The sequence below is a fragment of the Streptomyces sp. NBC_00669 genome (assembly GCF_036226785.1).
In the GTDB taxonomy this organism is placed as follows: Bacteria; Actinomycetota; Actinomycetes; order Streptomycetales; family Streptomycetaceae; genus Actinacidiphila.
The window spans coordinates 6,037,672-6,093,148 of the sequence record NZ_CP109018.1 but is presented as its reverse complement, the minus strand read 5'-3'; the positions used below and the strand labels follow the sequence as shown (position 1 = coordinate 6,093,148).

Here is a 55,477-nt window from a genome sequence, read left to right as displayed (position 1 = left end):
CCGCCGCCCATCAGCGCCATCGGCGACAGCAGCGCCTGCCCCAGCCACACGTACGTCAGCGCCTGGCCCTCGCTGTAGCCGCCCAGATGCGGGCGCTGGTCCCACAGGGCCAGGTAGCTGTAGCTGATGATCAGCCCGAAGACGCAGTTGGTGAAGACACCGGCGACGGTGGCGACGCGGTACGTGGAGTAGCGGCGGAAGCCCCGCGTGACCACCGCCACGTAGAAACCGCCCATCGACTGTGAACCCCCTCACGTGGCCTGGCACACAAACCGCCGACCCTAGCGTTCGGCCGGCCAGCGCTGCCAACGGTTTTCCTGGGCCGAACGGGTGGGCGAGCTGCGCCGGACGGCCCGTCACAGCCCTGTCACGGATACCCGATGCCGGTCGGCACCGGGCGGATGATGCGACAGTGTGGGAGTCGGAGGACTACGTGGGTGTACGGGCGCGTACGTAACGGTTGGTCCATGATGTACCGCCGCAGGCCAACCCTGACGGCGGCCGAGGAGTCCTTACAGACATGAGTGACGATCCGAACCCGAGTACGGACCGGAGCAGCGACGGCCACGGAAACGGTTCGCCGTCGGGACCGCAGGGACTGCGGCAGGAAGGGTGGGCACCCCGCCAGTCCTCGTCCGGCCGCCCGCGCCGCACCGGCCTGCGCCGGCTGCTGCCGACCTGGCGGATGGTCCTGGGCGGGTCCTTCGCCCTGCTGCTGCTCCTGGTCGGCGCTTTCTTCGTCGGCTACGCCCTGGTGTCCATCCCCGACGCGAACGCCGCCGCCATAGCGCAGAACAACGTCTACCTCTACTCCGACGGCAAGACCGAGATCTCCCGCGACGGCGCCGTCAACCGGCAGAGCATCCCGCTCGACCAGGTCGCCACGACCGCCCGCTACGCCACCCTCGCCGCGGAGGACCGCAACTTCTACCACGAGTCCGCGGTCAGCCCGAAGTCCATGGTGCGCGCCGCCTGGAACACCGCCACCGGCAAGGGCAAGCAGTCCGGCTCCACCATCACCCAGCAGTACGTCAAGAACTACTACCTCACCCAGAGCCAGACCGCCTCCCGCAAGGTGAAGGAGTTCTTCATCTCGATCAAGCTCGACCGCAACGAGACGAAGGACCAGATCCTCGAGGGCTACCTCAACACCAGCTACTACGGCCGCAACGCGTACGGCATCGAGGCCGCCTCCCAGGCGTACTTCAGCGAGAACGCCGCCGACCTCACCACCGGCCAGGCCGCCTACCTCGCCACACTGCTCAACGCACCCAGCGAGTACGACCTGTCCGCGCACCCCGAGAACGCCCCCGCCGCCAAGGCCCGCTGGAACTACGTCCTGGACGGCATGGTCAAGGAGCACTGGCTCACCCCGACCCAGCGCGCCGCCGTCACCTTCCCGACGATCGGCAAACCCAAGCCCATCGCGAGCAAGGCCGGACAGCGCGGCTACATCATCGAGGCCGTCAACCAGTACCTCACCGACCACCACATCGTGGACGCCGACGCGCTCAGCCACGGCGGCTACCGCATCGTCACCACCATCCAGAAACCCAAGGAGGACGCCTTCGTCAAGGCGGCCCAGGACGACGTCTACGACAAGCTCGGCCACACCAAGCAGGACAAGTACGTCCGAGCCGGCGGCGTCTCCATCGACCCCTCCACCGGGAACGTCGTCGCGCTCTACGGCGGCATCGACTACACCAAGCAGTACGTCAGCAGCGCCACCAACCGGACCTACCAGCCCGGCTCCACCTTCAAACCGGTGATCTTCACCGCCGCGCTGCAGAACCAGTCCACCACCCAGGACGGCCGGACGATCACCCCCACCACCGTCTACAACGGCGACAGCGGCCGCCAGGTGCAGGGCCCGAACGGCCCGGTCGGCTACCACCCGAACAACGAGGACGGCGTCGACTACGGCAACATCACCGTCACCCGCGCGATGGACCAGTCGGTCAACGCCGTCTTCGCGCAGATGGCACAGGACGTCGGCACCAAGAAGGTCATCGACACCGCACACGACCTCGGCATCCCTGACGCCGTCGACATCCCGCAGACCCCGGCCATGGCACTGGGCGCCTTCGGCAGCAGCCAGGCCAACCCCAACAGCGCCAGCCCGCTGGACATGGCGCAGGCGTACGCGACCCTCGCCAACCACGGCGTGGAGATCCCGTACTCGATCGTGGCGAAGGTCACCAAGGACGGCAACGCCCTGAACCTGCCCGACCGCAAGCCGGTGCAGTCCGTGCCGCGCAGCGCCGCCGACACCACCACCGCGATGCTCAAGAGCGTGGTCGACAGCCCCACCGGCACCGCCTCGGCCGCCCGGAACTCCGGATGGCCGTCAGCCGCGAAGACCGGCACCGCCGAGAACGACAAGGCCGCCTGGTTCGCCGGATACACGCCCAAACTCGCCACCGTCGTCGCCCTGTTCGGGATGAACCCGACCAACGGCGCCCAGGAGGAGCTGACCGGCTCCATGAACACCGGCCGGATCAACGGCGGCGGCCCGCCCGGCGCCGTCTGGGCCGACTACACCGCCGCCGCCCTGAAGAACCAGCCGGTCACCGGCTTCCACCTCGACCTCCAGAAGGGCAGCGAGACGGTCGCGCCGCAGAACGACCAGCCCACCACGCCGGACAGCGGCTCCACCACACCGCCCGCCACCGACACCCCGCCGCCGACCACCGGAACGACCCCGCCCGGCACACCGAGCACCCCGCCGACCACCGGAACCACGCCGCCCGGCACACCGAGCACCCCGCCGACCAGTTCCGTGCCCACCGGCCCGGTGCAGCCGCCCGGCGGCGGCCCCACCGACACGCTCGCCCCGCAGGACGGGGACGGCTCCCAGGACGGCTCGAACAGCCAGACCAGCCTGACCAGCCAGACCGGCAGACCCGCCTGACCGGCAGACCTGCCTGACCAGCAGACCGGCCTGACCGCACGCAAGGCAACGCCCCCGGCCGGCAGCGGCCGGGGGCGGACAGGGCGGGGGGGGTCCTACAGATACAGGCCGGTCGAGTCGTCGCCCTGGAGGCGTTCGGCGGCCACGGCGTGCAGGTCGCGCTCGCGCATCAGGACGTACGCCACGCCCTGCACCTCCACCTCCGCCCGGTCCTCCGGGTCGAACAGCACCCGGTCGCCGACCTCGACGCTCCGCACGTGCTGGCCGACCGCGACCACCTCGGCCCAGGCCAGCCGCTTCCCGACGGCCGCGGTCGCCGGGATCAGGATGCCGCCGCCACTGCGGCGCTCGCCCTCACCGCTGTCCTGCCGCACCAGAACGCGGTCGTGCAGCATGCGGATGGGCAGCTTGTCGTGTGCACTCTTCGAACTCACGCCGACGAACCTACCGGCGACGGCGCCACACGGTGAGACCGACCACCGCGGCCGCGACCGCCGCCCCGGCCACCGCGACCGGCACGATCCGCTCCATCCGCGGCGCGCCGTCCTCGTCGACGAACTGCGCCCGCGCCCGGCTGACCGCGCGGTTGGCCGCGACATAGGCCTGCCCGACCGTGTTGTCCAGCGCGGACACCGCCTTCGCCTTGGTGTCCCGCATGATCGTGACCGGGTGGACCCGGACCGCGATCTCGTCAAGCGTCACCGCGAGGTCCTGCCGCCTGCGGGCGATATCCGCCTCGATCTCAGCGGCCGTCCTGGCACCTTCCGACACCGCACTGCCTCCATCGCCTGATTAGGTAGCGTTCGGACAGTCTGTCAGTACGACGCGGCCCGCGCCTCGTCGGCACCCCCGTTTGCCCCAGGAGCCTTCATGTCCGACCGTCTCTCCCCCGGCGACACCGCCCCCGCGTTCACCCTGCCGGACGCCGACGGCAACCCGGTCTCGCTCGCCGACCACCTCGGCCGCAACGTGATCGTCTACTTCTACCCCGCCGCCCTCACCCCCGGCTGCACCAAGCAGGCGTGCGACTTCACCGACAACCTCGCGGTGTTCGCCGACGCCGGCTACGACGTCCTCGGCATCTCCCCCGACAAGCCGGAGAAGCTCGCGAAGTTCCGCGACAAGGAGTCCCTCAAGGTCACCCTGCTCGCCGACCCCGACCGCAGCGTCCTCACCGCGTACGGTGCCTTCGGCGAGAAGACCATGTACGGCAAGACCGTCACCGGCGTCATCCGCTCCACCCTCGTGGTCGACCCGGAGGGCAAGGTCGCGCACGCCTTCTACAACGTGAAGGCCACCGGCCACGTCGCCAAACTCCTCCGCGACCTGAAGATCTGACCCCCACCCACCCCCGCCACGTAACCCCCACCCACCGCCTTCGTTGACCCGTACGAGAGTACGAACACGCGCACGGTTGCGGAGGCGGCCATGGCAGTCAGGTACACCCGCGAGCTCTTGGAGGAGGCGGCTCGCGAAGCGCACATCGACGACGCGGTCCGCCACTGCGGAGGCCGTCCGACGCCGGGCAGCCGGCGCTATCTACGGCTGAAGATGGCGGAGGCGGGTATCGACATCACCCACTTCGCCACCCAGCGGACCAGACATACCGAGGACAGGCTGCGCGCCGCGGTGGCAGCGTCGACAAGCGTCAAGGGCGTGGTGCGCCACCTCGGTATCAGCCAGGTCGGCGGCAACCAGACGCACATCAGCCGCCGGATCACCGCGCTCGGCATCGACACCTCGCACTTCGCGCCGCCGCCCCAACGCGCCCCGGGTGCCCGGCGGGAGGGCCCGCTGCGGCTGGGCGACCCGGCCCGGGGCAGGGTTCCCGGCCGCCGGCTGCGCGGCGCGCTGGTGCGGTCGGGCGTGCCGCAGACCTGCGCGATGTGCGGCATCGGCACGGAGTGGAACGGGAAGCCGCTCACCCTCGAAGTCGACCACCTCAGCGGAGAGTGGTGGGACAACCGCCGGGAGAACCTGCGCTTCCTGTGCCCGAACTGCCATGCGGTCACCGACACGTACCGCGGCCGCAGCCGCGCAATCCGATGAGCGCGCCACGGTTCGACCGCGAGCTACTGGCGCGGGAAGCAGTGGACTGCACCAGCCTCGCGCAACTCCAGGACCGTCTCGGCCTGCCCTCCGATCCCGTCTCGCGCAGCGGCCTGCGCCGGAGACTGACGCGCTGCGGCGTCGACACCACCCACTTCACCGACCTACGCGGCTACGGCCAGGAGCTGATCGGGCGGGAGGTGCTCACGGCTGCCGTCACGGCGTCCAGCAGCGTCAGCGGCGTGCTCAGAGCACTGGGCCTACGGTGCGACACCACGGGACGCAGGCGGGTAAGGAGAAGTCTGGACGCGCTCGGTATCGACACCGCCCACTTCACCGGGCAGCAGCACTTCCTGGGCAGCGTGTCACCGAACCGGAAGCCCGCCGAGCAGATACTCGTCCGACGCCGTGCAGGCGCGAGCCGTACCGGGACGAGGATGCTCAGGCGCGCGTTGGACGACATCGGGGTGCCGCGGGTCTGCGCCGAGTGCCGCACCGGTGAGCTGTGGCAGGGCCGACGCCTGGTCCTGGAGATCGATCACATCAGCGGCGACCCGCTGGACGACCGCCGCGAGAACCTGCGGTACCTGTGCCCGTCGTGCCACAGCCAGACCGCTACGTTCGGGCGCCGGTCCGGCCGTGCGGGGGACGCCCGCGACGAAGTAAAGTAACGCGGCGGGCCCGTACCCCAGCAGGCTAGAGGGCACCGGTTTAGGTCCGGCGTGTCGTGGGTTCGAGTCCCACCGGGCCCACCGCTCGGGCGCGGCATCCCATCCGTGGATGCCGCGCTCTCGGCAGGCTCAGCCGAGGAGTTCGGTGAGCATCGGGACCAGCGCCCGGAACGCCTTGCCGCGATGGCTGATCGCGTTCTTCTCCGCCGCACTCAGCTCCGCACAGGTCCGCTCCTCGCCGTCGGGCTGGAGGATCGGGTCGTAGCCGAAGCCGCCGGCGCCCGCCGGGGCGTGCCGGAGGGTGCCGCGCAGCCGGCCCTCGGCGACGCGGGTGGTGCCGTCGGGCAGCGCGAGGGCGGCGGCGCAGGCGAAGTGGGCGGCGCGGTGCGGGTGTTCGATGTCGCCGAGCTGGGCGAGCAGCAGGTCGAGGTTGGCGAGGTCGTCGCCGTGCTTGCCGGCCCAGCGGGCGGAGAAGATGCCGGGCGAGCCGCCGAGCACGTCCACGCACAGCCCCGAGTCGTCGGCGACCGCGGGCAGCCCGGTGGCCTCGGCGAGGGCGCGTGCCTTGAGCAGCGCGTTCTCGGCGAAGGTGACCCCGGTCTCCTTGACGTCGGGGATCTCCGGGTAGGCGTCGGCGCCGACGAGGTCGTTGTCGAGGCCGGCCTCGGTGAGGATGGCCCGGAGTTCGGTGACCTTGTGGGCGTTGCGGGTGGCGAGCACGAGACGGGTGGTCATGGACCGATTATCCCTGGGCGCAGACCGCGGTGAGGTGGCCGGCGGCGCTGCCGACGGGGCGCAGGTCGGGGTTGTGGCCGTCGGCGGCGCTGGTGCGGGCGCGGCGGACCGAGGCGGACAGGTCGGAGACGGCGTGGCTGACGTCGGGGTCGTGGCGGCGGTCGCCGATCCGGTCGAGGTCGGTCTGCACCTTGTCGAGGGCCTTGACGGTGGCCTTGCGGCGGCTGGGGTCGGAGACCTGGCCGATGTTGGTGGCGTTGCTCTGCAGGTCCTGGACGTCGCCGGCGACGGTGGCGGCGGTCTTGGCGCAGTCCAGTGCGCGGGTGACGCCGTGGCAGGCGGTGAGGGTCACGGCGAAGAGCAGGGCGGCGAGCGGCAGGACGGCGGCGCGGGTGCGTAAGAAGCGGCCGGTTCGCCTGCCGTGGGCGGGTGCGGCGCCTGTACGGCGTTCGGCGCGGGTGGCGCGTAGGACCCGTATGGCGCGGGCGCGGGCGTGGGCGCGTACGGGGGCGGTGGCCCGTATGACGTGCGCGGGTACGAAGCGGGCGGTGCGAACGGCGGTGCGGCGGCGGTTCATTGCGGTGATCCCTCCCCGGCTCCGCGCGCGGCGGCGTACCACGCGCATCTGTAGACACGCGGCGTGCGCGGGGAGGGTTGCCCCCGAACTGGGGTGCGGGCGCAGATAGGGGTGGGTGTGGGTAGGGGTGCGGGGCGCGGAGAGGGGTGCTCTCCGCGCCCGGTGCGGGGCCGCCGGCCGGAGCCGTCAGTCGGCCACGGTGGCCAGGGCCGCCTGCTGGAGCTTGCTGAGGTCGGCGCAGCCGCCGGTGGCGAGTGCGAGCAGCGCGTCGAGTTCGGCCCGGTCGAAGGGCGCGCCCTCCGCGGTGCCCTGGACCTCCACGAAGCGGCCGTCCCCGGTGCAGACGACGTTCATGTCGGTCTCCGCCTTGACGTCTTCCTCGTAGGCGAGGTCGAGGACGGGGGCGCCGTCGACGATGCCGACGCTGACGGCGGCGACGGTGCCGGTGATCGGCTTGGCCTTGAGCCGTACCAGGTGGTTGGCCTGCATCCAGGCGACCGCGTCGACGAGCGCGACGTAGGCGCCGGTGATCGCGGCGGTGCGGGTGCCGCCGTCGGCCTGGAGGACGTCGCAGTCGAGGACGATGGTGTTCTCGCCGAGCGCCTTGTAGTCGATGACGGCGCGCAGTGAGCGGCCGATCAGCCGGGAGATCTCGTGGGTGCGGCCGCCGATCTTGCCGCGGACGGACTCGCGGTCGCCGCGGGTGTTGGTGGCGCGCGGCAGCATGCTGTACTCGGCGGTGACCCAGCCCTCGCCGCTGCCCTTGCGCCAGCGCGGTACGCCTTGGGTGGCGCTGGCGGTGCAGAGCACTCGGGTGTCGCCGAAGGCGACCAGGACGGACCCTTCGGCGTGTTTGCTCCAGCCCCGCTCGATGGTGACGGGGCGGAGCTGGTCGGGGGTGCGGCCGTCGAATCGTGACATGCGGTTGAGCCTATCCGGGTGAGCGGCCGCCCCTGTCCCCCGCACTTACATCATGTCGTCGATCTCCCCGGCGATCGGGTCCGCGTCGGTGCCGATGACGACCTGGATCGCGTTGCCCATCTTGACCACGCCGTGTGCGCCGGCGGCCTTCAGCGCGGCTTCGTCGACGCGGGTGGGGTCGACCACTTCGGTGCGCAGGCGGGTGATGCAGCCCTCGACCTCTTCGATGTTGTCGATTCCGCCGAGCCCGGCGACGATCTTCTCTGCCTTGGTGGCCATCTGCTTCTCCTGTTGTCCTGGCCCGCCGGGCGCTTCCCGTGCCCACCGGGACCCGCCGGCGGGTCGGTATGTTTCCGTTATGTCACGTTAACCCACGGTTGGCCCTGTTTCACGGGTGGTGAAGGCTCGCCCGGGGCGTCCCTTCCGGCCTCCGACGACCCCGTCCGCGGGGTGCCCTCCGCGGCGACGGAACGCGCCGGAGCGCAACCAGTGGTTTAGACCACTGTACGCGACCGACCCGATCGGGCCGCCGCAAGGGAGCCGCGGGAGCGATCGCTCACGCCGCCGACTACGACCCGGCCGCGTCCGTCGCCGATCGTCGGCGCCCGCTTCGCGCTGGTCTACTATGTTCTCGTCCGCTTTGCCGCCCTCCCTTTCGACCCGGAAACGCCCGGTCGTGAGCCCGAGGAGCCGGGCGGGCGGAGAGCGCGCCGACGGCGACGGATGGACGACGTCGGGCAGCGCCGGGCGGCGGCGGGCCGGCCGGCCGATGTGGCGCAGCACATACGGAATCAAGGATTCCGCTCCCTCCGCCTCACGTGTTACAAAGGTCTACACCACTTAGTGGTATAGACCTGTCCCCACGGAGGATTTTCGATGAGTACGGCCACCGCTCCGGCCCCCGCGGCTCCCGCGGCCCCCGCGAAGAAGCGGGGTTCCGGCCTTTTCCAGGGCCTGCAGAAGGTCGGCCGCAGCCTCCAGCTCCCGATCGCGGTGCTGCCCGCCGCGGGCATCATGGTCCGGCTCGGCGCCGACGACGTCTTCGGCAAGGACGGCCTGGGCTGGGGCAAGGTCGCCACCGTCTTCAGCAACGCCGGCGGCGCGCTGACCGGGGCGCTGCCGCTGCTGTTCTGCATAGGCGTGGCGATCGGTTTCGCCAAGAAGTCGGACGGCTCCACGGCGCTCGCCGCGGTCGTCGGCTTCCTCGTCTACAGCAAGGTGCTCCAGGCGTTCCCGGTGCACGACGCGGTGATCAACACCACCGCCAACAAGGGCGTGGACGTGGCCGCGGTCTACAACGACCCCGGCGTGCTCGGCGGCATCATCATGGGGCTGCTCTCCGCGGTGATCTGGCAGCGGTACCACCGCACCAAGCTGGTGGACTGGCTCGGCTTCTTCAACGGCCGCCGGCTGGTGCCGATCCTGATGGCCTTCGTCGGCCTGCTCGTCGGCGTCTTCTTCGGCCTGGTCTGGGAGCCGATCGGCAACGGCATCACGCACTTCGGCGACTGGATGACCGGTCTCGGCGCGGGCGGCGCGGCGCTCTTCGGCGGCGTCAACCGCGCGTTGATCCCGGTCGGCATGCACCAGTTCGTGAACACCGTCGCCTGGTTCCAGCTCGGTGACTTCACCAAGCCCGACGGCACCGTCGTGCACGGCGACATCACCCGGTTCCTGGCCGGCGACCACACCGCGGGCATGTTCCAGTCCGGCTTCTTCCCGATCATGATGTTCGGCCTGCCCGCCGCCGCGCTGGCCATGGCGCACACCGCGCGGCCCGAGCGCCGCAAGGCCGTGCTCGGCATGATGGTCTCGCTCGCCCTGACCTCGTTCGTCACCGGCGTCACCGAGCCGATCGAGTTCTCCTTCATGTTCATCGCGCCGATCCTGTACGCGGTGCACGTCGTGCTGACCGCCGCGTCGATGGCCGTCACCTGGGGCCTGGGCGTGCACGCCGGCTTCAACTTCTCGGCCGGCTTCATCGACTACGTGCTCAACTGGAACCACGCCACCCGGCCATGGCTCATCATCCCGATCGGCCTGGTCTTCGCCGCGGTCTACTACACCGTCTTCCGGTTCGCGATCGTGAAGTTCGACCTCAAGACACCGGGGCGTGAACCCGTGGAGGAAGTCGAGGATCTGACGAAGTAGTCGCTCCGTCAGATCTCGTAGACCGCGCCCGCCTTCGCCAGTTCCACCGGACCGGCGAAGGCGGCCTGCGCGTCCCGGAGGTTCACCGACGGGTTGGTCCACGGCGGGATGTGGGTGAGCACCAGCCGGTCCACGCCCGCGCCCTCGGCGATCTGCCCCGCCTCGCGCCCGTTGAGGTGCAGGTCGGGGATGTCCTCCTTGCCGTGGGTGAAGGACGCCTCGCACAGGAACAGGTCCGCGCCCTCGGCCAGGCCGCGCAGCGCCTCGCACGGTCCGGTGTCACCGGAGTACGCCAGCGTCCGGCCGTCGGCCTCGATCCGGAAGCCGTACGCCTCCACCGGGTGGCTGACCGCGGCCGTGGTGACCTCGAACGGGCCGAGCCGGAACGCGCCGGGCCGCAGCGTGCGGAAGTCGAAGACCTCGCTCATGCACTTCTCGTCCGGCACGTCGCCGTAGGCGATGCTCAGCCGGCGCTCGGTGCCCGCCGGGCCGTAGACCGGGATCGCCGAGACCGGGCCGCCCTCGTGGCGGTAGTAACGGGCCACGAAGTAGCCGCACATGTCGATGCAGTGGTCCGCGTGCAGATGGCTCAGCAGCACCGCGTCCAGGTCGTACAGGCCGCAGTGGCGCTGGAGTTCGCCCAGCGCGCCGTTGCCCATGTCGATCAGCAGCCGGAAGCCGTCGGCTTCGAGCAGATAGCTCGAGCAGGCCGAGTCCGCGGACGGGAACGAGCCCGAGCAGCCGACGACGGTGAGGTTCATCGCGGGGTACACCTCCGAGGGCGCGGCGCATCGCCCCGATCCGGCTCCTAGGTGGCGGACTCCCGCCACGTTCTAGGAAGGGTAAAGCGGGCGGCTGCGCAGCGCGCTCTTACGGGCACCGGTTGTGGGCGGAATCACCAGTCCGGGTCACCCCGAACCCGGCTGCGAACGCGACCCGCCCCCGCGTACCCCGCGGGGAGCGGGTCACCGTGCTAGGGCCCGGGCGGCCGGGGGCCCGCTCACCTGTGGGCCTACGCCCAGAGCTGGCCGTGCAGCGCGGCGACGGCCTCTTCCGTGGAGGCGGCGGTGTAGATGCCGGTGGACAGGTACTTCCAGCCGCCGTCGGCGACCACGAAGACGATGTCCGCCCGCTCGCCGGCCTGCTCGGCCTTGCGTGCCACGCCGAGTGCCGCGTGCAGCGCCGCGCCGGTGGAGACCCCGGCGAAGATGCCCTCCTCGGACAGGAGTTCACGGGTGCGGCGGACCGCGTCCTGCGAGCCGACCGAGAAGCGGGTGGTCAGCACCGACTCGTCGTACAGCTCGGGTACGAAGCCCTCGTCGAGGTTGCGCAGGCCGTAGACGACGTCGTCGTAGCGCGGCTCGGCGGCCACGATGGCGACGCCGGGCACCTTCTCCCGCAGGTAGCGGCCGACGCCCATCAGGGTGCCGGTGGTGCCCAGGCCCGCCACGAAGTGGGTGATGGTGGGCAGGTCGGCGAGGATCTCCGGGCCGGTGGTGGCGTAGTGCGCGCCGGGGTTCGCCGCGTTTCCGTACTGGTAGAGCATCACCCAGTCGGGGTGCTCGGCGGCCAGCTCCTTCGCGACCCGCACCGCGGTGTTGGAGCCGCCGGCCGCGGGCGAGGAGATGATCTCCGCGCCCCACATGGCCAGCAGTTCGCGCCGCTCGGAGGAGGTGTTCTCGGGCATCACGCAGACGATCCGGTAGCCCTTGAGGCGGGCCGCCATCGCCAGCGAGATGCCGGTGTTGCCGGAGGTCGGCTCCAGGATGGTGCAGCCGGGGGTGAGCACGCCCTCCGCCTCGGCCCGCTCGATCATGTGCAGCGCCGGGCGGTCCTTGACCGAGCCGGTGGGGTTGCGGTCCTCCAGCTTCGCCCAGACGCTCACCTGCTCCGACGGCGACAGCCGGGGCAGGCGCACCAGCGGAGTGTTGCCGACCGCGGCCAGCGGGCTGTCGTACCGCATCAGCGTCGGCCGGCCGGCGCGGCCGCGGTGCGCGCGGCCGGGTCGGGGGCGCCCGAGCCGCCGGCCACGGCGGGCAGGATCGTCACGCTGTCGCCGTCGGCGACCTTGGTGGCGATGCCGTCGAGGAAGCGGACGTCCTCGTCGTTGAGGTACACGTTCACGAAGCGGCGCAGCTCGCCGCCGTCCACGACGCGGTCGCGCAGACCCGCGTGGCGGGAGTCGAGGTCGGTGAACAGCTCGTCGAGCGTGGTCCCGGCACCCGGCACGGCCTTCTGGCCGTCGGTGTACGTGCGGAGGATGGTCGGGATGCGGACCTCGATGGCCATGACTGCGCTCCTGTGAGTACGGACGAAGCTGGGTGGGTGGCGCCGGTCTGGAGCCGGGGTGGTTCCGTGCGGGCCGTGCGGGTGCGGTGCCGGACGGCGACGAGCGGTGTGCCGCCCGGGCGGCGGGCGCGCTCAGGCGCGCGGACACGCCGCGCTGGTACGGCGGCACAGGTCGACGTGCAGCCGCGCCACGAGCAGCGCGCCGGGCGCCGTGTCGCTCATGAGTCGCTCACACCGAGGAGAACCATGGGGTCATCGTATCGATTCCCTTGCCCCGTCCGGCTGGTCCGTCCCAGTATCCGGAAGCTCACGACGTGGAAGGCACTACTTCGACCGGTTCTTCGGTGACCTGGCCGTCCACGATGCGGAACGAGCGGAACTGGAACTCCTCCGCGGTGGAGACCAGCACGTAGTGCGCGCCGGGCTCGTTGGCGTAGGAGATGTCGGTACGGGAGGGGTACGCCTCGGTGGCGGTGTGCGAGTGGTAGACGATCACCGGCTCCTCGTCGCGGTCGTCCATGTCGCGGTAGAGCCTGAGCAGGTCGGTGGAGTCGAACTCGTAGAACGTCGGCGAGCGGGCCGCGTTCAGCATCGGCACGAACCGCTCGGGGCGGCCGCTGCCCTCCGGCCCCGCCACGATCCCGCACGCCTCGTCGGGGTGGTCGGCGCGGGCGTGGGCCACGATCGCGTCGTACAGGTCCTGGGTGATGGTGAGCATGCGGGAAAAGTAACAGGGGCCGGCCCGGCCGCTACACCGCCGGGGTGCCCGGAAGTCCGCCGGACTCCCCCGCCGCCGGGTCCTCCGCCGGGTCCTCCGCGCTGCCCGCTCCCGGGTTCACCGCCGGGCCGCCGCCGGGCGCGGGGGCCGCGGCCGGCGGCGGCAGGTGCGGGCGGCGGGCGAACGCCGCCGGGTCGCGCCGCTTGAGCACCCGGTAGCCGGCGCCGAGCAGCGCCGCCCACAGCGGCACCCCGTACAGCGACACCCGGGCGTCGGAGTCGAGGCCGATCAGCACCACGACCAGGGCGAGGAAGGCCAGCGCGCACCAGCTGGCGGCCGCTCCCCCGGGGGCGGTGAACCACGCGGGCGCGGCCTGCCCGGCGCGTACGGCGGCGCGGTAGCGGATGTGCGCGGCCAGGATCACCGCCCAGGTCCACACCGCGGCCACCGTGGCGAACGCGGTGATGTAGGTGAACGCCCCTTCGGGGTCCACGTAGTTGATCCACACCCCGATGCCCATCACGGCCACCGAGGCGAACGTGCCGAGCGCCGGGGTGCGGCGGGCGGTGAGCCGGTCGAAGGCGCGCGGGCCCTGCCCGTTGGCGGCCAGGTCGCGCAGCATGCGGCCGGTGGAGTACATGCCGGAGTTGCAGGACGACAGCGCGGCGGTGAGCACCACGAAGTTGACCACGCCGGCGCCGAACGGGATGCCGATCTTCGCGAAGGCGGCCACGAACGGGCTGACCCCCGGCTGGAACTCCGTCCACGGCACCACGCACAGGATCACCGTGAGCGCGCCGACGTAGAACAGCACGATCCGCCACGGCAGCGTGTTGATCGCCTTGGGCAGGGTCCTGCGCGGGTCGCGGGCCTCGCCCGCGGTGACCCCGACGAGCTCGACCGCGAGGTAGGCGAACATCACCATCTGCAAGGTCAGCAGCGAGTGGCCGACCCCGTTGGGGAAGAAGCCGCCGTCCCGCCACAGGTGGCCGACCGACGCGGTGTGCCCGGCGGCGGAGACCCCGAGGGTGAGCACGCCGACGCCGATCAGGATCATCCCGAGGATCGCGGTGACCTTGACCGTCGACAGCCAGAACTCGATCTCGCCGAAGAGCCGCACCGACACCAGGTTGGCGGTGGCCAGCAGCAGCAGGAACACCAGCGCGGCGGTCCACTGCGGCACCCCCGGCCACCAGTAGTTGACGTAGGTGGCGGCGGCGGTGACCTCGGCCATGCCGGTGACCACCCACATCAGCCAGTACGTCCAGCCGGTGACGTAGCCGGTGAACGGGCCGAGGAACTCCCGGGCGTAGTCGGCGAAGGAGCCGGAGACCGGGCGGTAGGTGAGCAGTTCGCCGAGCGCGCGCATGATGCAGAAGATGACCGCGCCGGCGACGGCGTACATCAGCAGCAGGCTGGGGCCGGCCCGGTGGATCGCGCTGCCGGCGCCCAGGAACAGGCCGGTGCCGATGGCGCCGCCGATCGCGATCATCTGGATCTGCCGGCTGCCCAGCCCGCGGGTGTAGCCCTCCTCGCCGGTCGCCGGGCCGCCGCCCGGCCCGCCCTCCGGGCCGTCCGACACGGGCCGCACGCGCGTTTCGTCCACCATGGGCGGATACGTACCCCGCGGCGGCGTCCGCGCGGCGGGTGGGACCGCCGCCGGTCCGCACGTCACCGGAAAGGGCGAAGGGTCAGCGCAGCAGCGTCTCGACCAGGCTCTCCTGCAGGCCGCCGAGCCACAGGTACGCCATGACCAGCGGCTTGCGGGGGTCGCCCTCCGGCAGGTGGTACAGCTCGTCGGCCTCGTCCTCGGTGACGCCGAGCCGGGTCCCTATGGTCAGCCGCAGGTCGTTGAGGGCGCCGAGCCACTGCCGGGCCTGGTCCTCGGTGAGCTTGAGCACCGGGCCGCCGGCGTCGAGCACGCGGATCATCGCCAGCGCGTCCTCGCGCTTGCGGGCCCGCAGGTCGTTCTCGGTGAAGCGGCGGAACTCCGAGGCGTCCTCGGTCTCCTCGTAGGCGTCGGGGAAGAGCCGGGCCAGCGCCGGGTCGTCCGGCGGCTTGGTGGGGCCCTCGGCGAAGAGCTGCGCGAGCGGGTCGTCGTCGGCGTCGGCCGGCTGGTCGCCCGGCCCGACCAGTTCCAGCAGCTGGACGGCGAGGCTGCGCAGGATCGAGATCTCCACCTCGTCCAGCGTGATGGTGGCGCCGCCGCCGCGGACCGGCTCGAAGGAGCCGGCACGGCCCCGTCGGCGCGCCATCAGCGGTCCTGCGACAGCGTCGCCCACAGGCCGTAGCCGTGCATCGCCTGCACGTCCCGCTCCATCTCCTCGCGCGTGCCGCTGGAGACCACGGCCCGGCCCTTGTAGTGGACGTCCTTCATCAGCTTGGTGGCCTTGCCCTTCGAGTACCCGAAGTACGTCTGGAAGACATACGTCACGTAGCTCATGAGGTTGACGGGGTCGTTGTGCACGAGGGTCACCCAGGGCACGTCCGGCTCGGGGACCACCGAAGGGGCCTCGCTGGACTCGGTGCGCTCGATCTCGGCAGGTGCGACGCTGCACATCGGGGTCCCCCCGGCCGGAGGCTGGGGGAGCGTCCTCGCAGGGACGGTCAGAGACGGGTGGGCACTCACAGGTTCCATGCTGCCGCTCCGTGGGGCCGTCGCACAAATGGGCGTGTGAGGGGGCACACACCCCGCGACATCTCGTCAGTTTGACGAAATGCGGGGTAGCATCGTCGCCATGAGCACAGCAGACCTGGCACTGCCGGTGGACGTGCCGTCCACCGCGCTGTTCACCGACCGGTACGAGTTCACCATGCTCCAGGCGGCCCTCAGCAGCGGCGCCGCGCACCGCCGGTCGGTCTTCGAGGCGTTCACCCGGCGACTGCCGGAAGGGCGGCGGTACGGCGTCGTGGCCGGCACCGGCCGGGTGCTGGACGCGGTGGAGAACTTCCGCTTCGACGCACCCGTGCTGGAGTTCCTCGAACGGGAGAAGGTGGTGGACGCGGCGACCCTGAAGTGGCTGGCCGACTACCGCTTCACCGGCGACATCTGGGGCTACCCCGAGGGCGAGGTGTACTTCCCCGGCTCGCCGATCCTGCGGGTGGAGGGCAGCTTCGCCGAGGCGGTGCTGCTGGAGACGGTGATCCTGTCGATCCTCAACCACGACTCGGCGATCGCCGCGGCCGCCTCCCGGATGGCGGTGGCGGCCGGCGGGCGGCCGCTGATGGAGATGGGCGCCCGGCGCACCCACGAGCTGGCCGCGGTGGCCGCGTCGCGGGCCGCCTACGTCGGCGGTTTCCGCTCCTCCTCCAACCTCGCCGCGGGCTTCCGCTACGGCCTGCCCACCATCGGCACCAGCGCGCACGCCTTCACGCTGCTGCACGACACCGAGCGGGACGCCTTCACCGCCCAGGTCGAATCCCTCGGCCGCTCCACCACGCTGCTGGTCGACACCTACGACCTGACCGAGGCGGTGCGCACCGCCGTGGAGGTGGCCGGGCCCGAGCTGGGCGCGGTGCGGATCGACTCCGGGGACCTGCTGCTGCTCGCCCACCGGGTGCGGCAGCAACTGGACGACCTCGGCGCGAAGGACACCCGGATCGTGGTCACCTCCGACCTCGACGAGTACGCCATCGCGTCGCTGGCCGCGGCCCCCGTGGACGCGTACGGGGTCGGCACGTCGCTGGTGACCGGCAGCGGGCAGCCCACCTGCGCCATGGTCTACAAGCTGGTCGCCCGCGCGTCGGTGCCGGACCGGGCCGACGCGCCGCTCACGCCGGTCGCCAAGAAGGCGCTCGGCGGGAAGACCAGCGTCGGCGGCCGGAAGTGGGCCGCCCGGCGGCTGGACGCCGACGGGGTCGCCGAGGCCGAGGTGATCGGCAGCGGGCCGGTCCCCGCGGAGCTGGCGGACCGGCAGTTGCTGGTCCCGCTGGTGCGCAACGGCAAGGTGGTGGGGCGCGAGCCGCTCGACGCGGCCCGCACCCGGCACATCGCCGCCCGCGCGGGGCTTCCGCTGTCGGCGACGCAGTTGTCGCGGGGCGAGCCGGTGCTCCCCACGGAGACCCTGTAGGCCCCCCGCTCGGCAGGGGTGAACGACTCCCGGACAGGCGCCCCGGGCCTGGTTGGCGCGGGGCTTCCGCAATACGCTCGGTAGTCCGGAACGGTGAACCCTCGGAGAGACCATGCACCGCGCACTGATCGTCGTCGACGTGCAGAACGACTTCTGCGAGGGCGGCAGCCTCGCGGTGGAGGGAGGCGCGGACGTGGCCGCGGCGGTCACGGACCTGATCGGCCAGTCCGCCGGGACGTACCGGCACGTCGTGGCGACCAGGGACCACCATGTGGACCCGGGCGGCCACTTCTCGGACCACCCGGACTTCGTGACGTCGTGGCCCCCGCACTGCGTCGCGGGCACCGAGGGTGTCGGGTTCCACCCGAACTTCGCGCCGGCGGTGGCGTCGGGCGCGGTGGACGCCGTGTTCGACAAGGGCTCCTACGCGGCGGCGTACAGCGGCTTCGAGGGCGAGAACGAGAACGGCGCCGCCCTGGCCGAGTGGCTGCGCGAGCGGGACGTCACCGAGGTGGACGTGGTGGGGATCGCCACCGACCACTGCGTACGGGCCACCGCGCTGGACTCGGCCCGCGAGGGCTTCAGGACGCGGGTGCTGCTGGACCTGACCGCGGGGGTGGCCGCGGACACCACCCGGCAGGCGCTCGTCCGGCTGCGGGAGGCCGGCGTGGAGCTGCGCGGCGAGCCGGCGGCTACGGGCGGGGAGTGACCCGGTTCAGCGCGGAGATGGGGTGCCAGGGGTCGCCGCCCCGGGCCCGGTACTCGCGCCACACCAGGCCGTCCGGGTGGTGGAGCACCGCGGAGACCTCGTCGGGGGTGGGCGGCTCGGCGTTGCCGGACAGCCGCGCACCGCGAAAGCCCAGGTTGCTGAGGCGGGTCAGGGCGCGCTGGCGGTTCAGGGCGTGCACGACCACCCGCACGGTCAGCTCGGGACACGCCGGGTGCGGCAGGCCGAGCGCCACCACGACCGTGCCGCCCGGGAGCTTGATGAAACCTCCGACCGCCATGTGCACATCTTGTGCGCATCGGCCGCCGCCCACCAGGGGACGGCGGCCGAACGTCGCATCAGTGCAGGTCAGACCGGCGAATGTGACGCATGTTACCGGTGTGACGGGCTGACCTGGACCGTCATGGTGCTCCCGTCGAGCGCCTGGCTGAGGATGGTCAGCCGGGTGTTGGTGTCGGGGACCTTGACGCTGCCGTACGGGTTGTTCGCGTACCAGTACGTTCCGTAGTGGTCGTCGAAGGCCGGGCTGCCGAGCTTCGCCGGGATGCGCTTGGCGACGCCGTCGTTGTGCAGGGTGAACCCGGCGGACGGGTACCAGCTGAACGCCGAGTCGTACGCCTGGACCCGGTTGCGGATGACCGTGCCGTCGGTGAACGTCTCCGGCTTGGCGTGCGCGTCGACCGGCAGGATCTCACCGCTGCCGGGGTGCGCGCCGACGTTGTTGTCGGGCTGCGAGGTGTCCCACAGCCACACCAGCAGGCCGGTCTGGTACGGGTAGTGCTCGACCCAGTCGGGCCGGGTGCTGGTCCAGCCGAAGTTGTACGGGCCGGTCTTCAGCGTGGTGTCGTACGAGGTGTACTGCCGGTTCTCGGCGACGTAGTACTCCGGGTAGTCCTTGCTGAAGGACGCGCCGATCCGGGAGAACCCGTCGGCGCTCCAGCCGTTGTCGTCGGTCTCGGCGCCGTCGGTGAGCAGCGTCTTGCCGTCGGCGGTGACGGTGATCGCGTCGGCCGCGAAGCCCTGCTGGGCGACGCCGCCGTCGGTGGCGTAGCGGAACCGGAGCTGGATCTGCTTGCCCGCGTAGGCGTCGAGCGGGAAGGACAGGTCCTCGTACGCGCCGGAGGTGCCGGTCAGGGCCGGCCGGTCGCTGCCGTCGCGCGGGACGGCCTTGCCGTTCGCGGTGCCGTCGAGCGCGGTCCAGTTCGCGCCGCCGTCGGTGGAGACCTCGGTGTAGAGGAAGTCGTAGTTCTGCTCGATGTCCCACCAGCCCTTGAGGCCGAGCGAGGCGCTGGACGCGCCGGTGAGGTCGACGGTGCGGGTCAGGGTGTTGGACAGGTCGTCGCCCATGCCGCTCCACCACTGCTTGTCGCCCTCCGCGGGCGTGGTGATGGTGGTGGTGACGGACTTGTCGGGGAGCTGGACCACCAGCGCCTGCTTGTCCTTGGTGTTGTACTCGGCGACGCCCAGCTTGGTGGTGGAGCGGGTGGCGGCCTTGGCGGTGCCGTAGTTCAGCCAGCCGAGCTGGAGCTTGTCCCAGGCGCTCATGTCGTCGGGCAGGTCCCCGATCGCGTCCTTCCCGGTGCCCATCCAGGACCCGGAGGACATCAGCGTCCAGAACGCGGTGTTGTTCTCGCCGACGTACGAGGTGTCGTACTCGTCGGGCAGGCCGAGGTCGTGGCCGTACTCGTGGGCGAAGACGCCCAGCCCGCCGTTCTCCGGCTGGAGGGTGTAGTCGCCGACCCAGATGCCGGTGTCGCCGATCTCGGTGCCGCCGGCCTTGTTCCCGGTGGGCCCGGACTTCCCGGCGTCGCTGCCGTAGGCGTACCAGCGGTGCGCCCACAGCGCGTCGGTGCCCTGCACGCCGCCGCCGGCCGACTGGTCCTCGCCGGCGTGCACGATCTGGAAGTGGTCGATGTAGCCGTCCGGCTCGTTGAAGTTCCCGTCGCCGTCGTAGTCGTAGCGGTCCCACTGGTCGTACGCCGCCAGGTCGGCCTTGATCTGCGCGTCGGTACGGCCCTGCGCCTTCTGGTCGGCGACGTAGGCGGTGGTGGCGTCGCGGATCAGGTCCCAGGCGTTGGAGCAGATCGTGGAGCCGCACCAGTCCGAGCCGTAACGGGCCTCGTTGTAGGGGACCTTGACCCAGTCGGTGACCTCGCCGTCGACCGAGTAGCGGCCGGAGGACTGCTTCTCGTAGTACTTCGCCAGCGACTCCTTGTCCTTGTCGTGCGAGAAGTACAGGTCCTGGAAGTGCTGCTGGTTGTAGTCCGCCTGCCAGGCGGTGCTGTTGTCCTGCGAACGGTCCGGCTGGGCGATGGTGTTGTGCGCCGGCCCGGGGTCGCCGCCGTACTTGGTGGTGGGCGGCTCGGGTCCGTCCGGGCCGTCCGGGTCGTAGGTGGTGGTGTCGTCCACCTGGTCGCCGAAGTCCACCAGGATGGTGAAGATCTTGTCGGTCTTCTCCCGGCCCAGCTCGACGTACTTGCTCTGCTTGCCCTTGCCGTGGCCGAGTTGGACCACCTGCGAGCCGTCGCGCTGCTGGACGGTGGCGTCGCCGGAGACGACCTGCTGGAGGGCGGCGGAGTGCTCGGCCGCCTGCTGCTTGCTGAACGGGCCCGGCAGGTCGTGTGGTTCGCTCTGCGCGGGGTCGTGGCCGGCCGCCGGAGTCGCGGGGCTACTGCTGTGGCCCGGGGTCGCCGCGGCCGCCCCGGTGGCGACCGCGGGGACACCGAGCACGGCTATCGCGACTGCCAGGGCGGCGCTTTGGCTGATCCAGTGCTGTCTTTTCAAGATCCTTGACCTCCCCTTGGGAAAGGCCATTGCACCGGAGCGGCGGAGGAAAAGACAGATCTTGACTTGAGCATGACGGCCGGTTAGGTTGGCCGATTCCCGGTGTCCACCATCCGCTGACCGGACGTCACCGCACCAACAGCCCCCCGGTGCACATGCGTTGAGGCATCGGTCACACGTGCGACCCCGTGCGCCCCCCTGTGCTCCGCACCGTCGGTAAGGTAATGCTTACCCGGGGGCGGGCCTGGGCATTCCGAACCGTAGAGTCACCCCCCGTCAGCATGCCCCCGCATCGACGTACTCCGAGGACGGTTCCCCTCATGCCACGTCCTACGAACGCGCAAGTCGCCTACGGTTCCACGACCGTCGTCCTGTTCACCCTCGCGGTCCTCCTGCTGGCGGACGTGCGCTCCGCCGGCGCGGTGGTCGCCGTCGCCGCGCTCGGGCTGCTGCTCGGCCTGCTGGTCGGCGCCGCGCTGAGCCCGGGCGGACGCAGGTCCGCCGCCATGGCCGCGCCCACGGTGCCGGCGGCGGTGCCGCGGGCCCGGGTGAGCGGTTCGGTGCAGAGCGCCGAGGCGCGGGTGGGCGAGCACTCACTCCAGTAGGCGCTGTCGCTCCGACGTCCCGGGGCACCAGGCACGCCCGGAACGCACGTCACGTCACAAGGCGGCCACGACCACGGTCTTGGCCGCCTTGTCGTGCAGGCACTGCCGGAAGGGCCGGTCCCATGTGCACCACAGCGAGTTGACGAACCAGAAGAACGGGCCGATCAGGATCACGCTCAGCACCGCGGGCAGGACGTAGACCGCGGCGCGCAGCCAGCCGGCCGGGCCGGGCACCCCGCCGTCGACCAGCCGGGCCGCGCGGATGCGCAGCGCCATCTTGCCGACGGTCTGGCCGCGGGCGGCGGTCATGGCGCCCTCGATCACGAAGTACAGCAGGTAGGCGACGACCGCGACCAGCGCGCGCTTGCCGAGCGCCCCGTCGGTGCCGTGCCGGATGTCGTCGCCCATCGCGGCCAAGGAGACCAGGACCACCACGGCGAGGAGGATCACCGTGTCGATCAACCGTGCGAGGAAGCGCTGACCCAAGGTGGCCAGCGGTGCCATGCCCTCGGGGTGTTCTGCCGTCATGACCCTGAGTAAACCAGCCGTTCGGGTGACGGCACACCCCCCGGGTTGACGGGTTCCGCCCCTTCGGGAACCACCTGCCGGTGGGTGGTTGCTCGCCCCTGAGGAGGTGCGGCTCCTTCCGCGGGACGGAGCGTCAGGGTGCCGTCTGGACGACCACCGTCTTCGCCGCCTTGTCGTGGATGCCCTGCTTGTAGGGGCGGTCGACGAGGACGGTCGCGCCGATGACGAGGAACCACACGCAGGAGCAGCAGAACGCGGGCACCCACAGGATGGCCGCGCGGACCGCGGCGGCGTTGGAGGTGGGCACGCTGCCGTTCTCGAGCATGGCGGTCCGCAGCCGCATCATCTTCTTGCCGACGGTCTGCCCGCTCGCACGGGTCATCAGGAACTCGTAGACGAAACCGAATCCGGCGGTGAAGATCCCGCCGACCGCGGAGCGGCCCGTGCTGAAGTGGCTGTCCTGGACCCCGACGGCCGCCCAGTCCAGCAGGAACGCGGGGATGAGCACGATGATGATGTCGATGATCCGCGCCAGCACCCGCTTGCCGGCCTCGGCGAGCGGCGGCATCCCGGCGAGCGGGTCGGGGCCACCCGGACCGCCCGAGTACGGGTTCTGGCCGTAGGGGTTCTGCTCGTACGGGTTCTGGCCGAAGCCGCCCTGACCGCCCTGACCTCCCGGGCCGCCGGGCGGCGGGGCACCGTACGGACCGCCGCCGTACGGGCTGCCGGGCGGGGGCTGGTTCGGCGGGGGCTGGCCGCCTGACGGTTTGTCGTAGGGTGAGCCGCCGCCGGGCTGATCGCTACTCATGTCCCGAGTCAAACCCGCACGGTGCGTCACCGCCCGTGGGCGGCAGCCGATCGGAGTACGGCGCCGGGCGGGCGCACGGCGGCGGGCGCGCGGCCCGGGACGGTTACCCGCGGGCCACGAACGTGCGGGCTGCCTTGTCGTGCCAGCACTGCTTCCACGGCCGGTCGAACAGGCACCAGGCCACCCCGACCACGCCGACCACCAGCAGGTTCAGCACGGTCCGCAGCAGCCAGCGGCGCACGCTCGCGCCGAAGCCGGGCGGGAGTTGCGCCTCGATGTCCAGCACCCTCAGGCCGACCAGCCGCTTGCCGAGGGTCCGTCCCCACCTGGCGGTGGGCAGCACTTCGAGCAGCACCCCGGCGACGAGGAACGTGGCCAGTACGACGCCGAGTTGGACCCCGGTGGTGCCGTCGATCAGCCAGACCTTGACCGTCTCCCCGGTCAGCCGGGCCTGGTCCACCTTGTCCTTGGCGTGGTGGTAGGCCGCGGTGCCCAGCGGCACCGCGGCGACCCCGGTCACCGCGGCCAGCACCACCGCGTCCACCAGCCGCGCCAGGAACCGGCGGACCAGGCCGCCGGGCCGGTCCTGGCCCTGCGAGACGCCGAACGGGTCGCTGGCCGGCGGTCGCCACGGCACCACCCCGCCCTCACCGCGGGCCAGGTCCTGCACCTGCGCGGCCCACGGCGGGGACGCCTGCGCGGCGGCCTCGGGCACGGGCGCGGGCACCAGGGGCGACGGCTGCGGCGCGGGCCGAGGGTGCAGCGGGGGCTGAGCCTGGAGCGGCGGCTGCTGACCGGCCGGGGCGGAACCGGCGGCGGGCAGCGACTGGCGCTCCTGCGGCCGCGGCAGCGCGGGCTGCGGCGCGCGGTCGGCGGCCGGGGCGGGGCCGGGCGCGGGAGCCGGAGACGGCGCCGGGGACTGCGGCTGGGGCTGGGCCGGGGTCTGGGGCTGGGCCGGGGCGCCCCAGGAGATCGGGGGCAGTTGCGGTTCCGGCCGGGCCTGCGGCACGGGCCAGGACGGCGCCGGGTCCTGGGCGAGGTGCGCCCGCGGGTCGGGCGCCGGCCGCCACTGCTCGGGCGGCGGTGCCGGCACCTGCTCCTGGCTGGCGGTGGGCCAGTGGTCGGCGGTGGGCGCGGCGGGGTCCTCGTCGAGGAACATCGGGCCGGACTCGTCGAGCGCGGGCGCACCGCTCGCCGCGGCGCGGCCGGGAGGGGCCTCGTCCACCGGCTCGACGCGGCCGGGAGGGGCCTCGTCCACCGGCGCGGGACGGCTGGTGCCCGGCACCCACGCGGAGCCGTTCCAGTAGCGGATGTAGTGCGGGATCGAGGGGTCCGGGTAGTACCCCGGCACCGGGGCGCCGGACCCACCCGCGGAAGCGGACGGCTGGGAGGACGCCGACGAACCTGAGGAGCCAGAAGTGGGTGCGCTCATGGTCACAGTTCCGTATCTGCTCGGCCGCGGGGTGGTGTGACGTCCACATCTACCAGAATGGCCGACCCGGCGTGTCCACCGTGCCGCGCACTCCGCTCGCTGACGTCTCGTGGACACGTCATTACCCCGATGCGCCGTCGTGCGCTCCGGGTTCAGGAAATCTGAACCGAATCGGGGAAACCCGCGTAATGGTTGAGGAGGCACGCGCTCTCTTCCAGGTGCGGGCCCCGTTGCGACACCCGCCCCCGGGGCCACCGCGCCAAGGAAAGGACGTCGGACTCATGCAGAACGTGGTGGAACGCGAACTCGAGATGCAGCTCGTACTCTCACCGGAACGAAGCATTCCGGTGCCGGCCCGGCTCGCCTACCGTACGGACGACCCGTACGCGGTGCACATCACCTTCCACGTCGGCTCCGACGCGCCCGTCAACTGGACGTTCGCGCGCGAGCTGATCGTGGAGGGGGTGTTCCGGCCGTGCGGGCACGGCGATGTGCGGATCTGGCCGACCAAGGTCAACGGGCGCAGCGTGCTGTGCATGGCGCTCAGCTCGCCCGACGGCGACGCGCTGCTGGAGGCGCCGTCGTCGCCGGTGGCCGCCTGGCTGGAGCGCACCCTGCGGGTGGTCCCGCCGGGCAGCGAGCACGAACAGCTCGGCATGGACGACGGGTTGAGCCGGCTGCTCGCCCCCGCGGCCGGGGACGAGCTGTGGCTGCGCGACCCGTGGTCGGACTCCGACGACACCCCGGACGCCAGTGCCTAGTGCCGTGGCCGGGCGCGGTCAGAGCACCTTGCCGGGGTTGAGCAGCCCGAGCGGGTCGAAGACCGCCTTGACGCCGCGCTGCAACTCCGCCCCCACCGGGCCCAGTTCGCGGGCGAGCCAGTCCTTCTTCAGCAGGCCCACGCCGTGCTCGCCGGTGATGGTGCCGCCCAGCGAGAGGCCGAGGGCCATGATCGCCTCGAAGGACTCGTGGGCCCGGCGGGTCTGGTCGGGGTCCTGCGCGTCGAAGCAGACGATGGGGTGGGTGTTGCCGTCGCCGGCGTGCGCGCACACCCCGATGGTCAGCTCGAACTTCGCGGCGATCGCGGCCACTCCGTCGAGCATGTCGGCGAGCTTCGCGCGCGGCACGCACACGTCGTCGATCATCGAGGCGGTGGAGATCCGCTCCAGCGCGGGCAGCGCCAGCCGGCGGGCCTCCAGCAGCATCTCCGACTCGGCGGGGTCGTCGGCCGGCACCACCTCGGTGGCGCCCGCCGCCGTGCACAGTTCGGCGAGCGCGGCGAGGTCCGCGGCCGGGTCGGCGGAGTCGTACCCGGCGAGCAGGAGCGCCTCGGTGCTCTCCGGCAGGCCCATCCGCGCCATGTCGTTGACCGCGCGGATGGTGGTGGCGTCCATCAGTTCCAGCAGCGAGGGGGCGTGGCCGCTCTCCATGACCGCGCACACCGCGGCGCCGGCCGCCGCGGCCGACGGGAACTCCGCGACCAGGGTGAGCTGCGGGCGCGGGGCGGGCTTCAGCGCGAGCACCGCCTTGACCACCACGCCGAGGGTGCCCTCGGAGCCGACGAAGAGCCGGGTCAGGTCGTAGCCGGCGACGCCCTTCGCGGTGCGCCGGCCGGTGCTCAGCAGCCGCCCGTCGGCGAGCACGACGTCGAGGCCGAGGACGTACTCCGCGGTCACGCCGTACTTCACGCAGCACAGGCCGCCGGCGCCGGTGCCGATGTTGCCGCCGATCGTGCACTGTTCCCAACTCGAGGGGTCCGGCGGGTAGGACAGGCCCTGCTCCGCGACCGCGCGGGACAGCACCGCGTTGACGACGCCGGGTTCCACGACGGCGATCCGCTCGACCGGGTCGATCTCCAGGATGCGGTCCATCGCGGTCAGCGACAGCACGATGCAGCCGTCCACGGCGTTGGCGCCGCCGGACAGGCCCGTGCGGGCGCCCTGCGGTACCACCGGGACGCCGAACCTCGTGGCCGTCCGCATCACGTGCTGGACCTCTTCCACGGACCTGGGGCGCACCACGAAGTCCGGGGTACCCACGTCCGAGAAGCTCGCCATGTCGTGGGCGTACGACGCCACCACGTCCGGATCTGTGAGTATCGCTTCCGCGGGCAGCCCCGCCGCCAGCTCGGCTTTTACGTCGTCGCGCATGCCGTCAGCGTGTCATACGGCTCCGCCGTTGTGGAGTGCGGTCCGCTCCCCGAAAGCGGGGTCACCCCCAAGGGGCGCGGGGTACCTCGCGAGCAACCGCCCACCGGCAGGTGGTCCCGGAACCGACGGAACCACCCGCCCTGGAGGGTCCGCTACAGGTTGCCGCGTCGTTCCTGCTCGCGCTCGATCGCTTCGAAGAGCGCCTTGAAGTTGCCCTTGCCGAACCCCATGGAGCCGTGCCGCTCGATCATCTCGAAGAAGACGGTCGGCCGGTCCTGCACCGGCTTCGTGAAGATCTGCAGCAGGTAGCCGTCCTCGTCGCGGTCGGCGAGCAGCTTCAGTTCGCGCAGCTCGTCGAGCGGGACGCGGGTCTCGCCGACCCACTCCCCGAGGGTGTCGTAGTAGGAGTCGGGGGTGTCGAGGAACTCGACGCCCGCGGCGCGCATGGCCCGGACGGACGCGACGATGTCGTTGGTGGCCAGCGCGATGTGCTGGACGCCCGGCCCGCCGTAGAACTCCAGGTACTCGTCGATCTGGGACTTCTTCTTGCCCGCGGCCGGCTCGTTGAGCGGGAACTTGACCTTGCGGGAGCCGTCGGCGACCACCTTGGACATCAGGGCGGAGTACTCGGTGGCGATGTCGTCGCCGACGAACTCCTTCATGTTGGTGAAGCCCATGACGTTGTTGTAGAAGGCGACCCACTCGTTCATCCGGCCGAGTTCGACGTTGCCGACGCAGTGGTCGACGGCCTGGAAGAAGCGGCGGGTGGGCGGCTCGACGATGGGCTCGGTGGCCTGGTACCCGGGCAGGTAGGGGCCGTCGTAGCCGGTGCGGTCGACCAGGGTGTGCCGGGTCTCGCCGTAGGTGGCGATGGTGGCGAGCACGACGGTGCCGTGGTCGTCCTTCAGCTCGTACGGCTCGGTGAGGCCGGTGGCGCCGTGCGCGACCGCGTAGGCGTACGCGGCGCGGGCGTCGGGCACCTCGATGGCGAGGTCGAACACGCCGTCGCCGTGCGCGGCCACGTGGTCGGCGAGGAAGCGGCCGTGCTCGCTGACCGGCTTGATCACCGAGGTGAGGACGAAGCGGGCGCCACCCGACTCCAGGACGTACGAGGCGGTCTCGCGGCTGCCGTTCTCGGGGCCGGCGTAGGCCACCTTGCGCATGCCGAACGCGGTGGAGTAGTAGTGCGCGGCCTGCTTCGCGTTGCCCACCGCGAAGACGACGGCGTCCATGCCCTTGACGGGGAAAGCATCCGGGGTCCCAGTGAGTGCAGTCATGGGAAAAGCGTCCCGCCGCCCTTCAGAGTGCGCAATAGTTCCGGTTTTCGCTGGACAGAGTGTTCAGCAGTGGTGAGGCTCGTATCGTCAATCTGTACAGGATGACCATGGAAGGCGGGTGGGGATGGGGATCGACGCGCTGGACGGGCGGCTGATCACACTGCTGGACCGGGAGCCGCGGATCGGCGTGCTGGAGGCGTCGCGGCGGCTGGGGGTGGCGCGCGGCACCGTGCAGGCGAGGCTCGACCGGCTGCGGGCCAACGGAGTGATCCGCGGCTTCGGACCGCAGGTGGACCCGGCGGCGCTCGGCTACCCGGTGACGGCGTTCGCCACGTTGGAGATCCGCCAGGGCCAAGGCGCGGACGTGCGCGCGCATTTGGCCGGGGTGCCGGAAGTGCTGGAGCTGCACACCACGACCGGCGAGGGCGACATGCTCTGCCGGCTGGTGGCCCGGTCGAACGCCGATCTCCAGCGGGTGATCGATCGGGTTGTCGGCTTTGATGGCATCGTCCGGGCCGCCACGGCGATCGTCATGGAGAACCCGGTGCCGCTGCGGATCATCCCGCTGGTGGAGCAGGCCGCGCGGGACACCTGACGAGCCGCGCGAGGCGCGGGACGCGAGGCGACGGGAGGAGGCCGGCGGTGAGCTTCTGGCAGTTCCTGTCCAGCCGGCACCAGCAGCTCCTCGTCGACGCCTACCAGCACGCCAGCGCGGTCTTCCAGTGCATGGTGATCGCCACCGTGATCGGCGTGCTGATCGGGGTGCTCACCTACCGCACCGAGTGGGCCGGCAACCTCGCGATCACCACGACCGCGGCGATCCTCACCGTCCCCTCCCTGGCGCTGATCGGTCTGCTGATCCCGATCCTCGGCCTGGGCGTCCCGCCGACGGTGACGTCCCTGGTGCTGTACGGGCTGCTGCCGATCGTGCGCAACTCGATCGTGGGCCTGCGCGGGGTGGACGCCTCGCTGGTGGAGGCCGCCCGCGGCATCGGCATGTCCCGGCTGGCGCGGCTGGTACGGGTGGAACTGCCGCTGGCCTGGCCGCCGATCCTCACCGGTATCCGGGTCTCCACGCAGATGCTGATGGGCATCGCCGCGATCGCCGCGTACGCCTCGGGGCCGGGCCTGGGCAACGAGATCTTCACCGGCATCGCGTCGCTGGGCAGCGCCAACGCGCTCAACGAGGTGCTGGCAGGCACCCTCGGCATCATCGTGCTGGCGCTGGCCTTCGACGCGGTCTACGTCCTGATCGGCCGGCTGACCATCCCGAGGGGGATTCGTGGCTGAGGCAGCGGAGCCGGCACGGGCGAAGGACGGCGGCGGGGCCCTGGAGGGCGCCGGGGCGCTCGGCGGCGGACAGGCGCCCGGCGGCGGACTGGCGTCGGGCGCCCCGATCGTGCTGGAGAACCTGACCAAGCGCTATCCGGGCAACCCGCGGCCCGCCGTGGAGAGCGTGAGCATGGAGATCAAGGCCGGCGAGACGGTGATCCTGGTCGGGCCGTCCGGCTGCGGCAAGTCGACCACGCTGAAGATGATCAACCGGCTGATCGAGCCGTCGTCCGGGCGGATCAGGATCGGCGACGAGGACGTCACCGGGATCGACCCGGTGAAGCTGCGCCGCAAGGTCGGCTACGCGATCCAGTCCTCCGGGCTCTTCCCGCACATGACGGTCGCCGAGAACATCGCGCTGGTGCCGAAGATGGTCGGGTGGGGCAAGAGCCGGGTGCGGGACCGGGTGGAGGAGATGCTCGACCTGGTCGGCCTGGACCCGCGGGAGTTCCACGGCCGCTACCCGCGGCAGCTGTCCGGCGGCCAGCAGCAGCGGGTCGGCGTGGCGCGGGCGCTGGCCGCCGACCCGCCGGTGCTGCTGATGGACGAGCCGTTCGGCGCGGTGGACCCGATCACCCGCGACCACCTCCAGGACGAGCTGATCCGGCTCCAGCACGAGCTGCACAAGACCATCGTCTTCGTCACGCACGACTTCGACGAGGCGATCAAGCTGGGCGACCGGATCGCGGTGCTGCGCGAGCGCTCGCACATCGCGCAGTTCGACACCCCGGAGGCGATCCTCACCAACCCGGCCGACGAGTTCGTCTCCGGCTTCGTGGGCGCGGGCGCGGCGCTGAAGCGGCTGAACCTGACCCGGGTGCGGGACGTGGAGATCGCCGACTTCGCCGCGGTGACCGTGGACGAGCCGTTGCAGTCCATCTTCGACCGGCTGCGCACCAGCCAGCACAACGAACTGCTGCTGCTGGACCACCGCCGGCGGCCGTACAAGTGGCTGCGGCGCGGCGACCTGATGCGCGCCCGGGGCTCGCTGGCCCGCTCCGGCACCCTGGTGACGCACACGGTGACCCGGGACGCGACGCTGCGGGACGCGCTGGAGGCGGTGCTCACCGACAGCGGCGGGCGGGTCGCGGTGACGGGGCGGCGCGGCGAGTACATCGGGGTGGTGGACATGGAGACCCTGATGAACTCGGTGCACGAGATGCTGGAGGCGGACCGGCTGACCGCGATGGAGCACCGGCACGACCTGGAGGAGGTCAGGGCGCGGCAGGAGCAGGGCGGCCAGTCGCCGGGCCCGGACGCGGAGCCGCCGTCATGACCGGGGTCCGCCCCGGCGAGCAGAGCGGGGGCGTCGGGAGCGGCGGGCGCGGCGGGTCGAGCCGTTGGGACGAGGCGCGCGGGGCCGCCGGGCCCGGGCCGCACGGCACGGACGCGGACGCGGACGCCGGTATCGACGGAGCCGGGGGCGACGGCGGGGAGGGCGCGGACGGCGGGCGGTCGCGCCGGCCCGCCCGCAAGGTGACCTGGCGGATGCTGGTGTTCCGCCCGGCCGTCCTGGTGATCGCGCTGGTCGCCACCTACCTGTGGATCACCAACATCCACCTGGACGCGATCGAGCACAACTCGCTCGACAACGGCAACGTGCAACTGCGGCTGTGGCAGCACATCCGGCTCACCGCGATCTCCACCTTCTGGGTGCTGCTGATCGCGATCCCGCTGGGCATCGCGCTGACCCGGCGCCGGCTGCGGCCGGTCGCACCGGTGTTCACCGCGCTGGCCAACATCGGCCAGGCCACCCCGGCGATCGGGCTGCTGGCGCTGCTGGTGATCTGGCTGGGCATCGGCGCGCGGACCGCGATCATCGGCATCGTCGCCTACGCGGTGCTGCCGGTGCTGTCGAACACGGTCGCCGGGCTGCGGGCGATCGACCCGACGATGGTGGAGGCCGCCCGCGGCATCGGGATGTCGGCGCCGGGGGTGCTGGCCCGGGTCGAACTGCCGCTGGCGGTACCGCTGATCCTGGCCGGGGTGCGCACCGCGCTGGTGCTCAACGTCGGCACCGCGACGCTGGCCACCTTCGGGGGCGGCGGCGGGCTCGGCGACCTGATCACGTCGGGGATCGTCAACCAGCGCATGCCGGTGCTGATCCTCGGCTCGATCCTGACGGTGGCGCTGGCGCTGTTCGTGGACTGGCTCGCCGCGATCGCGGAGGCGCTGCTGCGGCCGCGCGGGCTGGGGGCGGAGACGTGAGGCGGGCCGGCGGCGGGCGAGGGGCCGGGGGCGGGCGAGGGGCCGGGGGCACGGGCCGGACCGCGACCGCCGGGCGGCGCGGCGGACGTACGGCGAGCCGGCGGACGGCGCCGGGCCGGCGGACGCTGCTCGCCGGGACCGCGGCCCTCACCGCGCTGGCCGCGCTCGCCGTGCTCTCCTCGTGCGGCCTGACCAGTGGCAGCCCGCTGGTGGACAACGTGCAGCCGGGCACGCTCGGCCGCGGCAAACCGCTCAAGGGCGCCTCGCTCACCGTCACGTCCAAGAACTTCAGCGAGAACATCATCCTCGGCGAGATGATCGGCCTGGTCTTCAAAGCGGCCGGCGCCTCCGTGCTGGACCGCACCAACATCACCGGGTCGATCGGCGCCCGCGAGGCGGTCAAGTCCGGCCAGGCCGACGCGATGTACGAGTACACCGGCACCGCCTGGATCACGTACCTCGGGCACACCACCCCGATCAAGAACCCGCACGCGCAGTGGCAGGCGGTGCACGACGAGGACCTGAAGAACGGCCTGACCTGGCTGCCGCCGTCCACCCTCGACAACACCTACTCGCTGGCGATCAGCGCGAAGAACGAGGCGAAGTACCACCTCAGGACGCTCTCCGAGGTGGCCGCACTGGCCCGCAAGGACCCCAAGGCCGTCACACTCTGCGTGGAGAACGAGTTCGCCTCCCGGCAGGACGGGCTGGTGGGCATGGAGAAGGCGTACGGCATGAACCTGCCGTCGGGGAACATCCAGAAGATGGACGCCGGGATCATCTACACCCAGATCAACAAGAGCAACTCCTGCCTGCTGGGCGAGGTGTACACCACCGACGGCCGGATCAAGTCCATGAACCTGACGGTGATGAAGGACGACCGGAACTTCTTCCCCAACTACAACGCGGCGCCGGTGATCTACTCCAAGGCGTTCCGCAAGCACCCGGTGATCGCGAAGCTGCTCGACCCGGTCAGCGCCAAGCTCGACACCGCGGTCGCGCAGCAGCTCAACGCGAAGGTGGACGTGGACGGCCAGGACCCGCACGACGTGGCGAAGGACTGGCTGGTCAAGGAGGGCTTCATCAAGGAGGGGTGAACCGGGGCGGGACGGCACGGGCCGGCCGGGCCCGGCCGAGGATGCAAAGAATTTTTGCAAAAGAGTCTTGCAAAGGTTCTTTGCACTCCCCTACGGTAGGGACGTGCCCAAGAAGCCCGCGGACGAGATCCGCCACCAAGCCCCCGCCGACGAGGTCCGCGTCATGGACCCGCGCGCCCTGCGCGCCCTCGCCCACCCGCTGCGGATGCGGATCATGGCCGCGCTGCGCGAGTACGGTCCCGCCACCGCCTCCGGGCTCGGCGACCGGCTCGGCGAGTCCAGCGGGGCCACCAGCTACCACCTGCGGCAACTCGCCGCGCACGGCTTCGTGGAGGACGACCCGAAGCGCGGCACCGGCCGCGAGCGGTGGTGGAAGGCGGTGCACCGGGGCACCCGGTTCGACAGCACCGAGGACTTCCTCGCCCACCCGGACCCCGAAGTGCGCGGCGCGATGCGCTCGTTCATGCACCAGATCGCCGTGGAGCACGCGGAGCAGCTCACCGGCTGGCTCGGCACCTCGGACGAATGGCCCGAGCCCTGGCGGGAGTCGGGGAACCTGAGCAGCTTCACCCTGCGGCTGACCCATGAACTCGCCACGGAGCTGAGCCAGCGGGTGGAGGAGCTGATCGGGTCCTACCGCGACCGGGTGCCGGAGCCGCCCGAGGACGAGCACCCGCGCAGCCCCGCGGCCGACGGCTCGGCGAGCGTCCGCATCCACTTTCATGCTTTCCCGCGCCGCGTCGACTGAGCAGGCCGCACCACCCGATCTCCTGACCGACCGGGCACCGTAGAACCGGCGCCACCCGCACCGCAACGCCCATACCGCTCATCGCACTCACGGGGGGACCCGCCATGAGTTCATCAGCCATGCCCGCTTCCGGCTCGCCGACCGCTCCCGGGACGCCGGTTCGTCCCAGGGACCGCCGCCCGCTCCTGCTGCTGCTCACCGCCAACGTCGTCTCCGTCGCGGGCAACATGCTCACGCTGGTCGCCATCCCGTGGTTCGTGCTCTCCACCACCGGCAGCCCGGCCCGCGCCGGACTCGTCGCCTTCGCCTCGACGGTGCCGGTGATCCTGGCGGCGCTGCTGGGCGGCCCGCTGATCGACCGGCTCGGCTACACCGTGACCAGCGTCGTCTCCGACGGGGTGTGCGCGCTGGCGGTGGTCGCGGTACCCGTGCTGCACGCGACCGGGCACCTGACGTACGGCCTGCTGCTGGTCCTGGTCGCCGTCAGCGGCCTGTTCCACTCCCCCGGCGAGACCGCCCGCGAGGTGCTGATGCCGCGGCTGGCCGAACGCGCGGGCACCACGGTGGCGCGGGCGTCGAGCGGATACGAGGGCGCCTCGCGCGGGGCGCGGATGCTGGGCGCGCCGCTGGCGGGTGTGCTGATCGCGGGAATAGGCGCGGCGAACGTCCTGGTGCTGGACGCCGGCACCTTCGCGGTGTCCGCGCTGCTGATCGGCCTGGGCGTGCACGAGCGGACCCGGCGGTCGGAGCGGACCGCGGCGCCGAAGCCCGCCGAGGCCGCCAAGGCCGACAAGGGCGGCAAGGGGTCGGCGCTCGCCGCGTACCGGGCCGAACTCGCCGAGGGGTACCGCTACCTGGTCCGTGCCCGGCTGCTGTTCTCGGTGGTGGCGATGGTGATGGTGACCAACGCGCTGGACCAGGCGTGGTCGTCGGTGCTGCTGCCGGTGGAGGCGCGCGAGCACCTGGGCGGATCGGTCGGCATCGGGATGGTCTCCGGCGTCTTCGCCGCGACCGCGCTCACCGGGTCACTGCTGTTCGGGGCGATCGGGCACCGGTTCTCGCAACGCGCCCTGTTCATCGGCGGCTTCCTGGTCTGCGGCTTCCCGCGCACGGCGGTGGCCGCGTTCCTCCCCGGACTGACGCCGCTGCTGATCGTCTCCGCGGTGTGCGGGCTGGGCGCCGGGGTGCTCAACCCGATCATCGGCACCGAGATGGTGCGGCTGATCCCCGAGCGGCTGCGCAGCCGGGTCTTCGGCGCGGTGACCTCGGGCGTGCTGGTCGCGGTGCCGCTGGGCGGCCTGCTCGGCGGGTACATCGTGCAGTACGCCGGGCTGCGCACCGGGATGGTGACGGTCAGCGCGATCTACCTGGTGACCACGCTGAGCCCGTTCGTCCTGCCCGCCTTCCGGGCCTGGGACACGGCCGGGGACCTGGCCACCGAGGAAGCGCGGCAGCCGGTCGGCGCGGGGGCGTAGGGAGACGTCAGGAAGGCGTAGGGGGCGCTCGTCCCGCTCGTCCGGGGCCGCGGGCCCGTCCGGAGCCGTACCGGCCCGGGCGGGCCCGCTGTCAGCAGGTGGGGGTCTTCTGGCCGGCGCGCAGGGCGGACAGCGCGGACAGCGTGTTGTCCAGGGTGGTGACGGGGATCAGCTTGAGGCCGCCGGGCAGCGCGGCCTTGGCGTCGGAGCACTCGCCGCGCGGCACGATGAAGACGGTGGCGCCGTCCCGGACGGCGGCCTTCTCCTTCAACGGCACGCCGCCGACCGCGCCGACCTTGCCGGAGCCGTCGATGGTGCCGGTGCCGGCGATCACCCGGCCGCCGGTCAGGTCGCCGCCGTGGCCGTCGCCGTCGACCTTGTCGATGATGCCGAGGGTGAAGAGCAGACCGGCGCTCGGGCCGCCCACGTCGGCCAGGCGCAGCGTGACCTTCACCTTCGACGGTGACAGGCCCAGGTGCTTCAGGGCGGCGGTGGTGGCGTCCTGCTGGGAGTCGGTCATCTCCTTCTCGTTGGCCTTCTGGATCTCCGCGACCGAGTTGCCGCTGGGGTAGACCGAGTCGCGCGGCATCGCGGCCTTGTCCGAGCTGAACCACGCCTTCGCGACGTCCGAGAAGTGCACCGAGGCGTTCGGGGCCGTGGCCGCCACGGTCACCAGGCGGAGCTGGCCGCTGGTCGGCCGCGTTTTCGCTCCGCTCACCGTGATCACCGGGGTGCCCTTGTCGGCGCCCAGCACGTTCGCCGTCAGCCCGGGCACCACGATGGACATGGGGAGGGGGGCGAGGGCGGCGACGGCCAGCAGCGCGACCACGATCGCGCCGCACACGGCGAGGGTCAGGGTGCGGCGGGATACGGCAGGCATGCGCCGAGCTTAACGGGTCCGCCCGGGCCGCCCGCCTGCGGATGTGCCCGGACCTTGCGGTGCGTGGGTGGCTGGTCGCGCGGTTCCCCGCGCCCCTTGGTGGGTGCCCCTTGCGGTGGCGCCTTCACCTTGCGGTGCACGGTGGTTGCTCGCGCGGTTCCCCGCGCCCCTGCGTATGTGCGGCTCCTTCCGCGGAAGGACCGCAACCCCCAAGGGCGCGGGGGGTAGTCCCCAGCCGGGCCAGGCACCCCGCAGGGTCAGCGCAAAGCCTCGGACACTTCCGTCGCGGCCTCGACCACGCGCATACCCACCCGTTCCGGGACGGATTCCGCGAGCATGACAACACCGACGCTGCCTTCGATACCGGGCACCCCGAGAAGGGGGGCGGCGGCGCCGGCGGCACCGGCCTCCAACTCGCCGGAGGTGATGACGTAGCGGGCCTGCCCGAACGCCCCGCCGACCCCGATGACGCGGTCGGTCCCGTCGACCGGGTGATCCACCGCGCCGACCGACCTCGCCGCGAACCCCGCGAACTCCTCGCTCTCGGCCCGCTCCCAGCCACCCCCGTCCGCGGTGGGCTGCATTCCGCGGCCGGCGAGGATCGCCCGTCCGGCGGCACCGCGGTCCAACGGGTGCCGGAAGCCGGTCCGATAGGCCACGTGGTAGTCGGTCCAGGTGGGCTCGACCACGGCGACGGCGAGCGCCTCCGTGCCGTCGACGAGGGTCAGATGAGCGGTCGCCCCGATGTCCTCCGCCAGCGCCCGCAGCGCGGGCAGCGCGGCCTCCCGCAGCAGCGGATGCACCTGATGGGCGAGACCCAGCACCCCGAGCCCCACTCTGGCCCGCCCACCGAGGTCCCTGCGGACCAGCGAGTGCTGCTCCAGCGTGGCCAGCAGGCGGTACACCACCGTGCGGTTCACGCCGAGTTTGGCGGCCAGTTCCGTCACGGTCAGACCGTGGTCGGTGTCGGCGAGCAGTTTGAGAACCCGTAGGCCCCGGTCGAGCGTTTGAGACGTCTCCGCGGTCACGACGCCCCCTCCTCGTGAAATCGGCGGCGCATCTCACCACCCCCGCCATCGGGGTGCGCACTGCCGGTCCCGCGGCAGTGCGCGGAGAGGCCGCCGGTCGGTTCGTTACCCGGCTGCGCTCCGCGGCTGCACTGCCACGGCGCGTGCGTGACCGGCACCGTAGCGAGCGAGTACCGCTCAGCGGAAGGGGTCGTCCACAATCCGGGCGCTCCCTTGACCGGACTTTGGGGTTCATCCCGGTGCCGATCACCTACAATCCGGCGGAGATCACCGCATTCGGGTCGCCCACTCCTGCACCTTTTTGATGCGCTCGGCGAGCTGCCCGGCGCTCGCCTCGGCACTGGGCGGACCACCGCAAACCCGGCGCAACTCGTTGTGCACGACGCCGTGCGGTTTGCCGCTCTGGTGGTGATACGCACCCACCAGGGTGTTGAGCTGTTTGCGCAGTTCGAGAAGCTGGCGATGGGTGACGATCGGCCGCCGCTCGGCGGGCAGTTCGAGCAGATCGGCCTCTTCGTCCGGTTTCTTCCGGCTGTGCGAGATCTGCCGGGCCTGCCGCCGTTGGAGCAGTATCTGCACCTGGTCCGGCTCCAGCAGCCCGGGGATGCCGAGGTAGTCCTGCTCCTCCTCGCTGCCCGGGTGCGCCTGCATGCCGAACTCGGCGCCGTCGTAGAGCACCCGGTCGAAGACCGCGTCGGACTCCAGCGCCTCGAACGGCAGCAGGTCGTCGTCGGTCGCCTCGTCGTCGGCCTTCTCGGCGTCGGCGAGCAGCTGGTCCTCCTCGGCGAACGGGTCCTCCTCGCCGCCCTTCTTCGGCTTGTCGAGCACGTGGTCGCGCTCGACCTCCATCTCGTTGGCGAACTCCAGCAGCATCGGGATGGTCGGCACGAACACCGACGCCGTCTCGCCGCGCCGCCGGGACCGTACGAAGCGGCCCACCGCCTGCGCGAAGAACAGCGGGGTGGAGATGGTGGTGGCGTAGACGCCGACCGCCAGGCGGGGCACGTCGACGCCCTCGGAGACCATCCGCACCGCGACCATCCAGCGGTCCTCGGACGCGGCGAACTCCTCGATCCGCTTGGAGGCGCCGGTGTCGTCGGAGAGCACCACGGTCGGCTTGTGCCCGGTCAGCTCCTTGAGCAGCTTGGCGTAGGCACGGGCCGAGTCCTGGTCGGTGGCGATCACCAGGCCGCCCGCGTCCGGGATGCCCTTGCGGACCTCGGTCAGGCGCTGGTCGGCGCTCTTGAGCACGTTGGGAATCCACTCGCCGGTGGGCGCGAGCGCGGTACGCCACGCCTGGCCGGTGGCGTCCTTGGTCATCGGCTCGCCCAGCCGCGCGGACAGCTCGTCGCCGGCCCGGGTGCGCCAGCGCATCGTGCCGGAGTAGCTGAGGAAGATCACCGGGCGGACCACGCCGTCGGCGAGCGCGTTGCCGTACCCGTAGGTGTAGTCGGCGGAGGAGCGGCGGATGCCGTCGTTGCCCTCCTCGTAGACCACGAACGGGATCGGGTTGGTGTCGGAGCGGAACGGGGTGCCGGTCAGCGCGAGGCGGCGGGTGGCCGGCTCGAACGCCTCCAGGCACGCCTCGCCCCAGGACTTGCTGTCGCCGGCGTGGTGGATCTCGTCGAGGATCACCAGGGTCTTGCGCTGCTCGCAGCGGTTGCGGTGCAGCATCGGCCGCACCCCGACGCCCGCGTACGTCACCGCGACGCCGTGGAACTCGCGTCCGACCGGGCCCGCGCTGTAGTCGGGGTCGAGCTTGATCCCTATCCGCGCCGCGGCGTCCGCCCACTGCGTCTTGAGGTGCTCGGTCGGGGCGACCACGGTGATCTGCTGCACCATGTGGTTGTGGAGCAGGTACGACGCCAGGCTGAGCGCGAAGGTGGTCTTCCCGGCGCCGGGCGTCGCCACCGCGAGGAAGTCCCGCGGCTGCGCCGCCACGTAGGCGTCGATGGCGCCCTGCTGCCAGGCCCGCAGCTTGTTCGCCGTGCCCCAGGGGGCCCTCCCGGGGAAGGCGGGCGACAGGTGGTGGGAATGGGGGTGCGAGGCGGCGGTAGTCACGGTCTCCGTAAGGGGGTTGTCGGCGCGGGCGGCCGCGCGCGGGTCGGTTCGGTACGAAAACCGCCTCAGCCTACCGGGCGGCACGGCGGCCATCCCGCGGCGGCGCGAGCGCGCCGCCCCGGTGCGACCCACCTCACAGTGCGGCGAAAGGACGGCGCGGGTTGCGTCTCCGGTGCGGCAGACTGCCTGACAGCGCGGTGTGGGGCCGCGAGGGGGCGGCGGCGAACCCGGGGGGCGGGATGGGAATCGGCATGACCGGACGCGGCGGGCGGGCGCGGGCCGGCGTGGTGGCGCTGGCGGTGCTGTTGGTGCTGGCGGGGGTGGTGGCGCTGGTCAAGTACGAGCGGCGCGACAAGGGCACCCCGTACGTGCCGCCGCGCGCCGGCCAGGCGTCGATCCTGCTCACCGCCGACCAGGCCGGCTCCGGTCTCGACCTCAACACGATCCGCGCCGACGACGGCATGGCCTTCGCTCCCGACGGCTCCCTCTACGTGCTGCGCACCGACCTGTTCAGGGTCTCGCCCGACCGCAAGGTGTCCCGGGTGTGGCGGGCCGGCGCGTACGCCACCGGCGGGCTCGCGGTGCTCCGCGACGGCACCGTCGCGGTCGGCGTGCGGGGCGGGGTGCTGCGGATCGACACGCACGGCAAGGCGTCGACGCTGGCGGGCAGCCCGGACCCGGCGCCCGGGAAGAAGAAGGGGAAGGGCGGGAAGGGCGACGACGGCACCGGCACCGGCGGTACGAGCGGCACCGGCGGCACGCGCGGGGACTCCGGCGCGAAGGGCGCCGCGGGCCCCGCCGGGTCGACCGACGCGACGGGCTCGACCCTCCCCGCCGGCTCCACCGCGTTCGTCGGCGTGGCCCGGCCGCTGGGCACGCGGCCGGACGGCGCCCTGCTCGTCCAGGACTTCACCGCCGTCTACGCCGTCAAGGACGGCACCGCGACCAAGGTGCTGGACACCCCCGTCGCCAGTGCCTACCTCAACACCGACACCGACACCGACGCCGTACGGCCCACCGCCGACGCCGCGGGTGACGTGTACTTCGTGGCCGCGGCCGACCACGTCGCCGGCCTCTCCCACCGCATCACCCGGGTCACCCCGTCCGGCGCGTCCGCGCCGGTCCCGGTCCCGAAGAGGATTGCCGGCCTGCCCGGCGACCCCGACCGGCTCACCGTGCAGTCACTGGCCGGGGACGGCGCCGACGGGGTCTACGTCGACGCGGTCGGCGGGAGCGGCGGGAGCGGGTCCACCGGTGGCCTGAACGACTACATCGTCCACCTCCACGACGGCACGGCCCGGGTCGTCGGGCACAGCCACACCGCCGCGCACGTGCTCGACTGCACGCTGCCGCACGCGGTGAGCGCCCTCGAACTGCCCTGCTCCCTGCCGGCCGGCATGGCCTACCGCGACGGACGGCTCGCACTGGACGGGATGGTGCACTACACGCTCGAAGTGGCCGTCTCCTAGCCGGAACCCGAGGCCCGGAACCCGGAAGCCGAGGCCCGGAACCCGGAAGCCGGAACTTCGGGCCCCGTTGTGCGGACCCGGGAGTTCCAGCCCGGGACCCCGCTCGCGCGCCCGCGGCCCTCCCGGGGTTCAGTCGCGGGCCGGCCTGGTGCGCAGCCGCGCCGCGACCAGCGTGCCGGCCAGCGCGATCGCCGCCGTCGGCACGAACACCGCGGCGAACGCGGCCGGGTGCCCGGTGGTGGCGCCCGCGACCGCGGCACCGGTGGCCGCGCCGACCGAGCCGCCGCCGAGCGCGGTGAAGACGGTGCCGGCGCCGCCCACGATCAGCACGTTGGAGAGCGAGTCGGCGACCTGGAGGGCCGCGGAGTTGGTGCCCGCCTCGGCCGGCGGGGACAGCCGCAGCATCAGCACGCTCAGCACGGAGATGGTCAGCCCCATGCCGAGGCCGCCCGCGCACCAGGCCACCGCCACGATCCACGGCGGCACCGAGTGGATCAGCACGAACGGCAGCGTGCCGATGGCGGCCGCGGTCAGCGCCATGCCGGCCTGCGCCAGCCGCTCCCGGAACGGCTCCAGCCGCGGCCTGGACTGCAGGTAGGAGCCGAGCGCCCAGGTCAGCCCGCCGCCCGACAGCGAGAGGCCGGCCAGCGTCGGGGACAGGCCGCGCTGGGTGACCAGCATCAGCGGCACGAAGCTCTCCGCGGCGAAGAACGAACCCGCCGCGATGCCGCGCATCAGCACCACCGTCGGCAGCCCCCGTACGGCCCGGAACGTGCCCCGCGGCAGCAGCCGCAGCGCAGCCGGCACCAGCAGCCCCGCGCCGGCCACCGCCGGCAGCACGGACAGCGGCCGCAGGTCCTGCCCGGCGTACTGGAGCAGCGCGGCGCCGCACGCGAGCGCCCCCGCCCACCAGATCCGCCGGCCCGCCGGCCGCGCGGCGGAACTCTGCCCGCGCTGCGCCGCCGCGGCCTCCCGGGTGGCCCGGCGCAGCGCCGGCAGCATCACGGCCAGCGGCAGCACCACCAGCACCGGGATCGCCAGGAACACCCAGCGCCAGCCGAGGTGCTGGGTGACGGTGCCGGACACCAGCGGCCCGACGATCGAGGGCACCACCCAGGACGCGGAGAACGCGGCCATCACCGCGGGCCGCAGCCGCTCCGGATAGGCCCGGCCCACCACCACGTACAGCGCCACGATCACCAGGCCGCCGCCGAGCCCCTGCACCGCCCGGCCCAGCACGAACACGCCCATCGACTGGGCGGTGCCGCTGACCACCAGGCCGGCGCCGAACCCGGCGATGCCGGTGGCCAGCGGCGCCAGCGGGCCGCCGCGGTCGCACCACTGGCCGCTCACCACCATGGCGAGCAGCGAGGTGGTGAAGTAGCCGGAGAACGCGAACGCGTACAGCCCGACGCCGTGCAGTTCCCGGGCGGCGACCGGCATCGCGGTGCTCACGGCGGTCGCCTCGAAGGCGATCATCAGCACCACGGAGACGATGCCGAAGGTGAGCGCGCGGTACGGGCGGGACAGCACGCCGCCGTCGGTCGCCGGCATCTGCGCCAGGTCCCGTGCGGCGGCCTGGTCCGGAAGGGTCCCCGCGCCGTGCGCGCTGCCCGGAGCGATGCCGTCCGGCGCGGCGCCGGCCTGAACGGTCGTGCCCGCAGCGGCTTTCCCCGCGGTGGCACCGCGCCGTCCGTGGCGAGTGCGCGTGGTCGGTCGTGTCGGTGCCATCCGGCCAGGGTAAGGGTCGCCGGGCAGTGAGCGCCCCTACCCGTAGGCGTTAATCGGATCAGCCGATGGACCTAGGCCGCGCGCCGGAACGTGCGGCGGGCGCCGGGCGCGCGGCCGGCCGTGAACGCCGTGTGGCAGTCGTGTTGCGGGGTGGGCCGGACCGTTGACCGCGCGTACCGCGGACCGGCATGGTCATAGCAGCGAGAGCACGCGGCCGCGTGCCCGAGTGGTCAGGGACTCGTCTGCAAAGCGAGCTACACCGGTTCGAATCCGGTCGCGGCCTCCACGTCCGGCCCGGCGCCCGTCCCACGGGCCCGGGCCGGTCCTGCGTTCACGCGTCCGTACGCGGCGGGATGCCGGGCCGCGGGCGGGTCAACCCCCGCAACCCCGCAACCCCCGTCCTGGCGGCCTCACTTGGCCATCACCACCGCCACGATCACCGCGATCACCACCGCCAGTGCCGCGATCGCCGCCGTGATCTTCGCGGCGCTGTACGGGCGTTCGCCGATCACCTCGCCGGTGCGGGCGTTCACCATGACCTGCCAGCTCTTGCCCGCGTGCAGGTACGTCAGGAACCACACCGGCAGCAGCATCAGCTTGAACGTCACGTCGTCGTACCGGGTGTTCACCGAGGTGACCCGCTGCTCGTCGCCGCCGATGTCGGCGCGGCAGTCCCCCTGGATCACGCCGGCCATCCGCTGCTTCGCCGTCTCCAGGCCCTGTTCGGGCTCGACGTCGTAGCGCACCGTCTGGAAGCCGGCCAGGTACTCCGGCTGGTAGGGGCGCGCCTCCTCCAGCGGCCACGGGGTGAGCTTGTCCAGCTGCTTGGACTTCACATGGCTGGTGCCGGCCACCAGGATGTCGTCGAAGGCGCGGGCCACGGTGCCGGAGGCGTGGTGCCAGCGGGTGTGCTGGACCTGGCGGGTGCGGGTGACCTGCTCCCCGTTCTCCGTCGTGGTGTAGGTCTCGGTGGTGTAGTAGTGCTCGCCGCGCTGGCCCTGGTAGTGCGAGGTGGTCGCCGCGTCGTACGTCCAGTGCGGCAGGTAGCTGCCCTTGAACGTCTCCGCCTCGGTGACCTTCTTCAGGCTGCTCGGCGCGAACCAGCGCGAGGACGTCCAGGTGCTCAGCCGGTCCCGGGCGGCCCTGCGGTCCAGGCCGAACGGGACGACCGCCTCGGGTACCACCCGCTCGGTCAGTTCGGCGTCGGCGACCAGGGGGGTCGCGCAGAACTGGCAGCGCGCCGACAGGTCGTCGGTCTCGGTACGGGCGCCGCACCCCGGGCAGACGAACGCCCGCGCCTCGCCCAGCACCGCGGCGCGCGGCTTGTCCCGCAGCGTCGCGAGCTCCGCGATGGGGTGCTCGCGGACCTGGCGCGGCAGCTCCGCCAACGCCCGCTCGTGGCCGCAGTACGGGCACTTGAGCGCGCCCGCGCCCGGCGAGAACTCGACGGTGGCGCCGCACGCCTCGCAGGGGGTCGACTGCACGCCGCCCGCCCCGGCCGCCGTCCCTGCCTCCGGTCCCGGCCCCGCCTGGGTGGAACCAGTGCCGGCCACCACGCCCTCCGGCCCGCGCTCTTCCGTGCTCATGGCAGTGCTCTCCCCCACTCCTTGGGTCGTCCGTCCGTGCCTCGACGTGCCTGCGTGCGTCCGTACGTGCGTACCTGTGTACGTCGCGACGGGTCCGGCCGGCTACACGGGTGCGCCGTGCCACGCCGCCCGGGCGCCGGGCGTCCTCACGCCTGCGGCGGCAGCGGCGGCGGGGCGGCCCCGAACAGCCCGCCGACCTCCGGGACCTGGGCGGCCGGCAGCCATCCGGCCATGCCGTCCTTCCAGACCAGCGTCTCGCGGGTGAGGGTGCCCGCGCCGACCAGGCCGGACAGCGCGGCGGCGTCGTACGGGCCCTGCTGGGCGCCGCCGATCCCGACGAACCACTGGGCGGGCTGGGGCAGCGGCGGCGGGGTGGCCGCGGTGGGAGCTGGTGCGGGTGCGGCCGGGGCGGCGGCGGCCGGGCCCGCGGTCGCGGGAGCCGCCGGGGCCTGCGGGGTGAGCCCCGCCGCGATCCGCTGGCCCATCGCCATGCCGATGCCCAGGCCGACGCCCTCGCCCGCGCCGCCCGGGTTCCGGGCCGCCTCCCCGATCGCGTTCGCCGCCTGGAACTGCGTGAACTGGTCGAGGTTGCCCGCGATGCCCATCCGCGAGCGGGTGTCGATGGCCTGCTCGACCTCCGGCGGCAGCGAGATGTTCTCGATCACGAACTTCGGCACCGAGATGCCGACCGACGCCAGCTCCTGGCTGAGCACCACGGCCAGCCGGGCACCGATCGCGTCCTGCTGCGTGGCCAGGTCCAGCATCGGCACGCCCGAGGTGGCCAGTGCGTTGGACAGCCGCCCGACGATGAGCTGCCGCAGGTACTCCTGCACCTCCTCGGTGCGGAACTGCGGGTCGGTGCCGGCCAGTTCGCGCAGCAGCGCGGGCGGGTCCACCACCTTCGCGGCGAACGAGCCGAACGCCCGCAGCCGTACCATCCCGAACTCGGCGTCCCGCACGATCACCGGGTTCGCCGTCCCCCACTTCATGTCGGTGAACTGGCGGGTCGTGACGAAGTACACCTCGGCCTTGAACGGCGAGTCGAAGCCGTACTTCCAGCCCTTCAGCGTGGACAGGATCGGCATGTTCTGGGTCTGGAGGGTGTAGGTGCCAGGCGTGTAGACGTCGGCGATCTGGCCCTCGTTGACGAACACCGCGGTCTGGGACTCGCGCACGACGAGCTTGGCGCCCATCTTGATCTCGTTGTCGTGCCGGGGGAAGCGCCACACGATGGTGTCCCGACTGTCGTCGGTCCACTCCACGATGTCGATGAACTCGCCCCGGATCGCGTCGAACAGACCCACGCCCGTCCCCCATCCCGCGCTTCGCGCGCACTGCCCGCCCCATTGACCGACCAAGCGTCCGAGCACGCCCGAACCCGGGCACTCTAGCAACCACCCCCACCGCCACCCCTCATGACGTCCGCTCCCGAATCCCCGGTTCCACCGCCCCCGCAGTGGGGGCGTCCGGCCGCCGCCGGGATTGGCCCGGAGATCGGGGGTCGTAGTGGCCCAGGGGTGGAGGGGCGGGGGGACGTAGCGTCAGGGGTATGACGCGACGAGGGAGTTACGCACAGCAGGCGCCGGACGTGTTCAGGACGATGCTGGCGTTCAGTCAGGCGGCCGTGAAGGGGCTCGACCCGGTGATCGGGGAACTGGTGAAGATCAGGGCCTCGCAGATCAACCGGTGCGCGTTCTGCCTGGACATGCACGTGAAGGACGCGCGGAAGGCGGGCGAGAGCGACGAGCGGATCGACCTGCTGGCGGCGTGGGAGGAGGTCGACGGGCTCTACACCGACAAGGAGCGGGCGGCACTGGCGCTGACCGAGGCGGTCACGGTGCTCACCGAGGGGTTCGTGCCGGACGAGGTGTACGCACGGGCCGCGGCGCACTTCGACGAGGCCGAACTGACCCGGCTGGTCAGCGCGATCGTGGCGATCAACGCGTGGAACCGCTTCAACGTGACGTTCCGCACGGCCCCCGGGAGCCAGGCATGAGCGGCACGGCCATCGGCGGCAAGGCCGCCGTCCTGCGCGCCCTGCACCACGACCGGGCGGCCGACGATCCGCTGGTGCTGCCCGGACCGTGGGACGCCGCGAGCGCGAAGGTGTTCGCGGACGCCGGCTTCCCCGCGCTGGCCACGCCGAGCGCGGGGGTCTCGGCGTCGCTCGGCTACCCCGACGGGCAGGGCACTCCCCCGGCCGAGATGTTCGCCGCGATCCGCCGGATCACCCGGGCCGTGGACGTGCCGGTCAGCGCGGACGTCGAGGCCGGATACGGGCTGCCCGCCGCGGAGTTGGTGGAGCGGCTGCTCGAAGCGGGGGCCGTCGGGTGCAACCTGGAGGACTCCGACCCGGCGACAGGTGCGCTGCGCGACCCGGACGCCCAGGCCGAGTTCCTCGCCCAGGTGCGGGCCGCGGCGGGCGACGCGCTCGTCCTCAACGCGCGCGTCGACACCTATCTGGCGGGGGCCGACCGTACGCCCGCGGCCGCGATCGCCCGCGGGCGGCGGTACGCCGAGGCCGGGGCGGACGTGATCTACCCGATCCTCGCCGCTCCGCAGGCGCTCGGCCTGATCGCCGAGGGGGTCGGGCTCCCCGTCAACGCGCTGTGCAAGCCGGGCGGCCCGGCGCCCCGTGAACTCGGGGTGTTCGGCGCCACCCGGGTGACCTTCGGGGGAGGCATGCAGCACCAGGCGATGGACGATCTCCGCGTCACCGCGGAGGCGTTGCGGGGCTGAGCCGGTCCGCCCGGGCTGCCCCGTCCCGGGAGTACCCGGACCTGACGGCCCGGGGTGGCTCGTCGCCGCGGGTACTCCCTCGGGGGGGAGTTCCCCGCGCCCCTCGTACGTGGCTGATCGCCGCTTCTGCCCGCGGGCGCCCACGCCACGGGCGGTGTTCGACCGTGCGGAAGACGTGCACCGACAGGGGCGCGGGGAACGGCGCGCGCAACCCGCCACCGGCGGGAGCCCGGGGGCAAGGGCGGAACCGTGGCGGCGCGGCGCCCGCGGGTTCCTACGGGGTGGGGGGTTTGACGACGGCTGCTTGGGGGCGGATGGGGAGGCGGTTGACGGGGCGGCCGGTGGCCGCGCGGACCGCCGCGGCGACGGCGGCCGGTGAGGTGACGACGGGCACCGCGGAGACGGCCTTGGCCCCGAAGGGCGCGACGACGTCACGTTCCTCGACGAGCTTGACGATACGGACGTCGGGCGCGTCGAGGGCGGTCGGCAGCGGGTACCCGGTGAGGTTGGGCCGCTTGACGATGCCGCGCGGCGCCCGCAGGTCCTCCATGAGTGCGAGCCCCAGCCCCTGGGTGACGCCGGCCTCGATCCGGGCGGCGAGCTGGCGCGGGTTGAGCACGCGCCCGACGTCCTGGGCCACGGCGAGCTCGACCACCCGCACCGCGCCCAGCTCGATGTCGACGTCGACCACCGCGCGGATCGCGCAGAAGGTGAGCCCGACGAAGGCGTCGCCCTGGCCGTTGTCGTCGAGCCGGTCGGTGGGGTGCGGGCGGCACTGCGCGGTCGCCCACAGCTCCTTGCCGTCGAGCGTCTCGGCGACCGTCGTGGACAGCACCCCGTCGTAGGACGTGATCTTGCCGTCGGCGATGGACAGCAGCTCCACGGACATGCCGAACTTCGCGGCGAGCGGCTGGAGCAGCTGGGTGCGGACCATCTTCGCGGCGCGCTCCACCGCCCCGCCCGACACCCAGGTGTGCCGCCCGCGGGCGGCGGGCCCGGCGGGCGGCTGGTCGGTGTCGGACGGCAGCACCCGCACGTCGTCGACGCCCAGCACCTCCTGCACGATCTGCCGGGCCAGCGTGGTGAACCCCTGCCCGGTCTCGACGGCGGCGCAGATGACGGTGGCGCGGCCGTCGTGGATGCGTACGGTCGCGGTGGACACCTCGTCGGTGCCCTCGGCGCCCAGCAGGTGCACCATGCCGAGCGCGTAGCCGACCCCGCGGCGCACCGCCCCGGGCTCGCCGGCGCCGGAGACGCCGCCGGGCAGCAGCCACTGGGACTCGTCGTCGCCGTCGGGCAGCGGCGGCAGGTCGGCGTCGCGCACGGCCTTGAGGAGTTCGCCGACCGGCGCCGGGCAGGTGACGGTCTGGCCGGTGGGCAGCAGGTCGCCGGTGGCCAGGACGTTCCGCATCCGGATCTCGGCCGGGTCCAGGCCGAGTTTGGCGGCGAGCTTGTCCATCTGGCCCTCGTAGGCCGCGCAGACCTGGAGGGCGCCCTCGCCGCGTACGTGCCCGGACGGCGGGTTGTTGGTGCGCACCACCCAGCCCTCGACGAAGACGTGCGGCACCACGTAGGGGCCGGCCGCGAAGGCGACCGCGGCGGCGAGCGCGTCGGAGGACGCGTCGGCGTAGGCGCCCGCGTCGAGCAGCACCTGCGCCTCGACCTTGACCAGGCGGCCCTCGGCGTCGGCGTGGTGGCGGTAGCGCAGCAGGGTCGGGTGGCGGTGGGCGTGGCCGAGGAAGGACTCCTCGCGGGTGGCCACGAACTTCACCGGGCAGCCGGTGCGCAGCGCCAGCAGGCCCAGCGGGAGCTGGATGCCGGAGTCCTCGCGGTCGCCCATCGCGCCGGGCACCCCGGTGACGACGACCTTGACCCGGTCGGCTTCGAGCCCGAAGCAGGCGGCGGCGATGTCCCGGTCGGCGTGCGGGTCGGTGGAGGCGACGTAGAGCTCCACGCCGCCGTCGGGGCGCGGGACGGCCAAGCCGGCCTCGGCGCCGATCGGCGCGGGGTCCTGGCGGCCGACCCGGTACAGGCCCTCCACCACGACCTCGCCGACCGCCTCCGGGTCGCCGAAGCGCAGCGGGATGTGCCGGATCAGGTTGCCGTCGGGGTGCAGCGGTTCCGCCGCGAACGCCTTCTCCGGGTCGGTGACCGGCTCCAGCACGTCGTACTCGACGAGGATCGCGGCGGCGGCGAGCCGGGCGGTGTCGGGGTGGTCGGCGGCGACCGCGGCGATGGGCTCGCCGTGGTGGCGTACGACGTCGTGGGCGAAGACCGGCCGGTCGGCGACCTTGCGGCCGTGCATGGCGTCGCCGGGCACGTCCTCGTGGGTGACGACGGCGCGTACGCCGGGCATCGCGACCGCGTCGGAGGTGTCGATCCGGGTGATCCGCGCGTGCGGGTACGGCGAGCGCAGCACCGCCGCCCACAGCAGCCCCTCGGCCCACAGGTCGGCGGCGTACGGGTAGGTGCCCTGCGCCTTCGGCAGCGCCTCGGCGGAGGGCACCGGCGCGCCGATGCCGTGCGGTTCGCCGCCCTGGCCGGCCAGCGTCTCGGCCACCGCTCCGGGGCCCTCGACGATGCTGCTGCTCACTGGGCACCTCCCGAGCCCGCGGAGCCGCCCTGGTGGGGGACGCGGGCGGGGTCGTCGGGTCCCGCGGCCGCGGGGTCGTCGGGGTCGCGGCCGGTGTCGCGCGCGGCGACGACCGAGCGGACGGCGTCAAGGACGCCGCGGTAGCCCGAGCAGCGGCAGAGGTTGCCGCTGAGCGCCTGGCGGACGTCCAGGTCGGTGGGCTTGTGGTTGCCTTCGAGCAGGTCGTGGACGGTCATCGCCATGCCGGGGATGCAGAAGCCGCACTGCACCGCGCCGCTGTCGGCCAGCGCGCACTGGACGTCGGAGGGCCGGCCGTCGACGGTCAGGCCCTCGACGGTGCGCACCTCGCTGCCGGCCGCGGTCGCCGCGGGCACCAGGCAGGACGCCACCAGCCGCCCGTCGACCTGGACGGAGCAGGCGCCGCACTCGCCCTGCTCGCAGCCGTCCTTGGCGCCGGCCAGGCCCAGCCGCTCGCGCAGGACGTACAGCAGGGACTCGCCGAGCCAGGCGTCGGTGACGGGCCGGTCGGTGCCGTTGACCCGGAGCATGTAGGAGGCGAGCGGGTGCTCGCTGCGGGTCGGCTCGGGGGATTCGAAGGGCTCCGCCGGGTCCGGATCGGCCGAACCGGCGTCCGCGGTACCGAAGTCCGCCGCGGCGTCCGGGGCGGCGCCGGTGTCGCCGTCGGACGCGGCGTCGCCGTGCGGGGTGCCGTCCGCGCCGTCCTGGCCGTCCTGGCCGGGTCCGGCGCCGAAGTCGGGGTCGACGTCGGAGCCGAGTTCGGGGCCGTCGTGCGGGGACGCGTCGTCGGTGCCGGACGCTTCGGAAACGGCCTCGGCGACTTCGGTGGCCTCGGCGTCATCCGGGCCGTCCGCGCCGGGTGCTGCTGCGGGCTCCCGCACGTCGTCCGGGCCCGCGAGGTCGGCGAGGTCCGCGAGGTCGCCATGGCCGTCGGGGCCGTCGTGCCGGGCCGATCCGACGTCCTCGCCGTACCCGGCCGGCTCGTCGACGGCGGCGGGCTGGTCGACGGCGGCGGGCTGGTCGAAGGACGGTACGGCGTAGGGGATCTCGCCGCCCGCGGCGACGTCGTGGCCCGCGGGCCGGTCCTGCCCGGTGTCGATGCCGTCGGCCGTGGAAGGGACGTGAGGCGCGTGGGGCGCGGGAGGCGGACCCTCGGGGTCGTCCACGATGCCCGACCAGGCCGCGTCCGCCGCCGGGGCGTGCGCGGGCAGCCACGGCACCGCGTCGCCGCCCTCGGGGCCGGTGAACGGCATCTCCCAGTGGCCGCTGCCGGCGTCGGACGGCGCCTCGGCGCCGCCGCGCTCCCGCTCGGCCGCGGCCCGCTCCCGCGCCGCCTGGGCGGCGGCAGCGGCACCCTGGCCGAACATGCCCGCGGGGAAGGACTGGGTGGGCGCCGGTGAGGGCGTCTGGTCCCAGGAGGGTGAGAAGGCACCGAGGGAGTACTCGCCGGACTCGGCCTCGGACTCCTCCCTTATGACCGGGATCGACCAGGCGGTGACCGGGTCGGGGTCGCCGCCCGCACCGCCGACGCCACCCGCGCCACCGGTTCCGCCCGCGCCGAAGCCACCGGTGCCAGAACCGCCGTCGGCCGGACCCCCGTCGCCGTGCCCGCCGCCGTGGCCGCCGCCGGAAGCACCGCCGGGAGCACCGGCCGGGACGTCCTGCCCGGCGCCGTATCCCCCGTGTCCCCCGTGCTCGTAGGGCCGCTCGGGGTTGCCGGGCAGCCGGCCGGAGTGCCCGCCGTGCGGGCCGGGTTGCTCCTGCGGCCGGTAGTCGTACGCCGAGCCGCCGTCCGGGCCGGGCCCGTACAGCGGCTGACCGACCTGGTAGCCGCCGTTCTCCAGGTAGCCGGCTTCCTCGTCGGGGTGGCCGGACCAGCCGGGGCCGGCCGGGCCGTGCGCGCCGAGCGGGTCCTCGCCGGGGCGCGGCTCGGGCGGGAGTTGGGCGGCGAAGGAGACGTGCATGGTCTGGTCGGGGTCGTAGTCCCCGCCACCGGGCACCGGCTGCCAGGCGCCGGCGGTGCCGGGACCGTGCCGGCCCTGCTGGTCCCGCTGGTCCCGCTCGTTCGGCTGCTGGTCGGTCATGCCAGGGCCCTCCCGAGCGCTCGGCGGGACAGTGCGGCCACGGTACGGCGCAACTGGACGGCGGCGGGTGGCAGTTCGACACCTGGCTGGTCGGGGATGCAGGCGGCGGCCACGTACTCCCCGAAGGCGGTGCACGCCTCCGGGGCGAGGCTGCGCTCGCCGTCCCAGTCGATCAGCCCCGCCACCCACTGCTCGGCCTCCAGCGGCCGCAGCGGCACGGGCGCGACGGCGCCGACCGAGCAGCGGACCTGGCGCCGGGCGGGGTCGACCACGAGGGCGACCGAGGCGACCGCCCGGCCGGGGCCGGTGCGCCCGGTGGCCTTGAGGAACGTCTGCGGGGCGTGCAGCAGCGGGATACGGACGAAGGCGAGCAACTCGCCGGGGCGCAGCGGGTCCATGCCGGTGAGCAGGTGGCTGACCGGCAGTTCGCGGTCGCCGTCCGGCCCGGCGAGGATCACGCTCGCCTCCAGGGCGGCCAGCACCGGCAGGGCGTCGCCGGTGGGCGCGGCGCTGGCGATGTTGCCGCCGAGGGTGCCGGCGTTGCGGATCTGCGGGGGGCCCGCGGAGCGGGCGGCGGCGGCCAGCGCGGGGATCAGCGCGGCGAAGTCGGGGCGCCCCATGCGGGCGTGGGTCAGGCCCGCGCCGAGCAGGGCGGCCCCGTCGGCGTACTGCCAGCCGCGGATCTCGCTGATCCGGCCGAGGCCGACGAGCGCGGCCGGGCGCAGCAGGCCGGAGTTGACCGACGCCATCAGGTCGGTGCCCCCGGCGACGGGCACGGCACTGGGCATGTCGGCCAGTGCCGCCACCGCCTCGTCGAGCGAGGAGGGCAGCGTGACGTTCGCCGCCTCCTGCCGTGCATACGTGCTCACGACGCTGCCCCTTCCCGGCCTACCTACGTCACGCGGTAGCCGTACCGTACGTGCTGACAGCCCGGACGTGGCAACTCTGGCACATGTTCCGGGGCGCCCGACGCGAGGGTCCACGAAGTACCGATCCGCCCCTCACAGGGTTGATCGTACGACTGGACACGGATCGGGCGCTGTGTCTGCATTGCCACCCTTCAAGGCAGTTGGGACGGTACGGGTCCAGGGTGCCGCCGCGGCGCGCGGCGCGGCGGCGGGTTCCCGGTTCGGTCACACGATCGGGGGCGAACCGGGCTTCGGGCGGCCGAGGACGCCGGGGCGGCGCTGCCAGGGCTTCGGGCCGCCGGGCGGGCGGTATTCGACGCCGAGAGCGTCGAGCCGGGCGTAGTGGGTGCGCATCCGGGCCTGGAAGTCCGGCCAGTCCCGGTCGGCGGGGGCGCCGAGCGCGGACCAGGCGACCTCGGCGAAGGCGGCCAGCCGGGGGAAGACCATGTAGTCGACCGCGCGGACCGAATCGAGCACCTCGGTCCAGACGTTGGCCTGGGTGCCGATGACGTGGGCGGCCTCCTGCGGCGTCAACTCCGGCGGGACCGGCTCGAACCGGTAGACGTCCTCCAGGGTGCGGACGTACCCGATGGGCACCGGCTCGTCGGGCGAGTCGGACTGTCGCCAGTCGAGATAGACATGGCTCTCCGGGCACATCACGACGTCGTGGCCGGCCCGTGCGGCGGTGATTCCGCCGCGGTACCCGCGCCAGGAGGAGACCGTGGCGCCCTCCGGCAGGCCGCCCTCCATGATCTCGTCCCACCCGATCAGCCGCCGGCCGCGCTCGGCGAGCCAGCGGTCGAAGTGGCTGATCAGCCGGCTCTGGAGTTCGTCCTCGTCGCGCAGGCCGAGTTCGACGATGCGGTCCTTCGCGGTGAGCGAGGCGGTCCACTGCTCCTTGGGGCACTCGTCGCCGCCGATGTGGAAGAACGTGCCGGGGAACAGCTCCAGCAGTTCGGTGAACACCTCCTCGTAGAAGCGCAGGACGGCCTCGGTCGGGGCGAGCACGTTGGGGTTCACGCCCCAACTGGTGAGCACCGGCAGGGCGCTGGTGTCGAGCACGTCGGTGTTGCCGAGTTCGGGGTAGGCGGAGATGGCGGCCTGGGAGTGGCCGGGGATGTCCACCTCGGGGACGACGGTGATGTGCCGGGCGGCGGCGTATCCGACGATCTCGCGGATGTCGTCCTGCGTGTAGTAGCCGCCGTGCGGGCGCTCCTCCCACAGCGGGGACTCGCGCAGGCCGACCTTGGTGCGCTCGCGCCAGGCGCCGACCTCGGTGAGGCGGGGGTGGCGGCGGATCTCCACCCGCCAGCCCTGGTCGTCGGTGAGGTGCAGGTGCAGCACGTTGAGCTTGTGCGCGGCCATCAGGTCGAGGTAGCGGAAGACCACGTCCTTCGGCATGAAGTGGCGGGCCACGTCCAGCATGAAGCCGCGCCAGCCGAAGCGGGGGGCGTCGGCGAGGTGGCAGGCCGGTACGGTCCAGGTGCGTTCGGCCAGCGGGGCACGGCGGAAGGCGTCGGGGCCGAGGAGTTGGCGGAACGTCTGGGCGCCCCAGAAGACGCCGGCCGGGCCCGCGCCGGTGATCCGCACGCCGCCCACCGGGTCGACGGTCAGGCGGTACCCCTCCGGCCCGCCCGGCACCGTCTCGTCCACCGCCAGCCGCACGGCTCCCCCGCCCGACGCCTCCCCCGCGGAAAGCGGCAACCCCGTCGCCGCGCCCACGGTGCCCCGCAGCCACCGCGCGGCCGCCTCCGTACCCGGCCCGGCCGCGATCACCGTCTCCGGCCGCAGCGTGAAGACTTCGTCGTCGGCGGAGTACGTCGTGGCGTCGCTCGGCATGGGGATGAGATCCATGGGCCCATCCTGCAATACGCCCCACCGATTGGCATAGACCAATACGCCGCCCCGCGCCCCTGCGTACGTGCGACTTCTCCGGGGGGACGGCTAGGCCGTGTTTTGGAAGTAGCGCCGTCCGCCCAAAGGGCGGGGCCCGTGGCGTCTGGTGCGTGCGATCGCAAGGCGGAGGGTTGTCCTCGTAGTGGGCCTACTAGGACAAGCCCGACAACGAAGCGAGCGTGCGTGCCAGGCGCCACGGGCCAGGCGGGACTTCCAAAACACGGCCTAGTGTTCTGAGTCGGGAGTTCTGTTCATAACGGTAGGCTGTGTCTGTGGTGCGGACGGGTCGGCCGAAGGCCGAGTTGGTGTTGTCGGATGATGAGCGGGCTGCCCTGGAGGGGTGGGTGCGGCGTCGTTCGACGCCGCAGGCGTGGGCTTTGCGGTGCCGGATCATCCTGGCCTGCTCGAGTGGGGCGTCGAACAAAGACGTGGCGGCGGAGGTGGGCTCGACGCCGCATGCGGTGGGTCGGTGGCGGGCGCGGTTCGTTCAGCACCGGATCGCCGGCTTGGGTGACATGCCCAGGCCGGGTGGCCCGCGCACGGTGACCGATGAGCAGGTGGCGGACCTGATCGCCAGGACTTTAGAACGTACTCCGAAGGACGCGACCCACTGGTCGACGCGGTCGATGGCCAAGGAGACGGGGCTGTCGCAGTCGACGGTCTCGCGGGTGTGGCGGGCGTTCGGCCTGCAGCCGCACCGTAGTGAGACGTTCAAGCTGTCGACCGATCCGTACTTCGTCGACAAGGTCCACGACGTGGTCGGGTTGTATCTGGATCCGCCTGAGCGGGCTCTGGTGTTCTGCGTGGACGAGAAATCGCAGATCCAGGCACTGGACCGGTCCCAGCCCGTACTGCCGATGATGCCCGGAGTCCCGCAGCGGATGACGGCCGACTACGTCCGGCACGGCACGACCACCCTGTTCGCCGCACTGGAGGTCGCCACGGGCAAGGTCATCGGCTCACTGCACCGCCGGCACCGGGCCGAGGAGTTCAAGAAGTTCCTGGCCAAGCTCGACAAGGAGATACCGGCGGACCTGCAGGTGCACCTGGTCCTGGACAACTACGCCACCCACAAGACCCCGGCCATCAAGACCTGGCTGCTGGCACACCCACGGTTCCACCTGCACTTCACACCGACCGGCTCGTCCTGGCTGAACCTGGTCGAGCGATGGTTCGCCGAACTGACTAACAAGCAGATACGGCGAGGCGTCCACAAATCCGTCCAGGCCCTGGAGACCGACATCCGCCAGTGGATCGCCACCTGGAACACCGATCCCAAGCCCTACATCTGGACCAAGACCGCAGAGGACATCCTCGAACGCCTCGCCGGATATCTGAAGCGAATTCCCGACTCAGAACACTAGAGCGCGCGGCGCCGCAACACGTGCAGGCGGGCGGAGAAGACGCTCGCGGCCAGCCACCCTCCGACCGTCCAGAACAGGTGCCCGAGGGCGACCGGCGCCCACGCCTCCGTGGAGGTCCGCCCGCGCACCGCGAGCGCGAGGGTGCCTCCGATCAGGAGCCCCGTGGCCGTGAGTTGGAGCCGGACCAGTCCGGCGTAGCGAAGGATGCGGCGGGCGAACATCTCGCCGTACCACCAGGGCACGCTCAGCAGGACCGCGCAGACCGCGGCGAGCCCGGCCGCGGAGAGCAGGGCCACGGACCACAGCGGCCAGGGCGCGCCGCGCCACGCCCGGTCGGCGACGAGCCCGGTCGTGAGCAGCGCGGGCAGCGGCAGGACCGTCGCGACGTGCACCGCGGCGATCCGCCACAGCCATTCGTCGCCGACCATCTCGGTACGGGTGGTGGCGCGGACCCCGCGCAACCGGGTGCGCGCGCTCACCCCGGACCGCCTGGACCCCATGGCGGCCAGCACCCCGATCAACCCGAAGGTGACCCCGAAGACGATCCCGGCGGCCACCAGCTCCCAGGTCCCGCCGGTCTCGATCCGGTAGAGCTGCACCCCGAGGAAGACCGCCAGCCCCACGCCGCCGAGCACCGCGCCTCCGCGCGGCACCACGAGCTGCCCGGGTGCCGCGCCGAGCGTGAGTGCCCGCTCGGCCGCCGCACGGTGCTCCGCGCGGTTGCGGCGCGGTATCCGCCCGAACACGCCGCGCCCCGCGGACAGCGAGCGGGCCAGCGCGATCTGCGCCTCCGCCTCGCGCGGGGCGAGCGTGACCGCGCGGCGGGCGGCCGCGATCGCGTCGGGGATACGGCCGAG

At 72.6% G+C, this 55,477-nt stretch carries 53 protein-coding genes and 2 tRNA genes (2 of these 55 running past the window's edge); 22 read left to right on the top strand and 33 right to left on the bottom strand.

Annotation, left to right across the window (positions count from 1 at the left end):
- On the bottom strand, window positions 1–236 hold the 5' portion of the coding sequence (locus tag OG896_RS25795; RefSeq protein ID WP_329369118.1) for an ABC transporter permease. The gene continues 568 nt to the left of window position 1, outside the view; only the first 236 of its 804 coding nucleotides appear in the window; it begins with the start codon at window positions 234–236; the stop codon falls past the left edge of the window.
- Window positions 237–520: 284 nt separating this feature from the next.
- On the opposite strand from OG896_RS25795, the gene OG896_RS25790 reads away from it, so the two are divergent.
- The gene (locus OG896_RS25790; RefSeq protein ID WP_329369116.1) at window positions 521–2,911 is read left to right on the top strand and encodes a transglycosylase domain-containing protein; all 2,391 of its coding nucleotides are present in this window, start codon (window positions 521–523) and stop codon (window positions 2,909–2,911) included.
- A gap of 95 nt (window positions 2,912–3,006) precedes the next feature.
- On the opposite strand, the gene OG896_RS25785 is transcribed toward OG896_RS25790, so the two are convergent.
- Window positions 3,007–3,306: a GroES family chaperonin gene (locus tag OG896_RS25785; RefSeq protein WP_328474117.1), complete on the bottom strand. Its 300-nt coding sequence runs from the start codon at window positions 3,304–3,306 to the stop codon at window positions 3,007–3,009.
- Window positions 3,307–3,355: 49 nt separating this feature from the next.
- Window positions 3,356–3,682 (bottom strand): DUF3618 domain-containing protein, encoded by a 327-nt coding sequence (locus tag OG896_RS25780; RefSeq protein WP_329369115.1) that lies wholly within the window; start codon window positions 3,680–3,682, stop codon window positions 3,356–3,358.
- 99 nt (window positions 3,683–3,781) lie between these two features.
- Here OG896_RS25780 and bcp point away from each other — a divergent pair, with 99 nt between their 5' ends.
- The 4 genes from bcp to OG896_RS25760 all read left to right on the top strand — a co-directional run bounded on the left by bcp (window position 3,782) and on the right by OG896_RS25760 (window position 5,712).
- Window positions 3,782–4,249, top strand: coding sequence for a thioredoxin-dependent thiol peroxidase (gene bcp / locus OG896_RS25775; protein WP_329369114.1), 468 nt, complete (start codon window positions 3,782–3,784; stop codon window positions 4,247–4,249).
- A gap of 90 nt (window positions 4,250–4,339) precedes the next feature.
- Window positions 4,340–4,960: an HNH endonuclease gene (locus tag OG896_RS25770; protein WP_329369112.1), complete on the top strand. Its 621-nt coding sequence runs from the start codon at window positions 4,340–4,342 to the stop codon at window positions 4,958–4,960.
- Window positions 4,957–5,631: an HNH endonuclease gene (locus OG896_RS25765; RefSeq protein ID WP_329369111.1), complete on the top strand. Its 675-nt coding sequence runs from the start codon at window positions 4,957–4,959 to the stop codon at window positions 5,629–5,631. Before OG896_RS25770 ends, OG896_RS25765 begins: the two co-directional genes overlap by 4 nt.
- A 6-nt stretch (window positions 5,632–5,637) precedes the next feature.
- Window positions 5,638–5,712, top strand: a tRNA-Leu gene (locus tag OG896_RS25760).
- 48 nt (window positions 5,713–5,760) lie between these two features.
- Here the strand turns inward: OG896_RS25760 and rdgB are convergent.
- The 4 genes from rdgB to OG896_RS25740 all read right to left on the bottom strand — a co-directional run bounded on the left by rdgB (window position 5,761) and on the right by OG896_RS25740 (window position 8,143).
- The gene (rdgB, locus tag OG896_RS25755; protein WP_329369110.1) at window positions 5,761–6,366 is read right to left on the bottom strand and encodes an RdgB/HAM1 family non-canonical purine NTP pyrophosphatase; all 606 of its coding nucleotides are present in this window, start codon (window positions 6,364–6,366) and stop codon (window positions 5,761–5,763) included.
- Between the two features lie 7 nt (window positions 6,367–6,373).
- A complete protein-coding gene (locus tag OG896_RS25750; protein ID WP_329369108.1) occupies window positions 6,374–6,943 on the bottom strand; it encodes a hypothetical protein in 570 nt (189 codons plus the stop codon).
- 186 nt (window positions 6,944–7,129) lie between these two features.
- The gene (gene rph, locus OG896_RS25745; protein ID WP_328464521.1) at window positions 7,130–7,864 is read right to left on the bottom strand and encodes a ribonuclease PH; all 735 of its coding nucleotides are present in this window, start codon (window positions 7,862–7,864) and stop codon (window positions 7,130–7,132) included.
- A gap of 45 nt (window positions 7,865–7,909) precedes the next feature.
- Window positions 7,910–8,143: a PTS glucose/sucrose transporter subunit IIB gene (locus OG896_RS25740; RefSeq protein WP_328464523.1), complete on the bottom strand. Its 234-nt coding sequence runs from the start codon at window positions 8,141–8,143 to the stop codon at window positions 7,910–7,912.
- A gap of 597 nt (window positions 8,144–8,740) precedes the next feature.
- On the opposite strand from OG896_RS25740, the gene OG896_RS25735 reads away from it, so the two are divergent.
- On the top strand, window positions 8,741–10,015 hold the full coding sequence (locus tag OG896_RS25735) for a PTS transporter subunit EIIC (protein WP_329369106.1): 1,275 nt from the start codon (window positions 8,741–8,743) through the stop codon (window positions 10,013–10,015).
- An 8-nt stretch (window positions 10,016–10,023) separates the two neighbouring features.
- Here the strand turns inward: OG896_RS25735 and OG896_RS25730 are convergent, their stop codons facing one another.
- The 8 genes from OG896_RS25730 to clpS all read right to left on the bottom strand — a co-directional run bounded on the left by OG896_RS25730 (window position 10,024) and on the right by clpS (window position 15,582).
- The gene (locus tag OG896_RS25730) at window positions 10,024–10,776 is read right to left on the bottom strand and encodes an MBL fold metallo-hydrolase (protein ID WP_328464527.1); all 753 of its coding nucleotides are present in this window, start codon (window positions 10,774–10,776) and stop codon (window positions 10,024–10,026) included.
- A gap of 251 nt (window positions 10,777–11,027) precedes the next feature.
- Entirely contained in the window at window positions 11,028–11,978 is a 951-nt protein-coding gene (locus tag OG896_RS25725) for a PLP-dependent cysteine synthase family protein (RefSeq protein WP_328464529.1), read from the bottom strand.
- Entirely contained in the window at window positions 11,978–12,304 is a 327-nt protein-coding gene (locus OG896_RS25720) for a MoaD/ThiS family protein (RefSeq protein WP_329369103.1), read from the bottom strand. The genes OG896_RS25725 and OG896_RS25720 overlap by 1 nt, the downstream gene beginning before the upstream one ends.
- Before the next feature lie 132 nt (window positions 12,305–12,436).
- The gene (locus tag OG896_RS25715; RefSeq protein ID WP_328464533.1) at window positions 12,437–12,526 is read right to left on the bottom strand and encodes a putative leader peptide; all 90 of its coding nucleotides are present in this window, start codon (window positions 12,524–12,526) and stop codon (window positions 12,437–12,439) included.
- Window positions 12,527–12,611: 85 nt separating this feature from the next.
- A complete protein-coding gene (locus OG896_RS25710; RefSeq protein WP_328464535.1) occupies window positions 12,612–13,022 on the bottom strand; it encodes a M67 family metallopeptidase in 411 nt (136 codons plus the stop codon).
- A 31-nt stretch (window positions 13,023–13,053) separates the two neighbouring features.
- Entirely contained in the window at window positions 13,054–14,628 is a 1,575-nt protein-coding gene (locus OG896_RS25705; protein WP_329374268.1) for an amino acid permease, read from the bottom strand.
- An 85-nt stretch (window positions 14,629–14,713) separates the two neighbouring features.
- Entirely contained in the window at window positions 14,714–15,277 is a 564-nt protein-coding gene (locus OG896_RS25700; RefSeq protein WP_329369101.1) for a DUF2017 domain-containing protein, read from the bottom strand.
- Window positions 15,277–15,582, bottom strand: a complete 306-nt coding sequence (gene clpS / locus OG896_RS25695) for an ATP-dependent Clp protease adapter ClpS (protein ID WP_328464539.1) — start codon at window positions 15,580–15,582, stop codon at window positions 15,277–15,279. The genes OG896_RS25700 and clpS overlap by 1 nt, the downstream gene beginning before the upstream one ends.
- 178 nt (window positions 15,583–15,760) lie before the next feature.
- On the opposite strand from clpS, the gene OG896_RS25690 reads away from it, so the two are divergent.
- Entirely contained in the window at window positions 15,761–17,092 is a 1,332-nt protein-coding gene (locus OG896_RS25690) for a nicotinate phosphoribosyltransferase (RefSeq protein WP_329369099.1), read from the top strand.
- A gap of 112 nt (window positions 17,093–17,204) precedes the next feature.
- A complete protein-coding gene (locus OG896_RS25685; RefSeq protein ID WP_329369098.1) occupies window positions 17,205–17,801 on the top strand; it encodes an isochorismatase family protein in 597 nt (198 codons plus the stop codon).
- On the opposite strand, the gene OG896_RS25680 is transcribed toward OG896_RS25685, so the two are convergent.
- Both OG896_RS25680 and OG896_RS25675 read right to left on the bottom strand, forming a co-directional pair.
- Complete coding sequence (locus OG896_RS25680) at window positions 17,785–18,099, bottom strand: hypothetical protein (protein ID WP_328464545.1); 315 nt, start codon at window positions 18,097–18,099, stop codon at window positions 17,785–17,787. The genes OG896_RS25685 and OG896_RS25680 overlap by 17 nt on opposite strands.
- 92 nt (window positions 18,100–18,191) lie before the next feature.
- Window positions 18,192–20,633: an immune inhibitor A domain-containing protein gene (locus OG896_RS25675; protein ID WP_329369096.1), complete on the bottom strand. Its 2,442-nt coding sequence runs from the start codon at window positions 20,631–20,633 to the stop codon at window positions 18,192–18,194.
- Between the two features lie 290 nt (window positions 20,634–20,923).
- Between OG896_RS25675 and OG896_RS25670 the strand changes: the two genes are divergently transcribed.
- A complete protein-coding gene (locus OG896_RS25670) occupies window positions 20,924–21,208 on the top strand; it encodes a hypothetical protein (protein WP_329369094.1) in 285 nt (94 codons plus the stop codon).
- 54 nt (window positions 21,209–21,262) lie between these two features.
- Here the strand turns inward: OG896_RS25670 and OG896_RS25665 are convergent, their stop codons facing one another.
- The 3 genes from OG896_RS25665 to OG896_RS25655 all read right to left on the bottom strand — a co-directional run bounded on the left by OG896_RS25665 (window position 21,263) and on the right by OG896_RS25655 (window position 23,976).
- Complete coding sequence (locus tag OG896_RS25665) at window positions 21,263–21,736, bottom strand: RDD family protein (protein WP_329369092.1); 474 nt, start codon at window positions 21,734–21,736, stop codon at window positions 21,263–21,265.
- 133 nt (window positions 21,737–21,869) lie between these two features.
- Window positions 21,870–22,544: an RDD family protein gene (locus OG896_RS25660; protein WP_329369090.1), complete on the bottom strand. Its 675-nt coding sequence runs from the start codon at window positions 22,542–22,544 to the stop codon at window positions 21,870–21,872.
- Window positions 22,545–22,647: 103 nt separating this feature from the next.
- Window positions 22,648–23,976 carry an RDD family protein gene (locus OG896_RS25655; RefSeq protein WP_329369088.1) on the bottom strand — a complete coding sequence of 443 codons (1,329 nt, stop codon included), beginning with the start codon at window positions 23,974–23,976 and terminating at the stop codon, window positions 22,648–22,650.
- Window positions 23,977–24,257: 281 nt separating this feature from the next.
- Between OG896_RS25655 and OG896_RS25650 the strand changes: the two genes are divergently transcribed.
- Window positions 24,258–24,737, top strand: a complete 480-nt coding sequence (locus OG896_RS25650; protein WP_328464557.1) for an SsgA family sporulation/cell division regulator — start codon at window positions 24,258–24,260, stop codon at window positions 24,735–24,737.
- An 18-nt stretch (window positions 24,738–24,755) separates the two neighbouring features.
- Here the strand turns inward: OG896_RS25650 and OG896_RS25645 are convergent, their stop codons facing one another.
- Together OG896_RS25645 and hppD are read right to left on the bottom strand one after the other, a co-directional pair.
- Window positions 24,756–26,126: an FAD-binding oxidoreductase gene (locus OG896_RS25645; RefSeq protein WP_329369085.1), complete on the bottom strand. Its 1,371-nt coding sequence runs from the start codon at window positions 26,124–26,126 to the stop codon at window positions 24,756–24,758.
- A gap of 152 nt (window positions 26,127–26,278) precedes the next feature.
- Window positions 26,279–27,403 (bottom strand): 4-hydroxyphenylpyruvate dioxygenase, encoded by a 1,125-nt coding sequence (hppD, locus tag OG896_RS25640; protein ID WP_329369083.1) that lies wholly within the window; start codon window positions 27,401–27,403, stop codon window positions 26,279–26,281.
- Window positions 27,404–27,527: 124 nt separating this feature from the next.
- On the opposite strand from hppD, the gene OG896_RS25635 reads away from it, so the two are divergent.
- From OG896_RS25635 to OG896_RS25605, 7 genes are all read left to right on the top strand, one after another.
- Complete coding sequence (locus OG896_RS25635) at window positions 27,528–27,998, top strand: Lrp/AsnC family transcriptional regulator (protein WP_328464563.1); 471 nt, start codon at window positions 27,528–27,530, stop codon at window positions 27,996–27,998.
- 47 nt (window positions 27,999–28,045) lie between these two features.
- A complete protein-coding gene (locus tag OG896_RS25630) occupies window positions 28,046–28,693 on the top strand; it encodes an ABC transporter permease (protein ID WP_329369081.1) in 648 nt (215 codons plus the stop codon).
- 40 nt (window positions 28,694–28,733) lie between these two features.
- The gene (locus OG896_RS25625; protein ID WP_329374266.1) at window positions 28,734–30,011 is read left to right on the top strand and encodes a betaine/proline/choline family ABC transporter ATP-binding protein; all 1,278 of its coding nucleotides are present in this window, start codon (window positions 28,734–28,736) and stop codon (window positions 30,009–30,011) included.
- Window positions 30,008–30,943, top strand: coding sequence for an ABC transporter permease (locus tag OG896_RS25620; protein ID WP_329369080.1), 936 nt, complete (start codon window positions 30,008–30,010; stop codon window positions 30,941–30,943). Before OG896_RS25625 ends, OG896_RS25620 begins: the two co-directional genes overlap by 4 nt.
- A 125-nt stretch (window positions 30,944–31,068) precedes the next feature.
- Window positions 31,069–32,040 (top strand): glycine betaine ABC transporter substrate-binding protein, encoded by a 972-nt coding sequence (locus tag OG896_RS25615; RefSeq protein WP_329374265.1) that lies wholly within the window; start codon window positions 31,069–31,071, stop codon window positions 32,038–32,040.
- Window positions 32,041–32,203: 163 nt separating this feature from the next.
- The gene (locus OG896_RS25610) at window positions 32,204–32,788 is read left to right on the top strand and encodes an ArsR/SmtB family transcription factor (protein ID WP_329374263.1); all 585 of its coding nucleotides are present in this window, start codon (window positions 32,204–32,206) and stop codon (window positions 32,786–32,788) included.
- 104 nt (window positions 32,789–32,892) lie between these two features.
- Window positions 32,893–34,263 carry an MFS transporter gene (locus OG896_RS25605; protein ID WP_329369078.1) on the top strand — a complete coding sequence of 457 codons (1,371 nt, stop codon included), beginning with the start codon at window positions 32,893–32,895 and terminating at the stop codon, window positions 34,261–34,263.
- Between the two features lie 91 nt (window positions 34,264–34,354).
- On the opposite strand, the gene OG896_RS25600 is transcribed toward OG896_RS25605, so the two are convergent.
- From OG896_RS25600 to OG896_RS25590, 3 genes are all read right to left on the bottom strand, one after another.
- The gene (locus tag OG896_RS25600; protein WP_329369076.1) at window positions 34,355–35,143 is read right to left on the bottom strand and encodes a hypothetical protein; all 789 of its coding nucleotides are present in this window, start codon (window positions 35,141–35,143) and stop codon (window positions 34,355–34,357) included.
- A 257-nt stretch (window positions 35,144–35,400) separates the two neighbouring features.
- The gene (locus OG896_RS25595) at window positions 35,401–36,171 is read right to left on the bottom strand and encodes an IclR family transcriptional regulator (RefSeq protein ID WP_328464575.1); all 771 of its coding nucleotides are present in this window, start codon (window positions 36,169–36,171) and stop codon (window positions 35,401–35,403) included.
- 267 nt (window positions 36,172–36,438) lie between these two features.
- A complete protein-coding gene (locus OG896_RS25590; RefSeq protein WP_328464577.1) occupies window positions 36,439–38,232 on the bottom strand; it encodes a DEAD/DEAH box helicase in 1,794 nt (597 codons plus the stop codon).
- Window positions 38,233–38,483: 251 nt separating this feature from the next.
- Here OG896_RS25590 and OG896_RS25585 point away from each other — a divergent pair, with 251 nt between their 5' ends.
- On the top strand, window positions 38,484–39,701 hold the full coding sequence (locus OG896_RS25585) for a hypothetical protein (RefSeq protein ID WP_329369074.1): 1,218 nt from the start codon (window positions 38,484–38,486) through the stop codon (window positions 39,699–39,701).
- Window positions 39,702–39,830: 129 nt separating this feature from the next.
- On the opposite strand, the gene OG896_RS25580 is transcribed toward OG896_RS25585, so the two are convergent.
- Window positions 39,831–41,255 (bottom strand): MFS transporter, encoded by a 1,425-nt coding sequence (locus tag OG896_RS25580; RefSeq protein WP_329374261.1) that lies wholly within the window; start codon window positions 41,253–41,255, stop codon window positions 39,831–39,833.
- Window positions 41,256–41,644: 389 nt separating this feature from the next.
- On the opposite strand from OG896_RS25580, the gene OG896_RS25575 reads away from it, so the two are divergent.
- Window positions 41,645–41,718: transfer RNA gene (locus tag OG896_RS25575), tRNA-Cys, on the top strand.
- A gap of 124 nt (window positions 41,719–41,842) precedes the next feature.
- Here the strand turns inward: OG896_RS25575 and OG896_RS25570 are convergent.
- Complete coding sequence (locus tag OG896_RS25570; RefSeq protein WP_329369072.1) at window positions 41,843–43,018, bottom strand: hypothetical protein; 1,176 nt, start codon at window positions 43,016–43,018, stop codon at window positions 41,843–41,845.
- A gap of 146 nt (window positions 43,019–43,164) precedes the next feature.
- Window positions 43,165–44,322 carry an SPFH domain-containing protein gene (locus OG896_RS25565; protein ID WP_329369070.1) on the bottom strand — a complete coding sequence of 386 codons (1,158 nt, stop codon included), beginning with the start codon at window positions 44,320–44,322 and terminating at the stop codon, window positions 43,165–43,167.
- A 245-nt stretch (window positions 44,323–44,567) separates the two neighbouring features.
- Between OG896_RS25565 and OG896_RS25560 the strand changes: the two genes are divergently transcribed.
- Together OG896_RS25560 and OG896_RS25555 are read left to right on the top strand one after the other, a co-directional pair.
- Complete coding sequence (locus tag OG896_RS25560) at window positions 44,568–45,014, top strand: carboxymuconolactone decarboxylase family protein (protein WP_328464585.1); 447 nt, start codon at window positions 44,568–44,570, stop codon at window positions 45,012–45,014.
- Window positions 45,011–45,757, top strand: a complete 747-nt coding sequence (locus OG896_RS25555) for an isocitrate lyase/PEP mutase family protein (protein ID WP_329369068.1) — start codon at window positions 45,011–45,013, stop codon at window positions 45,755–45,757. The genes OG896_RS25560 and OG896_RS25555 overlap by 4 nt, the downstream gene beginning before the upstream one ends.
- Before the next feature lie 274 nt (window positions 45,758–46,031).
- Here OG896_RS25555 and OG896_RS25550 read toward each other — a convergent pair whose 3' ends face one another.
- The 4 genes from OG896_RS25550 to OG896_RS25535 form a co-directional block, all read right to left on the bottom strand.
- The gene (locus OG896_RS25550) at window positions 46,032–48,305 is read right to left on the bottom strand and encodes a xanthine dehydrogenase family protein molybdopterin-binding subunit (protein WP_402443337.1); all 2,274 of its coding nucleotides are present in this window, start codon (window positions 48,303–48,305) and stop codon (window positions 46,032–46,034) included.
- Between the two features lie 41 nt (window positions 48,306–48,346).
- On the bottom strand, window positions 48,347–50,452 hold the full coding sequence (locus tag OG896_RS25545; RefSeq protein ID WP_329369066.1) for a 2Fe-2S iron-sulfur cluster-binding protein: 2,106 nt from the start codon (window positions 50,450–50,452) through the stop codon (window positions 48,347–48,349).
- Window positions 50,449–51,321, bottom strand: coding sequence for an FAD binding domain-containing protein (locus tag OG896_RS25540; RefSeq protein ID WP_328464591.1), 873 nt, complete (start codon window positions 51,319–51,321; stop codon window positions 50,449–50,451). Before OG896_RS25540 ends, OG896_RS25545 begins: the two co-directional genes overlap by 4 nt.
- A 264-nt stretch (window positions 51,322–51,585) precedes the next feature.
- On the bottom strand, window positions 51,586–53,214 hold the full coding sequence (locus OG896_RS25535) for a beta-N-acetylhexosaminidase (protein WP_329369063.1): 1,629 nt from the start codon (window positions 53,212–53,214) through the stop codon (window positions 51,586–51,588).
- Window positions 53,215–53,528: 314 nt separating this feature from the next.
- Here OG896_RS25535 and OG896_RS25530 point away from each other — a divergent pair, with 314 nt between their 5' ends.
- Window positions 53,529–54,620, top strand: coding sequence for an IS630 family transposase (locus tag OG896_RS25530; RefSeq protein ID WP_329361896.1), 1,092 nt, complete (start codon window positions 53,529–53,531; stop codon window positions 54,618–54,620).
- On the opposite strand, the gene OG896_RS25525 is transcribed toward OG896_RS25530, so the two are convergent.
- Window positions 54,617–55,477: the 3' portion of a tetratricopeptide repeat protein gene (locus OG896_RS25525; RefSeq protein ID WP_329369061.1), read on the bottom strand. 327 nt of this gene lie beyond the right edge of the window; 861 of the gene's 1,188 nt are visible here — the last part of the coding sequence; its start codon lies off the right edge, out of view — the gene reads right to left on this strand; the stop codon is at window positions 54,617–54,619. The genes OG896_RS25530 and OG896_RS25525 overlap by 4 nt on opposite strands.

Bases quoted from the DNA above. Each gene is read 5' to 3' on its own strand.
- OG896_RS25790 (WP_329369116.1), top strand. From the start codon at position 521: ATGAGTGACGATCCGAACCCGAGTACGGACCGGAGCAGCGACGGCCAC.
- OG896_RS25785 (WP_328474117.1), bottom strand. From the start codon at position 3,306: ATGCTGCACGACCGCGTTCTGGTGCGGCAGGACAGCGGTGAGGGCGAG.
- bcp (WP_329369114.1), top strand. From the start codon at position 3,782: ATGTCCGACCGTCTCTCCCCCGGCGACACCGCCCCCGCGTTCACCCTG.
- OG896_RS25770 (WP_329369112.1), top strand. From the start codon at position 4,340: ATGGCAGTCAGGTACACCCGCGAGCTCTTGGAGGAGGCGGCTCGCGAA.
- OG896_RS25765 (WP_329369111.1), top strand. From the start codon at position 4,957: ATGAGCGCGCCACGGTTCGACCGCGAGCTACTGGCGCGGGAAGCAGTG.
- rdgB (WP_329369110.1), bottom strand. From the start codon at position 6,366: ATGACCACCCGTCTCGTGCTCGCCACCCGCAACGCCCACAAGGTCACC.
- OG896_RS25750 (WP_329369108.1), bottom strand. From the start codon at position 6,943: ATGAACCGCCGCCGCACCGCCGTTCGCACCGCCCGCTTCGTACCCGCG.
- rph (WP_328464521.1), bottom strand. From the start codon at position 7,864: ATGTCACGATTCGACGGCCGCACCCCCGACCAGCTCCGCCCCGTCACC.
- OG896_RS25740 (WP_328464523.1), bottom strand. From the start codon at position 8,143: ATGGCCACCAAGGCAGAGAAGATCGTCGCCGGGCTCGGCGGAATCGAC.
- OG896_RS25735 (WP_329369106.1), top strand. From the start codon at position 8,741: ATGAGTACGGCCACCGCTCCGGCCCCCGCGGCTCCCGCGGCCCCCGCG.
- OG896_RS25730 (WP_328464527.1), bottom strand. From the start codon at position 10,776: ATGAACCTCACCGTCGTCGGCTGCTCGGGCTCGTTCCCGTCCGCGGAC.
- OG896_RS25725 (WP_328464529.1), bottom strand. From the start codon at position 11,978: ATGCGGTACGACAGCCCGCTGGCCGCGGTCGGCAACACTCCGCTGGTG.
- OG896_RS25720 (WP_329369103.1), bottom strand. From the start codon at position 12,304: ATGGCCATCGAGGTCCGCATCCCGACCATCCTCCGCACGTACACCGAC.
- OG896_RS25715 (WP_328464533.1), bottom strand. From the start codon at position 12,526: ATGAGCGACACGGCGCCCGGCGCGCTGCTCGTGGCGCGGCTGCACGTC.
- OG896_RS25710 (WP_328464535.1), bottom strand. From the start codon at position 13,022: ATGCTCACCATCACCCAGGACCTGTACGACGCGATCGTGGCCCACGCC.
- OG896_RS25700 (WP_329369101.1), bottom strand. From the start codon at position 15,277: ATGGCGCGCCGACGGGGCCGTGCCGGCTCCTTCGAGCCGGTCCGCGGC.
- clpS (WP_328464539.1), bottom strand. From the start codon at position 15,582: ATGTGCAGCGTCGCACCTGCCGAGATCGAGCGCACCGAGTCCAGCGAG.
- OG896_RS25690 (WP_329369099.1), top strand. From the start codon at position 15,761: ATGAGCACAGCAGACCTGGCACTGCCGGTGGACGTGCCGTCCACCGCG.
- OG896_RS25685 (WP_329369098.1), top strand. From the start codon at position 17,205: ATGCACCGCGCACTGATCGTCGTCGACGTGCAGAACGACTTCTGCGAG.
- OG896_RS25680 (WP_328464545.1), bottom strand. From the start codon at position 18,099: ATGGCGGTCGGAGGTTTCATCAAGCTCCCGGGCGGCACGGTCGTGGTG.
- OG896_RS25675 (WP_329369096.1), bottom strand. From the start codon at position 20,633: ATGGCCTTTCCCAAGGGGAGGTCAAGGATCTTGAAAAGACAGCACTGG.
- OG896_RS25670 (WP_329369094.1), top strand. From the start codon at position 20,924: ATGCCACGTCCTACGAACGCGCAAGTCGCCTACGGTTCCACGACCGTC.
- OG896_RS25665 (WP_329369092.1), bottom strand. From the start codon at position 21,736: ATGACGGCAGAACACCCCGAGGGCATGGCACCGCTGGCCACCTTGGGT.
- OG896_RS25660 (WP_329369090.1), bottom strand. From the start codon at position 22,544: ATGAGTAGCGATCAGCCCGGCGGCGGCTCACCCTACGACAAACCGTCA.
- OG896_RS25655 (WP_329369088.1), bottom strand. From the start codon at position 23,976: ATGAGCGCACCCACTTCTGGCTCCTCAGGTTCGTCGGCGTCCTCCCAG.
- OG896_RS25650 (WP_328464557.1), top strand. From the start codon at position 24,258: ATGCAGAACGTGGTGGAACGCGAACTCGAGATGCAGCTCGTACTCTCA.
- OG896_RS25645 (WP_329369085.1), bottom strand. From the start codon at position 26,126: ATGCGCGACGACGTAAAAGCCGAGCTGGCGGCGGGGCTGCCCGCGGAA.
- hppD (WP_329369083.1), bottom strand. From the start codon at position 27,403: ATGACTGCACTCACTGGGACCCCGGATGCTTTCCCCGTCAAGGGCATG.
- OG896_RS25635 (WP_328464563.1), top strand. From the start codon at position 27,528: ATGGGGATCGACGCGCTGGACGGGCGGCTGATCACACTGCTGGACCGG.
- OG896_RS25620 (WP_329369080.1), top strand. From the start codon at position 30,008: ATGACCGGGGTCCGCCCCGGCGAGCAGAGCGGGGGCGTCGGGAGCGGC.
- OG896_RS25610 (WP_329374263.1), top strand. From the start codon at position 32,204: ATGGACCCGCGCGCCCTGCGCGCCCTCGCCCACCCGCTGCGGATGCGG.
- OG896_RS25605 (WP_329369078.1), top strand. From the start codon at position 32,893: ATGAGTTCATCAGCCATGCCCGCTTCCGGCTCGCCGACCGCTCCCGGG.
- OG896_RS25600 (WP_329369076.1), bottom strand. From the start codon at position 35,143: ATGCCTGCCGTATCCCGCCGCACCCTGACCCTCGCCGTGTGCGGCGCG.
- OG896_RS25585 (WP_329369074.1), top strand. From the start codon at position 38,484: ATGACCGGACGCGGCGGGCGGGCGCGGGCCGGCGTGGTGGCGCTGGCG.
- OG896_RS25580 (WP_329374261.1), bottom strand. From the start codon at position 41,255: ATGCCGGCGACCGACGGCGGCGTGCTGTCCCGCCCGTACCGCGCGCTC.
- OG896_RS25570 (WP_329369072.1), bottom strand. From the start codon at position 43,018: ATGAGCACGGAAGAGCGCGGGCCGGAGGGCGTGGTGGCCGGCACTGGT.
- OG896_RS25560 (WP_328464585.1), top strand. From the start codon at position 44,568: ATGACGCGACGAGGGAGTTACGCACAGCAGGCGCCGGACGTGTTCAGG.
- OG896_RS25555 (WP_329369068.1), top strand. From the start codon at position 45,011: ATGAGCGGCACGGCCATCGGCGGCAAGGCCGCCGTCCTGCGCGCCCTG.
- OG896_RS25545 (WP_329369066.1), bottom strand. From the start codon at position 50,452: ATGACCGACCAGCAGCCGAACGAGCGGGACCAGCGGGACCAGCAGGGC.
- OG896_RS25535 (WP_329369063.1), bottom strand. From the start codon at position 53,214: ATGGATCTCATCCCCATGCCGAGCGACGCCACGACGTACTCCGCCGAC.